A 50,487-nucleotide genomic window follows, 5' to 3' on the forward strand; every position below is an offset into this window, starting at 1 on the left:
TCGAACCTTCGAAGGCGGAGCCGTCAGATTTACAGTCTGATCCCTTTGGCCACTCGGGAATCCCTCCACGGGATTTTTGCGTATTGTCAGGCTTTTCAGCCTTCGAAATCCGTACGATGTACAGTTTTCGGAAAAGATGGTGGAGGGGGAAGGATTCGAACCTTCGAAGGCGGAGCCGTCAGATTTACAGTCTGATCCCTTTGGCCACTCGGGAACCCCTCCACAAGTGCGGAGCGGATAATAGCAAACAAACGGTCACTGTAAACCCTTTTTCTGTATATTCACAGTTGGCTGCTGGATTTTTCGTCATTTGCCACAATTTGTTGGGGAATCGGCCTTTTTTGTGATGGAAATTTGCCTGAGTTTACATTTCTTTACCCCGTTCCTGATATGCGTCAGATATGATTAGCCCATACCAAAAGACAGGGTGCGTAAGCATGAAAAAAGTTGTTTTGGCCGTATTGGTTGCGGCATCGCTGGCGGGGGGCGGATATGTGTACTTTCAGCAGCCTTCACATGCAGCGCAGGCGAATCAGCCAAAATCCAGCCGGCCCGTGCCTGTGGCAACAGGCGAAGTGGCTTCTCATGAAGTGGTGAGTTCTGTTTCTCTGGTCGGCAAACTGGCTGCCCAGCGCTCAGTCGTGATTGCGACAGAGGTGGCAGCCAAAGTTGATCGGATCGTTGTCGATACTGATCGCAAGGTGAAACAGGGGCAACTGCTGGTTCAGCTGGACAGTGCCAAACCGCAGGCTGTCTACGATGAAGCCAAAGCCTACTATGATGACGAAAAGCGTAAATTCACGGAATACGAGCGGCTGGTGAAGCGCGGGGCGCTGACGCAAACCGAGCTAAATGCACAGCTAGCCAGTGTCAGTATCGCCAAAGCCCGTCTGGATGCAGCCAAAGCCGAGCTGGATGATCATCAAATCCGGGCGCCGTTTTCGGGGACAGTTGGTCTGATTGATTTCAGTCCCGGTCATACTGTGACGGTCGGCAGTGAACTCTTTACCCTGGACGACCTGTCGCAAATGCGGCTCGATGTGCAGGTGCCGGAACAATATCTTTCCAAACTGGCCCCGGGAATGGCTGTGCAGGCGAAAAGTCAGGCCTGGCCGGGCGATATCTTTACCGGCACCATTCAGGCGATTGATTCCCGTGTTCAGGCCGAATCACTGAATATCCGGGTGCGTGTACTGTTTGATAATGACAGTGGTAAGCTCAAACCGGGTATGCTGATGGCCGCAGCACTGGATTTCACGCCACAACATGCAGCGATCATTCCGGTTCAGGCACTGGAATATTCAGGTACCAAGCGTTTTGTTTACCGTGTGGACGCACAAGGAATTGCCCATCGTACCGAAGTGGTGCTGGGTGCCCGGGTGAAGAATGAAGTGGTCATTGAGTCCGGGATTCAGATCGGGGATCGTATTGTGGTGCAGGGACTGGTGAATATGCGGGATGGTCTGGCCGTGATGGATGTCAGTCCGGACAGAAACGCAGACAGCCAGGCTGTGAGTGTCACCCGGACCGGAGACAATGCCTGATGTGGTTATCTGATGTTTCGGTGAAGCGTCCTGTTGTGGCGATTGTACTCAGCGTACTGCTGGTGGTGTTTGGTCTGGTGTCTTTCAGCAAACTGCCGGTACGTGAAATGCCGGATGTTGAAAATCCGGTGATCAGTATCGGGACGACTTACGAGGGGGCCTCGGCCACCATCATGGAAAGCCGGGTCACTACGGTGCTCGAAGATGAGCTCTCCGGAATCAGCGGGATTGAAAGTATTACTTCGACGACCCGGAACGGCAGTTCACGGATCAGCGTTGAGTTTGAAATGGGCTGGAACCTGACCGAAGGGGTAAGTGATGTCCGGGATGCCGTTTCCCGTGCCCGCCGTCGTCTCCCGAACGGGGCCGATGAGCCGATTGTGTCGAAAGACAATGGTTCAGGTGAAGCCGCGATTTACATCAATCTGACGTCCAGTGAAATGGATCGCGCTCAGCTGACTGATTATGCCGATCGGGTACTGACCGATCGCTTCAGCCTGATTAACGGGGTGAGTTCAGTGCAACTGACCGGTGCGCTTTACAAAGTTATGTATGTGCGTTTGTTGCCGGAGCAGATGGCCGGACGTGGCGTGACCACCAAGGACATCATTGATGCGCTGAACGATGAAAACGTTGAGCTGCCGGGTGGTGAGGTTCGAAATGATGCAACGACGATGTCGGTCCGTACCGCTCGGTTGTACCGAACGGCGGAAGACTTTGCGTATCTGGTCGTTCGTCAGACGTCTGATGGCTCTCCCATTTACCTGAAAGATGTGGCGGATGTGGCGATCGGCGCGCAAAACGAGGACGCGACATTTAAAAACAATGGTGTGTCCAGCCTGAGTCTGGGCATTGTCCCGATGTCTGATGCCAATCCGCTGCAAGTTGCTGAAGCCGTTCATAAAGAAGTGGAGCGTTTGCAGCGTTTTCTGCCGGACGGCACGCAACTGGAAGTGGATTACGATTCCACTGTCTTTATCGAACGTTCTATCAACGAGGTTTACAACACTTTACTGATCACCGGGGCACTGGTGGTTCTGGTGCTGTATATCTTTATTGGTCAGGCTCGGGCGACGCTGATACCGGCGGTGACTGTCCCGGTATCTCTGATCTCGGCTTTCATGGCTGCGTATTATCTTGGATTCTCGATCAACTTACTGACTTTGATGGCACTGATTCTGGCCATCGGGCTAGTGGTGGATGATGCCATTGTCGTGGTGGAAAACATTTACCATCATATTGAACGGGGTGAACCGCCTTTACTGGCAGCTTTTAAAGGAACTCGGGAAGTCGGCTTTGCGGTGATCGCGACAACCCTGGTGCTGGTGATGGTATTCCTGCCCATTGGTTTTATGGACGGTATGGTCGGGCCGTTATTTACTGAATTTTCAGTCTTGCTGGCGATGTCGGTAATTTTCTCTTCGCTGATTGCACTGACCTTGAGTCCGGTGCTCGGGAGTAAATTACTTAAGGCCAATGTGAAGCCGGGGCCGTTCAATCGTTTTGTGGACCGTCAGTTTGCGTCACTGGAAGCGGTTTACCGCAAAGCCGTGACTTTTGCAGTTCGTTGGCGCTGGGGAGCACCATTGTTCATCGTGGCGCTGATGGGAGCCAGTGTCTGGTTGTTTCAGCTGATCCCGAACCAGCTGGCTCCCTCGGAAGACCGAGGTGTGATCTTTGCTTTTGTCCGGGGGGCTGAAGCAACCAGCTACAACCGGATGGTGGGGAATATTGAGCAGGTGGAGCAGCGGTTGCTGCCTTTGGTCGGGCAGGGGTTGATCCGCTCGGTCAGTATCCAGACCCCGGCATTCGGTGGTCGTGCGGGGGAGCAGACCGGTTTTGTCATCATGCAGCTGGAAGACTGGGAAAGCCGGGATGTCAGTGCAACGCAGGCGCTGGGTGTGGTGCGCAAGGCGCTGCACGGAATCCCTGATATCCGGGTCTGGCCGTTTATGCCGGGTTTTCGGGGGGGATCATCTGAACCCGTGCAGTTCATTCTGAATGGTGCCGACTACAATGAATTGTTTGCCTGGGCAAACAAACTGAAAGATGTCGCACAGGGCAGCGGGATGATGGACGGCGTCGATATCGACTATGCAGAAACCACTCCGGAACTGGTAGTGACAGTCGATCGGCCACGCGCGGCTGAGCTGGGAATTCCACAATCGGATATTGCGGAAACGCTGGAAGTCATGCTGGGTGGCCGCAGTGAGACGACTTTTGTCGAGCGCGGTGAAGAATATGATGTTTATCTGCGTGGGGACGAAAACAGCTTCAATAACGCCATGGATCTGAGCCGGATTTATGTCCGGGCGAAGAACGGGGAACTGATATCGCTCAACAGTGTGGCAAAAGTGGAAGAGGTCGCTGCGGCCCGAAAACTGAGCCATAACCAGAAGCAAAAATCGATCAGCATCACTGCGAACCTGTTGCCGGGACATACGCTCGGCGAAGCACTGGACTATCTGGATGCACAGGCGCTGGAGATGCTGCCCAGTGACATCGTGATCGATTATGGCGGCGAGTCAAAAGACTTCCGGGAAAACCAGAGCAGTATGGCGATGATTTTCGGCCTGGCTTTGCTGGTTGCTTATCTGGTGCTGGCAGCGCAGTTTGAAAGTTTCATCAACCCGATGGTGGTCATGCTGACTGTACCGATGGGGATTTTCGGTGGCCTGATAGGGTTGTTGCTGATGGAGCAGAGCCTGAATATCTACAGTCAGATTGGAATGATCATGCTCATCGGCATGGTGACCAAGAACGGTATTCTGATTGTTGAGTTCGCGAATCAGTTGCGGGATAAAGGGATCGCCTTTGAGCAGGCAATTGTGGATGCATCGGCACGTCGATTGCGCCCGATTCTGATGACAGCGTTTACCACTCTTTTCGGAGCACTGCCGCTGCTGCTTTCGACCGGCGCAGGCTATGAAAGCCGGATTTCCGTCGGTACAGTCGTGTTCTTCGGCATGGCGTTTGCGACGCTGGTGACCCTGTTTGTGATCCCGGCCATGTACCGATTGGTGTGTGCCCGAACCCAGTCTCCGGGGCATGTGGCGGCACAGTTACAAAAGGCGCTGGAACGAGATTATGTCGGACGTCGCTCTCATGGCGAACTGCCGCTGGATCAGACGAAATCATGAATAGGAAAGGGGCTTCAGGCCCCTTTTTCATCACTGTCAGATGCAATTAAAAGCGGTAACCTAAGGTGAACTGCGCGCCATTGTAATCGTAGTTTTTGCTCAGATCGCCCAGTGAGTGATCGGTGACGTTTGTGATGTATTCGGCTCTCATAATCAGGCGGCGATTGATATCCCAGTGAAGGCCGATACCAGCATCAACCATCACACCCGTGCTGCTTTCATAGGTCATGTCCGGAATGTTCTGATAATCCGTTGTTCTTTTCACAAAAGAGACACTCATGCGACCGACCAGCTTCAAACTGGTATCTCCCAAATAATCCGTGGCCGGGACCAGGCTGACAGCAATCTGGGACAGAGACACATCGGCTTCCTGGCTGGTGAACAGGTTATTATAGGTGGTTGAACCGCTGCTATAGACTGCTTCCACCGCGATATGCGGATGGATTTCCCGCCCCAGGCCAACCGTATAGCTCGGGTTTGTTTCTTCAACTGCACCAGTGAGAGGTTGTTTCTTTTTCAGAGATACGGCACCAGCGCCGACATAGAAATAGTTATGCCCGTCTGTCGGTATTGAAGCCTGAGCGTTTGTGCTGCATATAACTGTGGCAGCAGCAAATACGAGTGTTTTTTTCATTTCTGTATCTCGTGAAAAGATTTTTATATCGATGGGTGCCCGACATTCATAGCAAAAACCTGTGATATGAATCAATATGAATTGAGCAGCCTGTCATCACAATGGAATGAAAGCTTGATAAGTGACATCAGGAGGCGGTTTTTTGTATCAAATGATGAAGTCCGCGAAGCACTTTGAGCTCAGATTTCTGTTTCTTGATGGAATTTTGAGGGGAACAGACGCAAGTCAGTGTGCTGTTCTGAAAAAGGCAAACCGAGGGGCATTATTACCCCTCAGATTCAAACCCATCGGTTCTCAGAACCGGTAACCCAGCGCCAGCTGTATCCCTTCATAAGTCATGCTGTTGTCGAAATCGAAATTTTCCAGAGAACTGTCTGCAAAATTTGTGATGTATTCACCGCGAATCATGAAGCGTTTGTTCATATTCCACTGAATCCCTACACCAGCGTCGAACATGAATCCTGAATCACTGTCTTTTATCGTATAGCCCTGAGTGATTTTCGTCTCGGTGATTACCATGGAAGCATTCAGGCGCGTATACAGCTTGATACCTGAATGACCAATTTCGCCGGTAGAAGGTACAATGCTGAAACCCAGTTGGCTTAATGACATTTCATACTTAGTGTTATCCAGTCGGTTCCACTCATTGGTGTAATCAGTCGCGCTGTAATTGATAAAAGTTTCTAAGGCAATGTAATCGTTGAATTCGTGACCGAATCCCAAAGTCAGATTGGGCGTTAGGTTTTCGGTGAGATGCTCGGGTTTCTCCTTCAGTTTCGGACCTAAGAGGCCGATCCCACCATAAATATAAGATGGCGCCGCCAGCGCTGGCGTACAGGCCAGCAGGCAGATTGCTGAAAGTGTTGTCATTGATTTCATGGATAGAACCTCAAAGGTGAAAATAATTGAACACTGTACAAAACGACAATTTAATAACAATGATTGGATATAAAATCAATGGTTTGTGTGTTTTGTTTCGTATTCTTGGGCGTGTGTGAAGACACTTCGTCTGTTAATTGAGCAATTTTGATGAGTTCAGAAAGTGCAATAGGTATGTCCACTCCGATTCAATTGAATAGAGAACGAAGCAGGTCTGGGTGAATGATGCTAAAGATAAAGTCTCTTGAAACCATGGCTTCTGAGCGATTTTCCAGTACAATTCCTGCTCCCATCCGCGTTGTGAAACGCACAGTGAAGAAGAGCATCATGTCAGAAAATAAACCACAGTCGCGTTCAGGCGCGTCATCTTCAGATTCAGGTCAGGTTCGTCTGAATAAGTTCATCAGTGATACGGGTTACTGTTCACGCCGAGAAGCCGATAAGCTGATAGAGCAAGGCCGGGTACTGATTAACGGGCAACTGCCTGAGATGGGGATGAAAGTGGGGCCTGATGATGAGGTGCAGGTGGACGATAAGCCGCTGCGCCGCAAAGAGCCGCCGATTTATATCGCGCTGAATAAACCAGCCGGGATTACCTGTACGACAGAGCGCCATGTGGAAGGCAATATTGTTGATTTTATTGGCCATCGTAAACGTATTTTCCCAATCGGACGTCTGGATAAAGCCTCGGATGGACTGATTTTCATGACGAACGATGGTGACATCGTGAATAAAATCCTGCGCGCCGGTAACTCGCATGAGAAAGAATATGTCGTGCGGGTGAATAAGCCTGTGACACAGGCGTTTCTGGATAAAATGGCCTCCGGTGTCGAGATTCTTGATACGGTGACTTTGCCTTGTCAGGTCAGCAAAGAAACCACTTATTCATTCCGGATTGTGTTGACCCAGGGACTGAACCGCCAGATTCGACGGATGTGTGAAGCGCTTGACTATGAAGTATATAAACTGCGTCGGGTGCGGATCATGAACATCACCATTGATGGCCTGCCAAATGGGAAGTGGCGCTATCTCACAGATGTTGAAATGGTTGAAATTTACCGTCTGCTGGCACAGTCGAGCAAGACAGAAGAAGCTTCCCGGATCAGCGGCCAGGGGGAGTCGATTGCGAAAGCAACCGATGCAAAATTGTATGATGCGCGTCAGCAGAGAAAAGACGAACCGGCTGTGAAATACAAAACTTATCACGGTAAAGGTGAAGTCGATCGTCGCCGTTCCGGCAGTCAACCGGGTAAAAGCCATGGGACTCGTTCGGATTCGCAGCAGCGCTCGCATGGTGCAAAACCAGGTGGTCAGTCCGCAAGAGGACCGCGCAGAAGCCGTCAGGACGATGCCAGCCAAAAACCTGCCTCTCCCGGTATTAAAAAGTGGAAGTCGAAAAAGGAACAGGACTAAGTCAGACTCGGTCAGAAGAAGTCTGTAGTGGTCTCAATCCGATTCTGCTTGCATTCCCCTGTACAACTTTGCACTATTCAGTGATTACATGATTCAAAACGGCTTTCATGCCGGAAAAGCAAAGATACAGGGGAAGTCATGGCAGGCAACACAATAGGACAAGTTTTTCGCGTTACGACCTTTGGTGAAAGTCATGGGGTGGCGTTGGGCTGCATCGTTGACGGATGTCCTCCGGGGCTGGCATTGACCGAAGCCGACATGCAGCATGATCTCGATCGCCGTCGTCCCGGCACCTCTAAGTACACGACTCAACGCCGTGAACCGGATGAAGTAAAGATCCTCGCCGGGGTATTTGAAGGCAAAACCACAGGGACCTCTATTGGTCTGATGATCGAAAATACTGATCAGCGCTCCAAAGATTACTCGAATATCAAAGATCTCTTCCGTCCTGGTCATGCAGACTACACCTACGAGCAAAAATACGGGATCCGTGATTACCGTGGCGGAGGCCGCTCTTCAGCCCGTGAAACTGCAATGCGTGTTGCCGCAGGCGCGATTGCCAAAAAGTACCTGAAACAAGTCCATGGCATTGAAGTTCGTGCTTATTTGTCTCAGATGGGTGACGTGAAGATTGAGAGCATCGACTGGACACAGGTGGAACAAAATGCTTTCTTCTGCCCGGATGCTTCGAAAGTAGAAGCGCTGGATGAACTGATTCGTCAGTTGAAGAAAGATGGTGATTCGATTGGCGCCAAACTGACTGTAGTCGCAGAGAATGTGCCAGTTGGCTTGGGCGAGCCGGTTTTCGATCGCCTTGATGCTGATATTGCCCATGCGCTGATGGGAATCAATGCTGTCAAAGGTGTTGAAATTGGTGATGGTTTTGACGTTGTTCAGCAACGTGGCAGTGAACACCGTGATGCAATGTCGCCAGAAGGTTTTCATTCGAATCATGCCGGCGGTATCCTGGGGGGCATTTCTTCCGGTCAGGACATCGTCGCCCATCTGGCTTTGAAACCAACCTCGAGTATCACGGTCCCGGGAGAAACTATCAATAAGCAGGGTGAAAGCGCTGAAGTTGTCACGCGAGGCCGTCACGACCCATGCGTGGGGATTCGAGCGGTACCAATTGCCGAAGCCATGGTTGCTATTGTGCTGATGGATCACTTAATGCGTCACCGGGCGCAAAATGCTGATGTCATCACAACAACGCCTCAGCTGAAAGAGATCAGGTAGCATTTGCTGCAGAGCACATGAAATGGAAGGAGGGCTTTGGGGAGCCCTCTTTTGATATGCACTTTCGTTTTAACGTCGCACACTTGATGCAAAATAGCTATAATCCCCAGCATTGCTGCTACGGGAGGGTGTTAAAACCTGACTGAGAATCACCTTTTATAAGCTAACTGAAGTAACGCGTTTGTCCATGTCTCACAATTATCACGACCTGATACACCTTTTTAATCATACTTTTTTGCGCCCTTACAACACTGAACTTCTTCTCGGTGGTGATGAGCCGGTTTATTTACCGGCAGATGAGCAGCATCCGCATCATCGGATTATCTTTGCGCGTGGTTATTTTGCCTCGGCACTTCATGAAATCGCCCATTGGTGCATTGCCGGCCAAGAACGCCGTTTACTAGAAGACTATGGCTATTGGTATTTACCTGACGGTCGGGATAAGGGCCAGCAAGCGGCTTTTGAACAGGTGGAAATTAAGCCTCAGGCCGTTGAATGGATTCTGGCGGCCAGTTGTGGTTTTCGTTTTCAGGTGAGTTGTGACAACCTGAGTGGTGATCATGAGCCCGATCGGGTAGGATTTACCCGCAAAGTTCGTGCGCAGGTATTGAGGTATCTGAGTGACAGAATGCCTGAGCGGGTCGGGCTACTTTCCGATGTGCTGCGCCAGCATTACGGGGTAGTACCATTACGGGCGGAAGATTTTCCTGAACCGGAAGTGGCTGTCTGAAAAACGTGGTGGCCAGAAAATTGGTCAGAATTTGATAGACAAATAAGAGTGACGAGATGATCCAGCAATACGAAGAAAAGTTGCTTACCCTGATTGATCAGATGGTAGAAACAGCATCTGATGACGAATTATTCGCCGGAGGATACCTGCGTGGCCATATCTCGTTATCTGCTGCGGTTTGTGAACGAGATGGTATGGCGACCACAGAAGCGATGAATCAGGCTGTCGGTGAGAGCCTGAAAGAGGCACAATCTGAACTGAATCCAGCAGACCAACAGCTTGTGAAATCATTGTGGCAACAGCTTCAGGAAAGTGCAGCTTAGTAGTTAGTTTTTTTGCTCAAACCAGAGCCAAAAAGGCCAGTACAATGTACTGGCCTTTTTGTTTCATGTCGTTTTCAAGCGTCAGTCATGGTTTCTGAAAGCAGTACGAATCAAGACAATTGCAATGCCTAACATGCCACCCAGCAGTGCTGCAATGATGACAATTAAAGCGCGTTTGGGCTTATCTTTTGTCACTGGCTTTTCAACGTTTTCTAGGAAACGATAGGTTTTAAAGTGAATATTTTTATTTAATTCCGTTCCCTGTATTAACGCCAAACGGGCTTCAACTTCCTGAATACGAGGTTCGACAACACTGAGATTCTTCACAGAATCCAGTGCATTGATTTTTGCAGCCAGTGCTTTGGCGCCCAAGTTGATGGCAAAGATTTCGTTATTACCAAGATTTTGCACAGGGTGCTCAACATCAGCCGCACGGGCAATTTTGAGTGCATATTCTGTCCGTTCTTTTTCGACTTTCAGGAGGCTGGTAGCTTGGCTTTCTAGTAATTTAAGCTGTTGGCTTAGTTCACTTTCCTTTGCCGAGATCAGTGCCTGAATATTATTCATAGTGTCTTTATAAACTTTCGCCGACACAAAATTGATATATTGATTCAGCATCTCAAAGCTATTGTTGCTGGCAGTCGCTTGAAGACTGATCAGGAAAATATCTTCTTCCTGTTTACTCGCTTGCTTGGCACTGATTTTTTCGAACCAGCTCTCGAGTGCACGATCGGTATCCTTATCACCTGTGATTTTATTGTCAATCAGGTATTGTTTAAAATCTGAATTCCCCAGCAGGTAGGCTTTTTTATTCGCAAGAGAGTTAAAGCTGTTGATAAAGTTTTTAAACAGAACTTCAGCATCAATGACATCGCTGAGTTGGTTTTTAACCTGAAGAGTGCCATCTTCAGTCTGTTGGAGACCTGATTCAAAGGTTGGCTGGAATGCACTGATTTCCCTCTGAAGTTGTGCGAAATCTGTGATCTGTGGTTGAATGACTTTCGCTTTTGCTGTCCACCACTCTTGTGCCGAGAGTGCGTAGGCAATCCCTGCGATAGAAAACAGTATCGTAAACAGGATAATCAACAGTTTTTCTTGCCAGAGTGTTCTGACCAATAGGATGAGATCGATTTCATCGGTATTGTCATGATTTTGCATAGATATTTTTGAAGAATGAACAAGTTTAGGGCCTGAAGGTGCGGCTGTGGTCTGTGTATCTGTCACTATGATACTTCCATTGATAACTACAATTTGTGATGCGATAAAGTAAAAAAGGACCGGTACTTTCTTTGTGATTTTATCAAAAAGTGTCGCACTGGGTATAATTCTCAGGTAAATGTTTACTCACATCGGAATTATAGGGGGGGCATCGAAGTGGAGGCAAGCAGACAAGCGCCTGTGTCCTAAATTTGTGGCGCAAGTTTGATTTAGCTGCCATTTTGTATCGGAAGTTGGGCAACAAGAAGGTCATTGATACGCACCATAGCATGCTCAGAAAAGCACGTTAATCCAGAGTATAAGGAAAACTGATGTACTTACGTCGGTAATTTGAAGATCCTGCAAAGAGTGTCAGCAGGATTGAAACGGCCAGTAATCCCAAGCTAAACACCAGGTTTTCCTGAACGACCAGTTGATAGCAGCAAGTGGCAAAAAAAGTGATTGCAAATAACAGGTTCATTTTATGTAGCAATGGATGCTTAACAGAAAAAACAGCATACTTTTTGAACATCTTACGACCTCACGAAAGCCAAGTGATTCATTCATCTAAACAGTGAAGGCGACAAAGAGATGAGAAGATTAATTTTCCACCATTGCAGTTGAAGGTTATCTGTTTTTTTGAGGAGCAGATCAATCGATAAGTCACTTGGGCTGTTTGTAGGGCTGATTGATTTGTAAGAAAACGTTCATTTTTCGCTCTCACAAAGCGAATCCACCGCATCAGCGGTGGATTTTGATAGGTAAATAGCATTATTGCTACTGAGCTATCTTGCGGCTGTACCAAGGCTCTCTGGCATCTGTAATGGTAAAAAGCTGATATTTCCGGTTCAGCATTTGGCCGCCATCCCGTGTCAGTGGTAACCAAGAAATCGTGGCACGGCTGCGGCTAGGTTTGACTGTCATCAAATCGTAAGGGATTGAAATATAAAAACCTTTATTGTAGCTGCCTTCACCGTATTCATCCGCTGACAAGTTGGTTAAGGTAACAAAGGCGCCGGCAATCACACCGCTGTCAAACTGCTTGGATAAATCAAAAGTCATCCCAATATCTTCGGTCAGGTAGCGGCCTGCACTGATTTTCATTAGTGTGTTTGGCAGGAAAGACCATCGTGGTTGATAGTAGAACGTTGCGTGACCAGTCAAAGCGCCTGTTTGGACTCTGTAATCTCGGCCTGTGATAGGGTCAGTATGGACCTCATCGCGAAACAATCCGAGCTGGGTATCCGGATCACGCTGGATCACATAGTTCAAATCCAAACCAATAGCCCAGTCAGTTTGCATCGGTCGATATAAAATTTCGCTGCCTGCGCCGGCAAACATCATTTCCAAATAGCCGCCATAGGCCTGGGCATACCAATTTTCCGCCAGCTGATCCATCCATGTGAGCTGCAAGTTATTGACTCGTATCGCATTACCATCAATGTACTGGCGAACCAAGGTACGTACACGTTTTAGGTCGGTGCCATCAGGCGGAACGTCATACTTAAATTTATCGTAGTTATCCAGCAGGTTCAGATATAGACTGCCTCCCAGCTCCCACTGATCATTCATCTGATAACTCGCGCCGGTATTGAGCCCAATGTTATACAGGTAAAAGCCTTCAGAGCCGCCAAAAGATTGTTGCAGATTCGGTGAGATACTGATATCCCATGGATTTTGGTTTTGAGCGATGAGTTGCCCTTGAGGTGCATCTGGTGCCTGAGTCGTGATCGCATCATCAATGGCTGCGTCGACATAGTTGTAGCGCGCAACATCATCAAATGCTTTCGTACGAACGATGGTTTCAGTGACTGGTAGATCATGGCCTGTTTCGATGAGCCGATATTCATCAAAAGCCGGAGCGCCAGTTGTTGGAGATGTCGGCAAATGATTACTTAGAATGATGGCCGCACGTTCATAGCCTTCTTTCCGGTTGCGGTATTTTTCTTGTGATGCCAGGACAGTCACCGTCTTTTCATCGGCGTAGATTGTCGGATTTTTGAATCCAGCATTAGCGTGTAAAGCCTCAGCGATGTTTTGCCAATCCTCAAGGTTTAAATCGTGTTTCTTAAGGTCTGGCGCATAGGTCGGCTTGGGCGTATCTCGCCAGGACGTTGCCAGGGTATTAAAATTAGTGTTTAAGTTAAAACCAAACGTCCAGGTGTTGCCTCGTTCATAACTCAGGCGGACATCTCCCCAGTTATCTAAACGATAAAGAATGCCCAAATTCCAAGGGCTGTCCTGAATTAAATTTATACCGGCAAAAGTGACGGGAAAATCACTGGAATAGTCGTTCCCGTCATATTCTAGTTTCAGGCGAATCGGCCGCCAGGGAGACTGGTACTCGATACCGCCGAAGACGGCAGTGCAACCAGAAAACCACCGTTCGAAATCCACAGTGCCGCCTTTGCCTTTAAATTCAGTATTTCGGTCACAGTCATTGCCCAGGTTTTTATCACCAGATATATTCGCACTGTTGCCAAGGTAGCCCCAGCCTAGTCCCAGTGTAAAATCAAATGGTCCCCAGTGCTTACTGGCAGCTAGGTATTCGCCATCGAATAAGCCTGTGCCACCAAAATCCCGAATGCCAATAGCAGTTTCCGGCAGCCAGTAGCTCTCTTCCAACAAGCGAAGTTTAAAATCGATCCCCTTATCTGTGTATTTCGTATCGCCGCTGAAACTTGGGTCTTCACTATAAAGTACATCCTGCACCAAGGTGTAGCGAATGGTTGTTTCCAACCACGGGAAGAGCTGGAGCGACACATTGTAATGCAAGTAATCGTTATTGTAGGTTGCACCAAATGTAAACTCCCCTTCGGGGGCGACACGTCCAGAAGGCATTTGTATCAACCCAACCCCACCGAAATCATTTTGAGAGGTTTGAAACGCTGGATAACTAAACTCATCTGCAATGGCTGACGGGATGGCACAACTCAGTGATAACCCGAATAGCAGGCTGAGGCGCAGAGCGTAAGGAGAAAAAGCAGAGGTAACCATCAATAAGGCCTTTGTTTGAGCAAGTCGACGATGTCGTCATTGAGTGATTCGTAGCCATCAGGCAGTGAGGTGAATGGCAGGTAGATGGTTGCACCGGGAGCAATATCTTTGTGGTTACGATTCCAGTAAGCAATATTATGTTGCTCGGCTTTGCCATCAGGCTGAATGACCCAGAGATAGTCAGGGTTGCTGATGGTGAGTGACGTGACTTGCTGTAAATAGTCAGTTGCGTTTTTTCGTTCCTGCCAGGAGAGTTTAATTTTACTATCTTCTACGTTGGGCTGTAAAAACGCACCAAAGACTTTGACCGTTTCTGGCCGGGTGATAACTTGCAGTCTGAATTGACCATTCAATCCAGGGTTCTTGTCAGGAGAAATTCTGACCGAATCTCGGTCTAATGACTGAATGATTCGTTGTCCGGGTAAAGGCGCAGACAAAGCATTGGCCAGTATTTGCAATGAATGGCTAGTTTCAGGTTTCTTGTTACGCACCTGTTGTGCCAGTTGCTGAAGTTGCAGAATGACAGCTGATTGCTGTTCTTTCATCACCTGCCTTGTGATGCTATCTGACCGCCAGAGCATCGAGCCAAACCAGTAAAGAGACTGTCCAGAAACTTTAGCTGGTAATTGATTTAAATTTGCCAAAGTATCTTGAAGAACTTGGTCTAATCGAACTGTTGTTGGGTAACGTAATTGCAGGGCTTGGTTCGATTGGTTGATTCTGACCTCGACTACAGTCGATGCTATGACTCTTGTATCCGGTTGGGAAAAAGCAGGTGTTGTCAGCATGCACCAAGCAAGAATACTTATGAGTAATACAATGATTTTATGGCGTTTGTGTCGGTAAGTTTGAAGCATGTGCATTCTTATCACCCGTCAGTTTCCAAAGGGTTTCAGGATTTGTGTTTCCAGAACGGGTAACCCCGGCGCAATGAGCTGGCGGCTCATTAAAACTTGGCCATTATCCGGATGAATCCAAAACTCATTTTCAAAAGAGAGTTTCAGGCTTGGTGCTTCAACCATTTCCACAAAAAAGCGGGTGGAATGGATTATTCCATTGATGGAAATTGTCTTTGGGCCCTGATCTTTGAAAGTTGAAATGAGTTGATAACCAAAATGATACCCAGGTTGCCAATCGATTCGGCGTTGCCAGTATTTTGGTGTGGAAGGTTTTTGTAAACCCAGAGCAACCGGGTCCGGTTTGTCTGCTTCGATATGAAGTAAATTGCCCTGAGGTAAGTTCAATGTTTTGACCAGGCGACCTTGTTCGGTGACTAACATGCCTTTGTCTGCGGCCAGCCATTTTAACTGTAGCGCTGAAGCTGATGGAGTTGTTTGGAAACTAGGGGAGCTTTCCGCCAATGCAAGAACCATGAAGGCCTGAGGGCCGTTGCCAATGCGGGCGTATATAGTTGCATAGGGTAACTGCTCAATCCATGATTGAGGTTTATGTGTGTCTGTTTCCCCTCTGACAGCCAATCTGAAGGTATCTGATACGCTCTGAAATTTCTGGCTGCAGCCAGAGATGACGAGGGAGGATAGGAGGATTGTGAGAATAAATCGATTCGGAACAAATGGGCGAAAGGGCAACATCCTATGTCCATCTTTAAAAAGTAATCTGAAAACATAAAAATAACCGCACTCAGTGCGGTTATTCAAACGCTAAGAAAGCAATCATACTTTCGTGATTAGCCCTGATTGACCGAAGTTGTAGTTGCTGTGTCGTTGCCATTTGCATCAACTATTGCAACAGCTGTAACTGCAACTGCAGCACCCACAGCTACGGTTGTGGCTGTAATACCACCAACAGCGGCCGCTGAAGCACCAGCAGTGCCTGCAGCAGTGCCTGCTGCTGCTGTTGAAGCTGTCGTCGCAGATGTTGTTGAGGTTGATGCAGCAACACTGCCAGTTCCGGTTGCTGCCAATGCTGAACTAGCCATCAAGAGGGCAGCCAGAGAAACGAATACCTTTTTCATCCTATTCCCTTATCTTATTGTGTTGAGTGATTGAATTGTATTAATGCGGCTCATTGTTAAGGCAAAGCGCTCTTCAATGATATTGGGATATATCACGGATGGCAATGTGTTGAATGTGAAGATTTATGTTTTTTCAATAGGGCAATCGCTGAGGTTGCCTAAAAAGACTATTAATAGAATTGTCTTGATTAGCCATATTGAGTGAGTAGTATTAGTTTATGCTAACTTATTGATAGCTATCAATATGTATTTTTACAAAGAGCTAACAAAGAACAATTGCTCTAAATAGATACTAGTTGCATTTAATGGTTTCTCAGTGAGGTTTGATTGTGTAGAATGCGGCAGCCAAAGTGACAGTCAGCTGCATAGGCTGTTGTTGTGGTTATTTGTTTTGAAGGATTTTGTTAAATTTTCGTCAAGCGCTGCTCTTATCACAATTTTTCAAAAAATATGATAGGTTGTAGTCGGTTGTCACTTTGAAACTGTAACCTGCGCATAAATCATGGATGTGATGAAGGCATTTAGGAGCTGTAACCTAAGGGCGGTAGCGTGCCTGAAATGCGAATTTTCAGCTCTAATGCCTAAGTTCAAAGACACATTTGCTGTTCTTGATATCAGATAATCCTATCACTCGCTCTAGCGCATTGTTTTGAAATTGGTAAGCTAAATTGAAGAGCAATTCAATACATTGCTGATACAACAATAATCATAGTGCGCAACTCTCTGCATTTTTGGCAATCTAAATTCACAATTAAGTCTTTGTTTTTAGATCAAAATTCAATTTTTTACTTATCAATGTTGATTGGATATGGATTTCTCAAAGAAGCTCATTTTATCTGCTGTGTTGCCACTGTTACTGGCAGGCTGTACAGTGGTACCCGGTTCTCATCTGTCAGTGCCTGACAATAAACAAGACAATGAAGCATTTCGAATGGCTGAACAGGTTCAAGTATACCCATTGACGCCTTCAGTTATCCGCCAGTCGAAAAGGCCCGAAATTTCTGCTAGAACAAATCCTGTGCTTGATGCGGAGCTTAATGGTTATGAATATTATATTGGTCCTGGGGATATCCTGAATATAACGATATGGGATCATCCCGAGCTAACCATTCCCGCTGGTTCTTACCGCAGCTCTAGTGAATCAGGGAATTGGGTTCATGCTGATGGCACTATTTTTTACCCTTATATCGGTACAGTTCAGGTTGGCGGCAAAACCGTGACTCAGGTACGTGACGAAATTTCCCGCCGTCTGGCGGCTTTCATTGAAAGTCCGCAGGTAGATGTCAATGTAGCTGCTTTCCGTTCTCAGAAAGCCTATATCACTGGTGAAGTGAATACACCGGGGCAACAGCCTATCACAAATGTCCCATTAACCTTGCTGGATGCTATCAATAGAGCAGGTGGCCTGGCAAAAGATGCTGATTGGCGCAATGTAACGCTCACACGGGAGGGGGGAGAACAGCCGATTTCACTGTATGCACTGATGCAACGCGGCGATCTGACCCAAAACCGTTTGCTGCGTCCTGGTGATATTATCCATGTGCCCCGAAACGATGCGCAAAAAGTTTTTGTGATGGGTGAAGTCAATAGTCCTCAGCTGTTAAAGATAGATCGTGCAGGGATGACTCTGACGGAAGCCTTAAGTAGTGTCGGTGGCATTAATGAACTTGAAGCTGATGCAACAGGAGTATTCGTGATCCGTAACGTTCACAGATCTCCGACTTATACGGTGAAGCATAGTGTTTTGGCTTCAAACTCAGGGGAAAGTTCAGATCAATCAAACTTGGTCACGGCAGATATTTATCAGTTGAATATTCAGGATGCTGCTGCACTGGTGCTGGGCACAGAATTTGAACTGGAACCCTATGATGTTGTGTATGTCACCGCCGCACCGATTTCACGATGGAACCGTGTCATTCGTCAGTTACTGCCGACCATCACTGGTTTTAACCAGTTGACAGAAGGTGCTGTACGGGTAAGGGATTGGTAAAGCATGTTTAATAAAATTCTTGTTGTCTGTGTGGGTAACATTTGCCGCTCACCATCCGGTGAGGCGCTTCTGAAGCGATTGCTTCCAGGAAAAAAAATCCGCTCAGCGGGACTCAATACTGATAAAAGTGGATTGAAAGGAAAACCTGCTGATCGCATGGCGACTGAAATTGCGGCTGAAAATGGTGTGTCTCTCGAAGGGCATCAAGCTCAACAATTGACCGCAGAGTTATGCCGGGAGTTTGATCTTATACTGGTGATGGAAAAAGTACATATAGATGCTGTGGTATCCGTTGCCCCTGAAGCCCGAGGCAAAACTATGTTGTTTGGACAATGGATTGGACAACATGATATTCCGGACCCTTTCCGAATGAGCAGGGAAGCTTATGAATATGCATATCATTTGATTGACAAAGCTGCCCTTGCTTGGGTGGAAAAGTTGTAATCACAAAAGTTGAGTACTCGACCTGCAGCCTGTCACTAAGAAGGAAGATGCGAGTGACAGACTCAGATACGAATAATTGCTAAGAAAAGTAGCCAGAGTAGAAATATACGATGACTGTTTCGCAACAAGTGTCGGTAAAACAATCCGACTCCGACGAGATTGATATGGGGAAGTTGTTTGGTATTTTACTGGACAGCCGCTGGACCATTATTGCCATCACATTTGCCTTTGCTGTTGTAGGCGTGGCCTATGCGATGCTGGCGACACCCATTTATAAAGCAGATGCACTGTTGCAGGTAGAAGAAAGGAATAATGGTTTATCTGCGTTAGGTGATATGGGAGAAATTTTCTCCAGTGAGTCTTCGTCTAATACAGAAATTGAAATTCTACGTTCGAGAATGATTCTAGGCAAAACTGTTGATAAGTTAAACTTGACTACTTTGGCGGGGCCCGCAGTTTTACCAATCATTGGCAACGGCCTTAATCGAATCAGCAATAATCAAGATAGCATCGAAATTAGCCGCTTTGAGATTTCGCAGGATGCAGAAAAATTAAATTTCTCTTTAGTTGTTGATGATCTTAAAAATAATACTTATATCCTGTTTGATCAGGATGGAGAAAAGGTGCTTTCGGGCAAAGTGGGTGAGTTGGCCATTGCGGGTGACTACAAAGTTTTCGTTTCTGAAATGTACGCGAATGCATCAGGAACTAAATTTTTGGTACAGAAACGTTCTCGTCTCGACAGCATCCAATGGCTTCAACATAATCTCAGTGTTGCAGAGCGCGGAAAGCAAACAGGGATTCTTCAGTTGTCATTTACTGGGCCGAATAGAGCACAAAATACAGCGATCCTGAATGATATTAGTCAAAATTATTTCCTCCAAAATGTTGCTCGTAACTCTGCTGAAGCCGAAAAGAGTTTGGAGTTTCTTCGCGGCCACTTGCCCGACGTAAAATTACAGTTAAATCAAGCAGAAGACGAACTAAATCAGTTCCGTCAGGCCAATGAATCCATCGACTTAGGGTTAGAGGCTAAATCCACTTTGGATGTGATGGTGAAACTGGAATCACAATTGAATGAATTGACCTTCAAAGAAAGCGAAATTTCACAACGATTTACCAAAGAGCATCCAGCTTATATTGCCCTGCTGGATAAGCGCAAAACATTGCTCAAAGAGCGTGAACGATTCAATCAGCAAGTTCAAAAGTTGCCAAAAACACAACGCGAAGTGCTACGGCTTACACGAGATGTTGAAGTAAATCAACAAATATACGTGCAATTGCTCAATAAAGTACAGGAATTGAATATCCTGAAAGCTAGCACGGTCGGTAATGTGCGCATTTTAGATGCAGCGCAGTCATACACAAAACCGATTAAACCAAAGAAAACTTTGATCGTAATACTGACAATACTCTTTGGCGGTATATTAGCTGTAGCTGTGGTTTTAGTCAGTGCAGCTTTCCATCGAGGTGTTGAAAATCCAGATGAGATTGAAGCTATTGGATTACCAGTTTATGCAAGTATTCCAATGTCAGATTGGCAAATGGATATGGAAAAGAAACACAAAACGAAGCATCATTTGACTGTAGAAGAAAGCTTACTGGCTGTGGCGAACCCTGCAGATCTATCAATTGAAGCTCTCAGGAGCCTGCGCACAAGTCTGCATTTTGCCATGATGGAAGCAAAAAATAATGTTTTAATGATTTCGGGCCCGAGTCCGAATATCGGTAAATCTTTTGTGTCCTCAAATATGGCCGCAGTTATTGCAAAAGCAGGGCAACGTGTTTTGTTGATTGATGCTGATATGCGAAAAGGCCGATTGGAAAAAAATATGGCAGTAACCCATACTCCTGGTCTTTCAAATTATTTGGTTGATACTGCAAGCATTGATGAAATAATTAAACAGCCTGGAGTCGAAAATTTAGCTTTCATTGGCCGTGGCGAAGTGCCACCTAACCCGTCTGAGTTGTTGATGCATCCTCGCTTCAAGAAATTATTAGAATGGGCGTCTGAAAAGTATGATATCGTCGTCGTGGATACGCCTCCAATTCTAGCTGTGACAGATCCTGCAATCGTTGGCGCCCATGTTGGGACAACTTTACTGGTTGGACGTTTCGGTCAGAATGCAGTGAAAGAAATTGAAGTGACTAAACAGCGTTTTGAGCAAAATGGTATTGAGGTAAAAGGTTTTATCCTGAATGCAGTATTGAGAACAGCCAGTTCACATTATAGTGGTGGTTATTACAATTATAATTACTCTGATGATAATAGAGTCTAATGAAAAAATATATTAAGTATTTTTCTTCTCTGTGGCTGAGTTCATTACTATCATCAGTATTAGCATTTCTGCTGCAAGCGGTATTAGCAAGAGTTTTAACACCCTCCGGGCTAGGTGAGTTTAATTCATTATTAACATATTTATTGATATTTGGTTCGATTGCAGGATTTGGTGTTGATAATGGCTTATTAAAGATATTCGGTAGAGGAAAAAGGGTTGGTAATCAATTTGGTGCAAATATAGTCCTCTATTCTCTTTTAACTACATCACTAAGCTTTCTTTTCGTTCTTACCACAAGTGTATTTATTTTTACTGATGTCAATCTTAGTAATTTACTTATATTGAGCCCGGTTTTAATTTCACTAGTCTCTTTTAATTTACGCTCTGCTGTATTACAAATTGAAGGGCGTTATCATGATTTGGCTATATGGCAAATCATTAATAATTTCAGTAAGTTATTTTTCATTTCTTTACTATATTTTGATCTCGTTGGTGTTAAATATATCTACCATTTATATTCATCATCATCAATTGTAATATTGGCTTTTTCAATATCTTCCTTCTTAAAAGTTTATAAGGGGAGAATTCTTCAGGTCGAAGTTGGTTTTAATAAAATCACTATAGATGGATTGAAAGAAATATGTAAAATTTCAATTCCATTTGGTAGCGCAGCTATTGCACATACGATTTACTTTCAAAGTGATATATTTTTACTTTCATACCTAGACTCGGCTGAATCAGCAGGATTTTATAGCATAGCATTTAGTATATTGACTGCGGTGTACTTATTTCCTGCAGTTATTTATCAAAAGGTGCTTCTTCCAAGAATACATGAATGGTCAAATCATAATAAAACTATGATGCTTGTTGTTTTTCAACAAGGAAATGGAATCATGCTGATCCTTGGTGTACTTGCTGCATTAATGGTATATTTTTTTGGTGGGACATTAATATTAATATTATTTGGTGATAAATATATCACATCAATAGAATATATATCACTACTTACTATTTGCATACCGATAAGGTTTTTAATATCTGGGCTTGGTGCTGTACTGTCAACAGGAGATTTAATAAAGCGAAAGTTAAATTGCATGATAATAGTTGCAATGTTTAATGCTTTTTTAAATCTATTGTTTATCCCCCACTATGGAGTTTATGCTGCAATTATCACTACGATACTTTCAGAGATTTTGTTAGCAGCATTATTTTTAAGCACTATATATTTTAAACTTTTTGGAAAAGATACTTTTAAATATTGGTTCAGGTTTGGAGGAGGAATTAATAATGCTTGATGGGTATAAATCGGTGGGTAGGTGTGCTCTTGCATTTTATGGTTTTTTTTACGATTGGATCAGATACATCAAGAATAATGGTTGGAAGAAAAATCTTAATGATAAGAATTTTAGAAATTATTTTATATCTAAAGTTTACCATACGCTTGAGAAAAGTATGAGTTACAAGGAGAGGCGAAAAGGTGCCGCGTATAGCAACGCTATGCTTTTGTTAGATACGCTTTATTACGTTAATGAAAAAGATCCGGGCTTTCATGATTTAATTGCAGCAGAAGTGTTAAGAAATTTTTGCGAATTAGATGGGAATATCGATGATCCCAAGTTCATTGATATTAAAAAAAAGATTCCAAAATTAAAAGCATCAAAATCAATATCTGGTGCAAAAGATGTTTCACTAGAAGAATTTTATCTGGGGAAGCTTAATGATCCAGAAGGTTTTTTTAAATCTAGATTTAGTTTAAGAGAATATGATGATCTACCAGTGCCTCAAGATGTGGTTTTTCGTGCATTAGAATTAGCCCAGAAAACACCCTCATCATGTAATATGCAGGGTTGGCATACATATTTATTATCCAAAGATTCACTAGTAAAAAAAGCTTTAGAAATACAATCTGGAAATAAAGGATTTGGGCATAAAGTCAAAGGTGTATTAATTATCACTTGTGATCAGACGCCATTTATATCTTCTTCGGAGAGATATCAACATTGGATCGACGGTGGGTTATACGCGATGTCAGTGGTCTATGCATTACACTCACTTGGCGTTGCGAGTTGTTGTTTGAATTGGAGTGAAGATCCAAAAAGAGATTTACTGTTAAGAAAAGAAATTGGTATTAGTGATGAGCAATCTGTTATTATGATGATTTCATATGGATATCCTAGCAAAAATAATAAAGTTTGTGTTTCTCCAAGACGTCCATTAAATGAGAATGTTACGGTATTATAATAGTGAAAAATAAGAAAATTGGATTAATAACCATACATCGAGCAAATAATTACGGTGCTTTTTTACAAGCCTTTGCAACACAAGAATCATTGAAGAAGTATGGTGATGTTGAAGTAATTGATTATAGGAACGAGAAATTAGAAAGCAGTTTTCATTTGATTCGATTTAATATAACGTCTATTAAGTCAGGTCTAGGTGCAGTTAAAGATTTATTAAGAATAATTCCAAGATGGAGAGTGATAAGAAAGTTCAAATTGGACATAGTTAATAAGTTCAACTTAACGCCAAGGTTAAATTCAAGTGAAGTAGACAATTATGCAAATGAAAAATTTGATGTTTTAGTATCTGGTAGTGATCAAATTTGGAATCCTGTATGTGTCAGTAGCAATGAAAATTTGGATACAAATTATTTACTAAATTTTGGCAGAAATGACTCAAAGAGGATTTCTTATGCATCATCAATGGGGGCATTTGAAATTGACACTAAGAATATAAATACATTAAAAAAATCTTTAACTTCTTATGATCATATCTCTGTCAGAGAGATAGAAAGAAAGACTGAAATCCAAGAATTAGTCGGTAAAGACGTCACACATGTATTAGATCCTACTTTACTTTTAAGCCGGGATGAGTGGCTGTTCCGATTTCCAGAAGAAACAAAGCGTGTAAAACAAATATCAAATAATAAGTACATATTGTTTTACTCTGTACCTAAAGTAAAGAAAACAAGAATTGTAGTGGAGTATTTTTCAAAATTAACAGGACTTGACGTGGTTTCTATCGATCAAGATATATATCCTTATTATCGAGCAAAAACAAAAATTAGAGATGCAAGTGTGGGTGAGTTTTTGCATTTATTCAAAAATGCAGAGTTTATAATTACAGATTCTTTCCATGGTGTATGTTTTTCTCTAATTTTTCGGAAAAATTTCTTTGCAGTGTCTCCTGGAAAGCTATCAAATAGAATAGTAAGTTTGTTAGATGTAGTTGGCCTATCCGATAGGCTGATTTATGGGAAAGAAAATATAAACTCACACAGTGATTTCTCTATAGATTATGTGGCAAATAATGTATCAGATAAAATTGAATCTGAAAGAGTAAAGTCGAAAGAATTTTTAGATTTATCGTTGAGATAATTATGTCTGATACTTTTTTCTTTATTTGGGTTATATTTCAACTCTTATTGATTTTGTATGTGAATCATAAGAGAAAAAGTATAATAAATGCTTATACCCTTGCGACATTGGTTTATTTTGGCAGTTATGCTTACCCTTATTTATATGTGTTGGGCTATACTGATACATTATTCAATGAGTCAATATTTTACTCTGATTATGCATCATCGGCAATTTGGTCTTATTTTTTGTTCAAATGCACATTTGATGTTGTATATATCTTGCAGTTAAATTTATGGAGGAAAAATAGATCTCAAACGTTGAATAATCATTTGATTTTGAAAAACGAAAAGATTGTTAAATTTTATAGACGGTTTAATAGCACTCATATTTGTGTACTGTATGTAATATCACTTTTCCTTTTCATAGTCGGAGCTGGTGGTCTTGAAGAGTTTATTTTCCCTAAAACTAGATTTGAATTTGATAATGAAAAAATAGTAAATTTAGCATATATAATATCATTGCTAACATTATTTTATTCTTTATTAAGACACTATAATTATCAACAAAACCACATACTAATTTTTTGTGGTCTATGCTATGTATTAGTATATCCTATGTCATTGTCGGGAAGAGCGGTAGTATTACCATTTGTGATGATAGTAATAGCTTCATATTTTTCAGAAAGAGGTCTTAGTAAGTTAAAGTTGCTACTTTTAACTTTTTTTATATCTGCTTTTTATATTAATGCGCTTTATGTTAGAAATAACGGAATAGGTATAGATAACTTCATTTTAGGTTTTGGGAAGACATATAGTGATATACCGTTAATATTTGATTTCTTTTTTGCAACAGTTTCTGGTTTTGCAACTACAACGTTAACCCATGCGGGATTAGCTGATGGAACAATTAATATAAAACCTGATCCTTTGCTATTTTTACTATATATATCACCAATACCATCATTTATTTTGCCTACTGAGCTTTTTGTCCCATATCAATCGTTGACACCTCATTTTGGATTTAGCATTGGGATAAATTCTGACATTGTAAGTGAATCTATTTTATGGTTCGGATCGTATGGAATGTTACTTGTGGGTGGTATTATAGGATGGATCGCGAATTTTGTTGATGTCAGAGCTCTTTCTAAGGATATCATTGCAAAGTTGCTATTCTTTTCATTCACTTATTTGACATTAATGTCAAACATTGCATCAATGAGAGCATCCTCAAGATTCATTATTATATTTATGACACTTATTTTTCTTAAATGGATGCTAGTTAAGCTGACAAAGTCAACGAAAGGTTTGTGATGAAAATAGCCATAAGTGCGGTGAATGTTAATACAGGAGGAGCTTTAGTCTTGCTTAATGAGCTTTTATCTGAATTAACTAAAAAACACATTATAGTGGACTTGTATATTCATGAGAAATTAGATTTAAATAAAATATATTTGAGCAACAATGTAATGGTAAAAAAAAGAAGAAACCTTTTTTTTTCGTTACTGATTTATCAAAAATATGAAAGAGTTCTGTTTTTTGGTAATCTCCCACCTCTAAATAAAGTTAAAAACTCAATCTTGTATATACATAATGCATATCTAGTAAAAAAAAGAACTTGTTATAAACATCTTAATTTCAAACAGCAAGTAAAGATATCATTATTAAAATTATATATTCGGTTTTTTATTCATAATGTTTCTCATGTGGCTTGTCAGACAGAGTCTATGAAAAAAGAGATTATATCCTATTATAATAAAGAATCTCTTATATTACCATTTTATAAGGAATTGGAATTCAAGAAAGTTGAGAAACTATATGATTTCTGCTTCATTGGTCTACCTAGTATACATAAAAAACATGATTTTTTATTTGATTGCCTTTCTCGTTTATCTACATTGAAGATACCTTGCAAAGTAATAGTAACCGTTCCAAATGAAGAACGCTATGAGAACATTTTGAATGAAATAAATGTAATAAACAAAAGAAGAATTGTTTCTATTGAAAATCTGGGATTATTACCATTTGAAAAAATCGTTGATGTATATCGAGCTTCTTCTGCTTTAATATTTCCATCAATTCTAGAAAGCTTTGGATTACCATTAATTGAAGCAGCAATGCTTAAATTACCTATTTTTGCTCCAAATCTTAACTTTGTTAATGATGTAATTGGGGACTGTAATTATATAGATATAGCTAATGTCGAAGATACAGTAATGAAAATGAAAGATTACTTATTTGACTCTAGTGCTTACAAACCAGCTTATATCAAGGCGAATAATGTTTTTGTTGATATGTTTATAAACGGAATAAAATATGATTAGCTTTCTTATAATAACTTATAATGAATCATTACATATTGAAAGGTGCATTCAATCAATTTTAAACGTTTCTGATGATATCGTTGTAGTTGATTCTTTTTCTCAGGATCAAACTGAAGTTCTAGTAAAAAATAATAGAGCGAGATTCTACCAAAATAAATGGGTGAATCATTCTCATCAAATCAATTGGGCGCTTCAAAATATTGAATTCAAGAATGAATTTATATTCAGAATTGATGCGGATGAATATTTATCTCCAGAGTTGATTCTTGAATTAAAAGAGTTATTTTCTAGGGGTGTTCCTAATGATATTAATGGGTTTAATATCAAAAGGCGTACATATTTTATGGGACGCTGGATGAGACATGGCGGTTATTATCCAACAGTATTGATGAGACTATGGAGGAAGGGTAAAGCTATATGTGAAAATCGTGAGATGGATGAACATATGGTTCTACTTTCTGGTAAGACTGATTTTTTAAGAAATGATTTTATTGATGATAACTTATCATCGCTATCTTTTTGGATAGATAAACATAATAAATACTCAGAAAAAGAAGTGAACGAGTATTATAAGATGTTATCGAAAGAAGATGAAACGTCTAATTTAGGTGCAGCAAAAAAAACCAGAAAACTGAAAGAGAAGTATTACAGAGCTCCTATGTTTTTAAGAGCTTTCCTTATGTTTATTTATAGGTATATTTTTAAAGTAGGGTTTCTTGATGGAAGGCAGGGATTAATTTTTTATTTCTTGCAAACTTTTTGGTATAGATTTCTGGTAGACTCTAAAATATTTGAGAGAGAAAAATAAGAATGTTTAAAGATAAAGTTTTATTAATTACTGGTGGTACAGGGTCTTTTGGAAATGCTGTTCTAAATAGATTTCTACATACTGATATTAAAGAAATACGTGTTTTTTCTCGTGATGAAAAAAAACAAGATGACATGAGGAAGAAATATAATAATCCTAAGCTGAAGTTTTATATTGGTGATGTGAGAGATTACAATAGTATTTTGACTGCAACCCGAGGTGTTGATTTTATTTATCATGCCGCCGCATTGAAACAAGTACCTTCCTGTGAATTTCACCCGATGGAGGCAGTTAAAACTAATGTGCTCGGAACTGAAAATGTATTAGAAGCAGCAATAGCTAACAAAGTTAAACGTGTAGTTTGTTTAAGTACTGATAAAGCAGTATACCCTATTAATGCAATGGGGATATCAAAAGCTATGATGGAAAAAGTCATGGTGGCAAAGTCTCGAAATGTTGATGAGTCTAAAACGGTTATTTGTGGCACTCGTTATGGAAATGTGATGGCATCAAGGGGTTCCGTAATTCCGTTGTTTGTTGACTTAATTAAAGCAAAGAAACCTTTGACCATTACTGACCCAAATATGACCCGGTTTATGATGACATTGGAAGATGCGGTTGATCTGGTTTTATATGCATTCGAGCATGGTAATAGTGGTGATATTTTTGTTCAGAAAGCACCTGCAGCTACTATTGAAACTCTTGCGAAAGCACTACGGGAAATGCTCGATGTTAATGAACACCCGATAAATATCATTGGTACACGTCATGGAGAAAAACTCTATGAAGCTCTTTTAAGTCGTGAGGAAATGGTTGCCGCAACCGATATGGGCGATTATTATCGTGTTCCACCTGACTTACGTGATCTTAATTATGGAAAATTTGTGGAAGATGGTGATACAAGAATTTCAGAGTTTGAAGACTATAATTCACATAATACTGAACGACTAGATGTTGCTGGAATGAAAGCACTCTTATTAAAGCTTCCTTTTATCCGAGCTATGTGTGCAGGTGAACAGTACGAATTGGATGCTTAATATGAAAATTGTAGTTACAGGTGCCTACGGATTTATTGGCAAAAACCTCTGTCTAAGATTAAATGAAAGTGGATATACTAACCTTGTTCTGCTTGGCTCTTCTTCAACTTCAGATGATTTAGTCTCCGCATTAGCAGATGCCGATTTTGTTTTTCATTTAGCTGGAGTGAATCGAACTGAATATGAATCTGAATTCTTAAAGTGTAATACAGATTTAACTGAGTTTATTGTCAAAGAGTTAATTAAAAATGGGAGTAAAACACCATTAATGGTTAGCTCATCAATGCAAGCAACAAATGATACGCCTTATGGTTTAAGTAAAAAAATTGCCGAAGAAAAAGTTGAGCTTTACGGGAAAAGTACTGGGGCTGATTATTTCATATACCGTTTTCCTAATGTGTTTGGAAAATGGTGTAAACCCAATTACAACTCATTTATTGCAACTTTTTGTCATAATATTGCTAACGATATTGATATCAACATTCATGATCCCAGTGCATCTGTCAATCTGATTTATATTGATGATGTTTGTAATGAGCTAATTTCTCTACTTAGTAGGGATAAGCAGCCTGGTTTCAAAACAGTACACCCAGAATATCAGACAACTGTTGGTAGTGTCGCCGAGACGATTCGATTGTTTAAGTCAAGCCGAAATTCTCTAATTACAGAGCATGTAGGGCAGGGGCTGGTCAGAGCGTTGTATTCGACTTATATAAGTTATTTTTCACCAAAACAATTTACTTATACTGTGCCAAGTTATGCTGATGAACGTGGTATTTTCTGTGAAATGCTAAAGACAAAAGAGTCAGGTCAATTCTCTTTTTTTACAGCACACCCTGGTATTACACGTGGTGGGCATTACCATCATTCTAAAAACGAAAAGTTTTTAGTTTTAAAGGGAATGGCTAAATTTAGATTTGAACATGTTATCACTGGTGAAACTTACGAAATAACCACATCATCAGAGAAGACTGAAATCGTCGAAACTGTTCCTGGCTGGAGTCATGATATTACTAATGTTGGTGGGGATGAGTTAGTAGTCATGCTTTGGGCGAATGAAGTTTTTGATAGAGATGTACCGGATACTATTGCGAGACCATTGAAGTGAAAAAATTAAAAGTCGTATCTGTCGTAGGTACAAGGCCAGAAATTATTCGGCTGTCAAGAGTTTTAGCTAAATTAGATGAGCATTGTGAACATATTTTAGTTCACACTGGTCAGAACTATGATTTTGAATTGAATCAGGTTTTTTTTGATGATTTGGGTGTTAAGAAGCCTGATTATTTTTTAAGTGCTGCGGGAAAAAATGCGGCAGAGACCATTGGTCAGGTTATTATTAAGGTCGATGAAGTTTTAGAAGCAATCAGCCCTGATGCAATGCTTGTTTTAGGGGATACAAACTCTTGTATTTCTGCGTTGCCTGCTAAACGTAGAAAAATACCAATTTTTCATATGGAAGCGGGTAATCGCTGTTTTGATCAGCGCGTTCCAGAAGAAACAAACAGACGTATTGTTGATCACACTGCAGATATCAATTTAACGTACAGTACTATTGCCAGAGATTATTTACTAGCAGAAGGTATTCCTGCTGATAGGGTGATTAAGACTGGTAGTCCGATGTTCGAAGTTTTGAATTTTTATAAATCTAGGATTGAGGCATCAGATGTTTTAGAGCGATTAAACTTAAAACCAGGCGAGTTTTTCCTTGTTAGTACACATCGCGAAGAGAATGTGGATTCACCTAAACAGCTTAAAAAACTGGCTGAGACTTTGAATACAGTTGCAAGTTGCTATGGGTTGCCTGTAATCGTTTCAACGCATCCTAGAACTCGCAATCGTATTGAAGCTCAAGGAATTGATTTCCATCAGAATATCCACTTACTTAAGCCTTTAGGTTTTCATGACTATAACCATTTACAAATGAAAGCTAAGGCTGTTTTGTCTGATAGCGGTACAATTAACGAAGAATCATCAATATTAAACTTCCCAGCATTGAACTTACGTGAAGCTCATGAACGTCCAGAAGGTATGGAAGAAGCATCCGTAATGATGGTTGGTCTCGGTGTTGAGAGGGTAATGCAGGCATTGAAAATTTTGGAAACCCAACCATCAGGTTCAGAACGATTATTACGTCAAGTATCAGATTATTCAATGCCTAATGTTTCGGATAAAGTTGTAAGAATTATCCATTCTTACACAGATTACGTTAGGCGTGTTGTCTGGAAAGAGTATTAATGAAATTAGCTTTATTGATTGATGATTACTTACCTGATAGTACACGTGTTGGGGCAAAGATGTTTCATGAGCTGGCTCAGCAGCTTATGAGAGAAGGTCATTACGTAACAGTAATAACACCAGGCTTTAATCAAAAAGAAAAGTTACTGATGGAGTGTTATGAAGGTGTTACCGTTTGGCGCTATAAGAGCTCACCGATTAAGGATGTTGGAAAAATTAAGCGTGCAATTAATGAATCACGTTTATCATATAGTGCTTGGTCCTCGATTAAAGGAAAAGTTTATTCAGATAGTTTTGATGGAGTGATTTACTACTCACCTTCAATATTTTTGGGTGCACTTGTTAAAAGAATAAAAAATATTTGTCTGTGTCCATCTTATTTGATATTGAGAGATCTCTTTCCGCGTTGGGTTATTGATGCAGGAATGATACGCGAAGGATCGCTTATAGAAAAATATTTTAGATTATTTGAGAGGCACTCTTATAATCAGGCCAATTTTATTGGCTTAATGTCTGAGAGGAACATTGAGGTTTTTCGACAGGATTATAATCATTACAATTGTCATGTTCTGAGAAATTGGGCAAGTTTGATTCCAGTTATTAATTATCCGGATGGTTATGTATCAATTCGTGAACGCTTGAGATTAAAAGATAAAGTTATCTTTTTTTATGGCGGTAATATTGGTCATGCACAAGATATGGCCAATTTGGTTCGGTTGGCACGGAGAATGATGATATATCCAAAGGCTCATTTCTTATTTGTTGGTCAGGGTGATGAAGTCGAACTTATTTTAAAGCTATCTCAAGAGTGGAAGTTAAATAATTTTACTTATATTCCTTCTGTTAGTCAGGAAGAATTTAAACTAATACTCTCCGAAGTTGATGTTGGGTTATTCTCTTTATCATCAGCCCACACAGCACATAATTTTCCGGGGAAATTGTTGGGTTATATGGTAGAAGCATTACCCATTCTAGGAAGTGTTAATTCAGGTAATGATCTTAAAGAACTCGTAAATGAGTTTAAAGCTGGGCATGTTCATGTAAATGGGGAAAATGAATTATTGTTTGAATCTGCTCAAAAATTATATCAATGTAATCAATACAGAAATAAGCTTGGATCAAATGCAAGAAATTTACTTGAGAAAGAGTTTGCAGTTTCATCAATAGCTAAAGACATAATCAATTCCCTGAATAAAAAATCATGAAGAAGAGATTTATGAATAAAATAAATGACAATGAAATTGATGCTTTGTTCAGTTCAGCTGAATCCTCTTCAAGAAAACGAGCTCATTTACTATTACATAAATCGCATGAGGATAAAGTTCAACGACTACTAATAGCAATGGTTAAAGGTAGTTTTGTTGAACCACATTATCATGAATTATCGCATCAATGGGAACTGTTTACAGTGATAAAAGGTAAGGTTGTTCTTGTTTTTTATAATAGTTCAGGTATTGTTGTTGATAGGATTTTTATTAGTTCAGATGATGTGATTCCAATGATTGAGCTTAAGCCTGGACTTATTCATAGTGTCGAATGTTTGTCAGAGAGGGCATTAATGCTGGAAGTGAAAGAGGGACCTTTTGATGAAGTGCATGCAAAAGTATTCCCTTCTTTTGATAATAATTAAATCATGCTGGTTCTAAAATTAATTTATTAGATCATATCAGTTAAGTTAATTATAGTGTTTCTATAATTTCGCATGGATAGTTTTTTATCTATATCCGTAAGAGAATATGCCATGACCTCTGCATTCCTATTTGCCTTCTTAATGTCCTTTTGCAGCTTGTTTATCTGCAGGAAAATTGCAAAACGTATCGGACTAGTAGATGCACCCAATGAACGAAAACACCATCAAGGTGTTGTTCCGTTGGTCGGTGGTGTATCTATATTTATGACACTTGCAATTGCTTTCTGCTTGTTTGATTTATTTCCACAAAACCCTTGGTTGTATCTGGGGTGTGCTTCTGTGTTGGTCGTGATAGGTGTTGTTGATGATCGATACGACATCAGCTTTAAACTTCGACTTTTGGTACAGGCTGGTGTCTCTCTGGTGATGATTTTCATAGGTGAGAAAAGTCTGCATGATTTAGGTTATATGCTTGGCAATTTCCCTCTCGATTTGCCAGTCGTACTAAGTTCGACATTAACTATCTTGGCAGTTATTGGTGCGATCAACGCATTTAACATGGTGGATGGCATCGATGGCTTGCTTGGTGGTCTGGCATCAGTCAGCTTTGCGGCACTTGGCTATGTGTTTTATGTATCCGGAGATACTGAACTGTTTACCATTTGTACCCTGATTGTGACGGCAATGGTTCCCTATATCATGTTGAATCTGGGTTTTCCGCTAGGGCGTCGTTTTAAGGTCTTCATGGGGGATGCTGGCAGTATCTTTATTGGATTCACGGTAATTTGGTTATTACTGGAAGCGACGCAAGCTGGTGCACAAAGTGCGATGCGACCTGTGACTGCACTTTGGTTAATTGCGCTGCCGTTGATGGATATGGCGACGATTATGATCCGCCGGATTCGTAAAGGACAGTCACCGTTCAAACCAGACCGGGAACACCTGCATCATATCTGCCAGCGGATTGGGTTATCACCATTCATGACTTTGATTGTGATTTGCAGTTTGGCAGCGACGATGGCGATGATTGGGATATGGTCAGATTTGGCGCAAATTAACGAAACGGTCATGCTGATTGGTTTCTTGTTAATGTTTGGTGTGTACTTTGCAGTCATAAGCCATATCTGGCGTATTACGACTTGGATTCATCGTCTGACAGGACGAGCACAGCCAAAAGCTCCGGAACAAGTTCCTTCTGAGCAATAAAGTCAGGACATTCGAGAGAGTCGTCGGATGTGATCTTATGAATGCTCATCGCATTAACCCAGGCCTCGGTCTGGGTTTTTTCTTTCTTACTGCAGGCTATCTGATCTGTCTTCTCTGCGAAGCTGCTTCGCTTCTTTATCAAATTTATCCAGCTGAGCAAGCTGGTAAATCACATCCCAAAGCAATAAAAATCCAATTTCCAGAACAAACGCGAAAATCTGTTGCCAGTAGTCTTTAAAGCGAAGGATGTGATCGTTAGTCGTCATGATTCCTGCCATTGAAAGATTGTTTGTATGCTAATCCATACTATGGCGTCATGAATTGTAGATAGATTGAATTAAACTGAGACTTACTTATTATTATGCGGTTTAAGATCAGTTTGTGTGAAAAAAGGTGTTTTTAACGCCCTTCAATCAGCTCTCACAGGAATTAGTGAATGTGGTTGCACGGTAGATTAAGCATTCACAGCTGTGTTTCTTTTTTCTGCTTTCGATAACAGAATGAAGTAGACGACAAAGCCGACAATAAAAAGCCAGAACATCACATACTCTGGTACATTAGCGATTTCACCATAGATACCCACGCCGCTCAGTAAAGTTGCAATAGTACAGATAGCAATCAGTGTTTGAGTGGAATTCAATCCCAGGCGCTGGAAGATATGATGCAGATGCTCCCGGTCAGGTTTGAAAGGAGAGTCTCCGCGCTTAATACGACGGATCATGATGGCTGCCATGTCCATCAGGGGGACGGCAATCAACCATAGCGCGGTCACAGGCCGCAGAGGCGGGCGGCTGCCATTCTGACTGGCAAGCAACAAAAACCAGATTACGGTAAAGCCAATGAGCATACTACCAGCATCTCCCATAAAGACTTTGCGTCTTCGTCCAAATGCGCCCAGATTCAGCAGGATATAAGGGATGATGGTGATGATAATAATGGCACAGAGATAGGCCAGTGAAAGCTGCCCGTCGTGGAACAGCATGATGCCGAGTCCGCCGAAAGTCACGATAGATAATCCGCCTAGCAGTCCATCGATACCGTCCACCATATTGAAGGCATTGATTGCACCTATGACTGCCAGTACGGTGACCAGATACCCGAACATGCCCAAATCAATTTTACCGAATCCTACCATATTTCCCAGGGTGTGTAGTTCCAGTCCGGCAAAGTACATCATACAGACCGAAAGGGTTGCCTGGATTAATAACCGGATCTTGAAACTGACATCAAATTTGTCATCTAAAGCGCCAACGACAGTCAGGATGACAATACAGAGGGTATACAGTCCGGCATCATCGAGGATGCTGGGAGAATAATACAGGAACTGAGCCAGCGTGATACAGATAGCCAAGCCGCCGACAAGGGGCACGGCTCCGTCATGAAGCTTTCTTGCGTTGGGCTGATCAACCAAACCCACACGTTTTGCGACCTTCCGGAGTAAAAAAAGTGCAGCGAACGAGGAAAAAAATACAAAGAAAAAATCTGCAAACATGCTCAATTCCGAAAGCTGTCAAAACGTCGAAAGACTACCAAGATTTCGCAAGTCTAGGAAGAGGAGAAAAGATGTCCGGTTAGTAAATTATTACTTCTGTTCAATTCTTTTAGAAATTTAAGGCTCTCTCGCAGTATTTGAAGTCATGCTTTTCATCATTCCTACAGGCGCTGGCTTGTCTATACTTGTTTTCGTAAGACGTTCCCGGAACAAAAAACTCAATTCATAAAGTCCGGTTGAGGCTGAACAAGTTGCAGAAAGGGAGGTGATATGCAGATTTTGCCAGTCGTTATGGCGGGGGGCACAGGCAGTCGGTTGTGGCCGTTATCCCGGGAGCAATACCCGAAACAATTCTTGTCACTTATTGCGTCATCAGAAAAGCAATTGTCCTCTGCTGCTCCTGATCAACTTTTCACGCTTTTGCAACAGACCATTCAGCGCCTTGACGGGCTGGACCATCAGCCACCATTAGTCATTTGCCAGGGAAGTCACCGCTTTATTGCTGCTGAACAATTACGGCATTGTGGTATCGGTAAGCATCGCTTTCTTCTTGAGCCTGAAGGCAGAAATACCGCACCGGCGATAGCTTTGGCTGCGTTGCTGACGAGTGAGTGCCCGTCTGCGGTTTCACTCGAAGAAACAGATCCCCTCCTTTTGGTTCTTGCAGCTGATCATTGTATTCAAAACCATGAAGCTTTTGTGGCGGCTGTTGAGCAAGCCATACCACTTGCTGAATCCGGGAAACTAGTTGCTTTTGGTATTCCGCCGCAATCTCCTGAAACCGGCTATGGCTACATTAAGCGCGGTGAGCCATCAGGAGCTGGTTACGAAGTCGCTCAGTTTGTTGAAAAACCGGATCTGAATGCGGCGAAAGAGTATTTAGTCAGCGCCCACTATTACTGGAACAGTGGCATGTTCTTATTCAGAGCGTCGGCCTATCTTCAGGAACTGGGGAAATATCGCCCGGATATTTTGTCTGCTTGCCAGCATGCGGTCCAGTCCCCTGAGGTGGATAAAGATTTTATCCGTGTCGATCGTCAGGCATTTGCAGCCTGCCCGTCTGATTCCATTGATTATGCGGTGATGGAAAAAACGGACTCAGCGGTTATGGTGCCGATGGACGCCGGATGGAGTGATGTAGGCGCCTGGTCTGCCTTATGGGAGTTAGGCAAGAAAGATGAGTTATACAATGTCGTTCAAGGTAATGTCCTGACGACAGGGACCCGGCATAGTTATATTCGGGCTGACAGCCGGTTGGTCGCCACCATCGGACTGGAGCATGTGGTGGTCATTGAAACCAAGGATGCAGTTTTAGTTGCAGCAAAGGACAAAGTGCAGGAAGTCAAAGCCATCGTTGCGCAGCTCAGGGAGACGCATCGTCCGGAACTTGAGTTTCACCGGGAAGTGTATCGTCCCTGGGGTAAATATGAACAGGTCGACCATGGCCTTCGCCACCAGGTGAAACATATTACGGTCAATCCGGGTGAAAAGCTGTCTCTGCAGATGCATCATCACCGCTCTGAACACTGGGTGGTTGTTTCCGGAACAGCGAAAGTCACTCAGGGTGATAAGACCTGGCTCCTGACTGAAAACGAATCGACTTATATTCCGATTGGCGTAATTCATGCTCTGGAAAATCCTGGAAAAATCCCGCTTGAAATGATTGAAGTACAATCAGGCAGTTATCTCGGTGAGGATGATATTGTCCGGTTTGAAGACCGATATGGCAGGAAATGACTGCATCCTGATTAGTGATTGCCAAGGAGACGCAATGGAATCTCTTACATGTTTCAAAGCCTACGATATCCGCGGTGAAGTGGGTTTTGAGATGAATGAAGATATCGCCTACCGGATCGGCAGGGCTTATGGACAGTATTTCCGGCCCAAACGTGTTGCCGTTGGTGGTGATGCCCGACTGACTACGGCTGCACTGAAAAGAGCCTTGGGAAAGGGGCTGATGGATGCTGGCGCCGATGTACTTGATCTGGGTCTGACAGGAACGGAAGAAGTGTATTTTGCAGCCCAGACGTTGGACGTGGATGGCGGGATAGAAGTCACGGCTAGCCATAATCCTGGCAATTATAACGGGATGAAGCTGGTTCGTAAGGAGGCAGTGCCAATCAGTTATGACAGTGGGTTGGCGGAAATCCGACAACTGGCCGAGAGCAATCAGTTTGCTCTTTCTGACCGGCAGGGAATGCTGAGTCAGACATCCATTTTGGATGCTTACATTGAACATCTCATATCCTATATCTCTCCCAATAAAATCAGGCCATTGAAGCTGGTGGTTAATGCCGGAAATGGTGCTGCAGGTCATGTAATCGATGCACTGGAAGCCCGCTTTTGCCAGTTACAGCTCCCGATTCAGTTTGTGAAAATCTACCACCACCCAGATGGCAACTTCCCGAATGGGATCCCGAATCCGATGTTGCCTGAATGTCGTATGGCAACATCAGAAGCTGTGATCACACATCAGGCAGATATGGGTATTGCCTGGGATGGTGATTTTGACCGTTGTTTTCTGTTCGATGAATACGGAGAGTTTATTGAAGGCTATTACATCGTGGGTTTACTGGCGGAGGCTTTTTTGCAGCAGTCTGAAGGGGAGGCAATCAAAATTATTCATGATCCCAGGCTGATCTGGAACACGATGGAGATTGTCGATCATTTTGGTGGGCAGGCGATTCAGTCAAAAACGGGTCATGTTTTCATCAAAGAACGTATGAGGCAGGAGGATGCTGTCTACGGCGGTGAGATGAGTGCGCACCATTATTTTCGTGATTTTGCTTATTGTGACAGCGGAATGATTCCCTGGTTGCTGGTGACTCAGTTGCTCTCAGTGAAAGAACAGCCTCTGTCCGAAATTGTGGCTGCCAGAATTCAGGCTTATCCGGTATCGGGAGAGATTAACCTGACAGTAGCCGATACAGAAACTGCGATTCAAAAAGTATGTGCTGTTTTTGCACCTGATGCTTTAGATGTGGATACCACGGATGGTATTAGCCTGAGTTTTGCGAAATGGCGTTTGAATTTGCGTGCCTCTAATACGGAGCCTTTACTTCGCCTGAATGTCGAATCCAGAGGGGATATCACGTTGATGGAAGAGAAAACGGCTGAAATATTATCAATACTTCAGTCGTAGGAAATGATGATATTGAATGCGATAACTGAAGAAAATTAGATGAATGAACGGGTGTGAAATCAGGGAATACAATATTGAGTGAGTTTTGGTTGATAAACGTGACTTTTCCATGACATTTACTTTCATATTTATGCGAGTCTGTTTGCTTGAGGTGTTTTATTTTAGGTTGGATTTCCCCATAACATTTCACTCGACATTTCATTTTTATGTGATTTGAATCAATGGCTTGTGGTTTTCTGGGTGTTGAAATAAAAAGCCTTCATGTATGCAATTAACAATTACACTGAACTCATGGTTACTTATTCGCCTATTCACTATTGATGGGAGTGTTGTTAGTGATGGTGCTAATGACTAAATTGTCGGAATTTTGGCATTAATTCGTGTTTACTGATGAAGTTTTTCGTGAATTCAGTCGCGCAATTTTGCTATTAACGTTCCACCTATTAGTAACTTTGTCATGCTGGAGTGAGTAATTTAACAACGAATAAAACACCAGGGGAATCAGGTGAAGATTTTACACCATGGTGCCAGGGACGGAGTGACCGGTTCCTGTCACGAACTACAGTTAGGAAAATACAGTCTGTTAATTGATTGCGGCGCATTTCAGGGGGAGGAGGCCAGAGTCGGCAACGATATTACTTTTCCTGTTGAGCCAATCAAGGCACTTATTCTTACACATTGCCATATTGATCATGTGGGCAGAATTCCCTGGTTACTTGCAGCCGGTTTTCGTGGGCCGATTTATGCGACGGAGGCTACCGCATCGCTGTTGCCCCTCATGCTTGAAGATGGCCTGAAACTGCAACTAGGGCTGAGTGATGAAAAATGCGAAGCCTTTATTCGTCTGGTTCGTTCACAACTTAAACCTGTTCCTTTTGACTGTCGGGCTCAAATTATGCTGCCGGACGGGCAGGATGTGAGCCTGTTCTTTCGGCAGGCAGGGCACATTTTAGGTTCTGCATATGTTGAGTTAACTCTGCCTGAACATCAGAAAGTCGTGTTTTCCGGTGACCTGGGACCCAGCAATACACCGCTCTTAGTGGATCCTGTACCGCCGTCGCATGCCGATGTCTTAGTGCTGGAGAGTACGTATGGCGATAAACGACATCCCGGAGTGGAGAACCGTGAACAGGCGTTGAAAAAAATTGTCGAGCAATCGTTGCAGGATGGTGGTGCGATTCTCATTCCGGCCTTCAGTCTTGGACGGACGCAGGAGCTGCTGTTTGATTTGGAAAATATAGTGACGGGGGAAAGCCAGAATGCCCGATTGAACAGTCCTTGGTTGTCGTTACCCATTGTTCTGGATTCGCCATTGGCTATGAGAATTACTCTGGCCTATCAGGGATTTAAGCGATTGTGGGCGAAAGAGGCCAAAGCCAGATTAGACAGTGGCCGTCACCCGCTTGATTTTGACCAATGTACACAGATAGATGAACACAGCGACCACATTGGACTGGTTAATCGCCTGAAAGCAAGTGGTGAACCAGCTGTCATTGTGGCCGCCAGTGGTATGTGTACGGGAGGACGGATCATGAGTTATCTGGAAGCATTATTGCCTGATCCCAGAACAGACTTGCTGCTGATTGGCTATCAGGCCCGGGGAACACTGGGTCGTGAACTTCAGAATGGGGCAAAGACCGTGATGATTCACAACAGCAGAATTGAAGTGAAAGCCAGAGTGCATACGATGACCGGGTATTCTGCGCATGCGGATCAGAATGATCTGGTTCGTTTCGTCAGAGGGATTGAACAGGGGCCTAATGAAATTCGTCTGGTACATGGCGACAGACCGGCGCAAGAAGCGCTGGCAAAGCGTCTCAGGAAGATTAAACCGGATGCGAAGGTGATTGTTTGCGCAAACCTGACCCCGGATTAAGTCATTGCTTGCATCAGGGGAGTCTTTCGATATTCTAGTCTCTGAAAAAATACCGTGATAGCTTGAACGCATGATTTCATGGCTGAACATGCCCGGGGTGGACTCCATTAGCAAAGCCATTACTAAAGATTGAGACAAAGTTATCATTGGTGTTATATCGACCAAGTTTGAGGAAGGATAATGAAAATAACAGTAGCGGGAACAGGCTATGTGGGTTTGTCAAATGCTGTATTGCTGGCCCAGCATCATCAGGTTATTGCGCTGGATATTGTCGAAGAGAAAGTTGTACTTCTCAATCAAAGAAAGTCTCCAATCGTTGATAAAGAAATCAGCGAGTACCTCGAACATCGTGAATTGAATCTGACGGCAACAACAGATAAAACGCTTGCATACAGCAATGCTGATTTTGTCATTATTGCTACCCCGACGGATTACGATCCGGTGACGAATTACTTCAATACTTCATCGGTGGAGTCTGTCATCCGAGATGTGATGGCAATCAATCCTGATGCGGTCATGGTAATTAAGTCCACGATTCCTGTGGGATATACCCAGCGCATTCAGGAGGAAATGGGGACTGAGAACATCTTGTTCTCGCCTGAGTTTTTACGTGAAGGGCGAGCACTTTACGACAACCTGTATCCTTCCCGAATCATTGTTGGCGAGCAATCAGAGCGTGCAAAAGTCTTTGCTGATCTGCTGATTGAAGGGGCTGAAAAGGAAGAGATTCCGGTGCTGTTTACCGATTCGACAGAAGCGGAAGCGGTGAAGCTTTTCTCGAATACTTACCTGGCGATGCGGGTAGCTTATTTCAATGAACTGGACAGTTATGCTGCTGCGCACGGACTGGACAGCCGCCAGATCATTGAGGGGGTCGGATTGGATCCGCGTATTGGTAATCACTATAACAACCCGTCTTTTGGTTATGGCGGATATTGCTTGCCAAAAGACACCAAGCAGTTGCTGGCAAACTACCAGAACGTGCCGAATAATATTATCCGCGCTATCGTCGATGCAAACTCGACACGCAAAGACTTTATTGCTGAAGCCATTTTGAGCAAGAAGCCGAAGGTGGTTGGTGTTTACCGTCTGATCATGAAGAGTGGTTCAGATAATTTCCGTGCTTCTTCGATTCAGGGGATCATGAAACGCATCAAAGCCAAAGGGGTTGAGGTGGTCGTTTATGAGCCGGTACTGAAAGAAGACGAGTTCTTTAACTCCAGAGTGATTCATGATTTGGAGGAGTTTAAGGCAATGTCGGATGTGATTGTTTCGAACCGAATGTCCGATGAACTACATGAAGTAGCGGACAAAGTCTACACACGTGATTTATTTGGCTCTGATTAATCAATCAGATGCCGCAACTTAGGGCAGGATGCGTGCTTTTCTTGCCCTAAAACCTCTATGAAGATCACAGATTTCTCCCATCCCTGACTATACTGAAAATACCTACTTTTTTTGTTGGTCAGGGGCAGCAATGAGAACTCTTGTGATTGCGCTTACAGTTGCCGGGTTGATGAATGCGGGGGCACTTGCAGCGCAAACCGCAGCAGAAGCATCGGCAACATCCTCATCATCGGTAACTTCTTCTTCCTCGACGGTCGCTTCATCAACGGCGGCTTCCAAAGGCTCCGCAGCGGGTATTACAACAGCCTCGGCAGCATCTGCCGGAGGTTTAACGGCAACGGTTGTTGCTGTCGGTGTGGCAGCTGTCGTGATTGGCGTGGCGCTTTCTGATACTGGTGGCGGCGGTGATAGCACTTCACCACCGGTGACGACTCAGGAATAGCTGCGACACAGGACCCGTGCGCCGGGAAGTATTTTCTGTGTGATGACTTCATGAGACATCAATCCGCAGAGGGGATGTCTCATGCTGTTCTTTCATCGGTGTTCTGTCATCAGGAAGCGCTGTCGACCGCTTTTCCTTTCAACAGCTTTCGTACCCACATCCGGCCTGGATGCAGTGCATCCAGTACGCTGATTGGCAATGGCAGCGGATCGCCGCAAAGCTGTGATGCGAGGACTTCCCCGAGCAGCGGTGCAGAACTGAGTCCTCGTGAGCCCAATCCGATCATTGCATAAAGCCCAGGATAAACAGGGACCTCTTCCGCACTCTCTTGCTGTTCCCGCAAGGTCGCATACTGGCTGAGTACATCATCAAACCGGCAGATGTCACCGACAAAAGGTAAATGGTCCCGGCTGGCGCATCGGACGCCAACCCGGGCATCCTGTGCAGAAAAATCAATGGCTTCTGGCCAGGCTGCATCGGGCAGGCAGTCCATCAGACGGGTTCGATTATCTGTATGTTCTTCTTCAGAAAATGTCAGGTCGATACTGTTTCTGCGGTAACTGGCTCCGATGCAGTGGGTGCGGGTCGACGGATTGACCGGTGTCAGGTAACCGTCGTAACACAGTACCGTTTTCAGAGCAGCCAGCTCACCTTCACTCGGAACATGGCTGACCTGACCGCGGACAGCGTAGGCTGGGATCTGTTTTGTCTGCTCAAAATCTTCAAACCGATGGCCGTTGGCGACGATGACGGTCTTATGGACGAACTGGCGACCATCTTTGCTTGAAAGCGTCCATTGTTTGTTGCCATTTCTCTCAAGGCTGCAGATGTCTGTTTCCGGATGGAGTGTCAGCAGGCCGGAAGCCTGTGCCTGTTGAATCAGAGCTCGGGTGAGTTCTTGCGGACACAGCCAGCCGCCCAACGGGTAATGCACACTGCGGTGGCCGCTGTGTATCCCTGTTACGGCTTCAGTTTGCGCGATATCCAGCGCATGGACGACTTCCGGCGGGAAGCCGCCGTTCAGCATTTTGTCGAGTTTTTCAGCGGATTTTTCACTCCAAGCCAGTTGGGTCACACCGCACCAGTCGTGGCTGAATTCGCTGAACCGGGCAGCTTGTTCCACAAACTGGCGGGCATAGAGATAGGCCGGGGCAAAGAAACGGCTGAGCGCATCATTTGAGCCGTTGAGCAGCGGATAAACCGCTCCTTGCCGGTTGCCGGATGCTCCTTCTGCAGGCATCGAATCTGCACAGTACAGGCTGACGCTGACACCTCTGCGGGTCAGGGCCAGTGCGGTGGTGGCTGATCCAATCCCGCCACCAATGATGGCGATATCCGATAAGTCAGCCGCCTGATGACGGGCGTACCAGGGGGCAAAGTTGGCGCCCTGACGACGTTCTGCGTAGGTGCCGGCCAGCATGTCACGTTTGTGGCCAAAGCCTTTGACTTTCTTCATGTCGAACCCGGCCTCAATTAACCCGCGACGAACAAAACCGGCAGCAGTAAAGGTCGCCGTGGTGCATCCCTGGCGTGCCAGAGATGCCATGCCGTCGAATAAGTTCTGATTCCACATCTCCGGATTTTTGCTGGGTGCAAAACCATCCAGGAACCAGGCGTCGACCAAGCCTTCCTGATGGGTCCATACTTGAGGGAGAGAGGTTTTGATGTCGCCGAACCAGAGGTCCAGAGTAATCATGCCGTCTTCCAGTACAAGACGGTGGCAGTCGGCAACCGCTGGCGGGTAATGGGCATGTAGCTGATCGGCAAGTTCAGCCAGTTCCGGCCAGGATGCATGGGCCTTGATCAGATCGTCCCGGGTGACCGGAAATTTTTCGAAACTGATGAAATGCAGTTCTTTGACACAAGCATCCGGGTTGCTCTGACGAAAGTTTTTGAACCATTGCCATACGGCCAGAAAATTCAGGCCGGTGCCAAAACCGGTTTCGGCAACGACAAACCGGCGACGGTCAAAGGTTTCCCAGCGTGCCGGGAGTCCGTTTTGCTGCAAAAACACATAGCGTGTTTCTTCCAGTCCGTTCGCATTGGAAAAGTACACGTCATCGAAATCGTTCGAAACCGGTGTACCTGCATCATTCCAGTCAAGCACGGCATTTTCTATCTGTTTTGGCGACAAATGGGACAAAAGGAAAACCTCTCCAATTTAGATATTCTGATGATTTTTTGTCTTTGACCTTGGTTAACCGCGTGTAACTTTGGTAAAAGATCATCAATTGACCACGATAAGCAGCGGATTGTAACCGATCACGGGGAAAGCTGACCACTTTAGCTTGTCAAACCCGTTATTATCATCCGCGTTAAATGACAGTAGGAATTCATCATGAAACGAGCCGTAATTACAGGCATGGGTATCGTCTCCAGTATCGGTAACAATGTGAAAGAGGTACTGGAATCTCTGAAAGCAGGCAAATCAGGCATTAACTTCTCTCAGCAGTTTGCAGACGCGAAACTGCGCAGCAATGTCTGGGGTGATCTGAAAATGAACCCGGCTGATCATATCGATCGTAAAAAAATGCGTTTCATGGGCGATGCCGCAGCCTTCGCGTATTTGTCTATGGAGCAGGCAATTGAAGATGCAGGGCTGACTGAAGATCAGGTTTCGAATGAACGAACCGGTCTGGTTGCCGGTTCTGGCGGTGCATCCTCTTATAACCAGGTTGCAGCCGTGGATACACTGCGTGAGAAAGGTGTAAAGCGTGTTGGTCCTTATATGGTCCCGCGTACTATGTCTTCTACAGTGTCAGCCTGTCTGGCTACTCCATTCAAAATTCGTGGCGTGAACTACACCATGAGTTCTGCCTGTGCGACTTCTGCACACTGTATCGGCCATGCACTGGAGCTGATTCAGCTTGGCAAACAAGATGTTGTTTTCGCCGGTGGCGGTGAAGAACTGGACTGGTCCCTGACCATGATGTTTGACGCGATGGGCGCTCTGTCGACCAAATACAATGATGATCCGACTAAAGCTTCACGGACTTATGATGCAGACCGTGACGGTTTCGTGATCTCTGGTGGCGGCGGTATGGTTGTCGTTGAAGAGCTGGAGCACGCTCTGGCTCGTGGTGCCAAAATCTACGGTGAAATCGTGGGTTATGGTGCGACTTCAGATGGTTACGACATGGTAGCTCCGTCTGGTGAAGGTGCGGTTCGCTGTATGAAGATGGCAATGCAGGATCTGGATGCACCCATCGACTACATCAACACGCACGGGACTTCTACGCCAGTGGGTGACGTGAAAGAGCTGGGTGCGATTCAGGAGCTGTTCGGTCAGAACAGCCCGGCGATATCTGCAACCAAAGCGATGACAGGCCACGCCCTGGGTGCTGCGGGTGTACACGAAGCCATTTACTCAACGCTGATGCTGGACAACGGCTTTATCGCACCAAGCATCAATATTGAGAATCTGGATCCGGCTGCGGAAGGTCTGGACATTGTTCGCGAGACCCGTGAAGCAGAACTGAAGACTGTGATGTCGAACTCTTTCGGCTTCGGCGGCACCAATGCCACGCTGGTGATTAAAAAATACGAAGGCTAAGAGCCTCATCAGGCTGCGCTGAGCGGAGCCTGAGTGGTCAGATTTCCAGGCCGGCATGAAACAGGCACGGTCTGATTCATGCCAGTATTCAGACGCGACATATTGCCGTGCGGATTTTGGTTTACAGAGCGGAAGTCGGCACGCGCAAGTGTTTTTACCATCCTGGATTTTAACCCGGTCAATCTGACCGGGTTTTTTTATACCGGTTGCCGGAGATCACTTCAGTGCTTTCTTGACATCAGCCGAAATTTTCCCAAGCTAGTTCGCAATGCTATTCCTGGCACATGTGGAGCCCGAATGAAAATCCTTGTAGATGAAAATATGCCCTATGCGGTTGAGCTGTTTGGCCGCCTGGGGGAAGTGATCGCAAAGCCCGGCCGTACACTGACCGCGGATGATCTGGTTGATATTGACGGACTGATGATCCGTTCAGTCACCAAAGTAAATGTCAACTTACTGGCAAAAGCAGACAAGCTGCGTTTTATTGGTACAGCGACTGCCGGTCAGGACCATATTGATCAGGCGGCGGTTGAAGCCAGAGGGATTGCTTATACGGCTGCACCCGGTTGTAACAAAGTGGGAGTGGCCGAATATGTACTGAGCAGCCTGATGGTCCTGGGGCAGCAGCAAGGCTTTTCTGTATTCGATAAAACGGTGGGTATCGTCGGCGCGGGTAATGTCGGGACCTATCTGGCCGGGTGTCTGGATGCGTTGGGTATCCGGTATTTCCTGAATGACCCGTTGAAAGAAGCCGAAGGCGATCCCCGTCAGTTTGATACGCTGGACACATTGCTTCAGGAATGTGATGTCCTGACATTCCACACGCCACTGACGAGCGATGGTGATTACCCGACCCGACACCTCGTCAATGCATCTTTTCTGGAGCGCATGAAACCGGACGTGATTCTGATTAACGCAGCCCGGGGACCTGTGGTTGATAATCAGGCCCTGAAGCTGGCGCTGCAGCGAGCGCAGTCGGGGGAAGGGAAAGCACTGACTGCCGTGCTGGACGTTTTTGAGCAGGAACCTTTGGTGGATCGCGAATTATTGCCATTACTGGCCTTTGCAACGCCGCACGTCGCCGGGTACGGCCTGGAAGGTAAAGCGCGCGGAACGACCATGATCTTCAACAGCTTCTGCGAATTTCTGGAGCTGGATGATCGGGTCGAAGCTGCGGAGTTGCTGCCGGTTGCGCCGGTTTCTTTTGTCCGCCTGAGTCAGGCATGGGATGAAAGCACTTTATTTAGTCTGATCCAACTGATCTATGATGTCAGAAAGGATGACGGGGTGTTCCGCCGCAAGATGAATGCCGTGGATGATGCGGGCATGGCGGCTGAATTCGACCGGATGCGTAAAAATTACTGGGATCGCCGCGAATACAGTGCTGTGACGGTAGCAGGTCAGGGGCGTTTTGAGTTAGAGTCGCTGGCTAAATTAGGTTTTACAGTTGAGGAAACACCATGAGTCAGGAATTTGATATTGCCATTCTCGGCGCGACCGGCGCGGTTGGAGAAGCCATGGTCGAGGTGCTTGAGGCACGTAACTTTCCTGTCCGTAATCTGTATCTGCTGGCTTCAGAGCGGAGTGCAGGCAAGAGACTGCAATTTAAGGGCAAGAGTGTCCGGGTCACCAATGTCGATGATTTCGACTGGACGCTGGTTCAGTTAGCGCTGTTTTCGGCCGGTTCAGAAGCATCTGAATATTGGGCACCGATTGCAGCGGATGCAGGCGTTGTGGTGATCGACAACACGTCATGCTTCCGGTATGACCCGGAAATCCCGCTGGTGGTGCCTGAAGTGAACCCGGAAGCACTGGCTGACTTCCGTAACCGCAATATTGTGGCTAATCCGAACTGTTCCACCATCCAGATGCTGGTGGCGCTGAAACCGATTCAGGATGCATACGGTATTGACCGGATTAATGTTGCGACTTATCAGTCGGTATCCGGTTCCGGTAAGAGCGGTATTGATGAACTGGCGGGGCAGACGGCCAAGCTGCTGAATGGGTTGCCGGTTGAAAACAAAGCTTATCCGAAGCAGATCGCTTTCAACTGTTTGCCGCAGATCGATGTGTTTATGGATAACGGCTACACCAAAGAAGAAATGAAAATGGTGTGGGAAACCCAGAAGATTCTCGGTGATGCCAATATTCGCGTGAATCCGACCTGTGTGCGTGTCCCTGTATTCTACGGACATGCTGAAGCAGTCCATGTTGAAACCTGCCAGCCAGTGATCATTGAAGAAGCGATTAGCCTGCTGGAAAACGCGGAAGGCGTCGAAGTATTCCACGGAACTGAGTTCCCGACTCAGGTTGAGGATGCCAATGGCAAAGACCATGTGATGGTCGGCCGAATCCGTGAAGACATCAGTCATCCTTGTGGTCTGAACATGTGGGTGGTTGCAGACAACGTCCGGAAAGGGGCCGCTACGAACAGTGTCCAGATTGCTGAAAAACTGATTCAGGAATACCTGTAACTCACAGGTCCTGATCGGGTTTTCCGGTCACGGGGCGCTGTGGCAGAAATTGGCTGCTGCAGCGCCCCGAAGTCAAAGAAAAAGCGGAAGGGAAAGCGTTCACTTGATACCTGTCGCCAATTTCTTGATCTTCACAGTAAAAGCAGGGCGTGATGATTGACATCATGTCGTTGCACGCAACAATCACAGTATTTATTCATCAAGCCTGTGGTTATACATCCTATGTTCAAGTTTTCTGGCAACAGGCCGAAGCATTCCAGACAGACTGGTCCTGCCTTTAGCTCAGTTTTTGCAGCCCGGTCAACAGACCATCGTTTTTTATCTCTGCCAGAGAGGACAGCAGGCAGTGTCTGACTCATCTAATAAAATCAAACGTGTGATCCTACCGGTTGTTATCGCCTCAGCGGCATTGCAAATACCGGTAGCAGTACAAGCCAATACGATCCGGATTATGGGGCCTGTGGATGAAGTAGCCGAACCGGCTCAGACACAGACTCAATCAAAGGTTAAGACCCAGACTCAGAGCCAGCCCCAGACGCTTCCGGCATCTCAGCCACGTCAGGTGAGTGCTGCCCCGGCCAGCAGACAGCGTGTCGCTGCGCCGGCGATTCCGGTAAGCACGCCGGTCCGGACATCCGCACCTGCGGCTACCCGTTCGGTCGGTATTTACGGACCAACCGGGGAAAATGAAACGCTGTGGTCAATTGCATCCCGGTATAAACCGAACGACAGTGTTTCGATTTATCAGGTTCTGGGCGCCATTTTCCGGGCGAACCCGAACGCTTTTACCGACAACAATATTCACGGCCTGATCCCGGGCAGTCGTCTGACCATGCCAACCATGGCGCAAATCCGGGCAGAGAATACCGATCAATTCCGTCAGCGTGTCGAGGATGATCTGAAACGCCGTGAGCTGTCGCGTGCCACCCGTTCTTCGCGGACGGCAACCACTGCTTCAGGGGCGGGTCCATCCGCAAAACAAGCGTCATCAACTGCGGCGCCTGCTGCAAAATCTACACCGGCAGCAAAACCTGCGCCTGTACCGAAAACAGCTGCCGCTGAACTGAAAAGTTCGGCCGGGCAAAGTGCCGCAGGAAAAACGCCGGCTGCAAAATCAACGGCACAGACTGCGCCGGTGAGTACGCCTGTCAGTTCATCGAAAACAGTGGGTGAATCTTCTGCGTCTGTTGCCTCAGCTGGTGCGGGGAGCACCGTTGCGGCAGTTGCACTGCAGGATCAACTCAATGTCTCTGATGAAGAGCTGGCCCAACTGCGTGAAAGTAACCATCTGTTAAAGCTGCGTCTTGCAGAGATGCAGCATGAAATTGGTGCGCTGAAAGAGCAACTGGCGGGGGATGATGAGCTGCGCAGTGAAATTCAGTCTTTCATCTCTCAGCAGAAAACAACCCAGACGGAACCGGTACCAGCGGTTGCAGTGCCGACTGAAAACTGGCTCGATAAGCTGGCTTCGAGTCCACTGGCACTGGCTGGCGCTGCGCTGATTCCCGGAACTCTGATTGCCGGCCTGCTGGCATTCTTCCTTGGCCGTCGCCGGAAGGAAGAAGAAACGGCTGCTGCACCGGAAGCGCCGGTGAAAGAGACGTTGCCATCCGCGGTTTCTTACGATGATGACGATGAGCCTCAACTGGGACTGGATGTTGAAGACAGCAGTCTGGATGCGCTGTTTGACGACAAAGATCACACGGATGAGCCTGTATTTTCCGATGACCTGTTCGATGAAAACGACGTAGATCTTGACGAGCTGGATCTGACCGATGGTCTGGATGACGCTTTTGACACTGAATTGCCGAAAAGTGATATCTCGGTCAAGAACAATGATCAGGCCATTGGCCTGCAGGACATGGAGCGGGCGCTCGATCAAATCGACCAGCCTACTGCGCGGGAAGCTGATGATGGCCTGAGTGGACTTTGGGATAAGCCACTGAGCACCCAGGAGGAAGAGGAAACCGACTTTGACCTCGCTGTTGGCCTGATGGAAGAAGAGAAAATCCAGCCTGAGCCACCGGCGCCTCAGTACCAGTCTACGGCTTCTCTTGATGAGCTGCTTGATGGTGTCAATGGTCAACAGACCGACAACATTGAGCTTGGCATGCTGGATCAGGACATCCTGAATGAGCTGATGGAAGATTTTGAACGCGAGAGCAGCGTTCAGGAAGAACCTCTGCTGGCAGAAATCGCCGCATCACCTGCCCCTGTTTCTGAGTCGGCTGAAGGAGACACAGACTGGACGCTGGATGACCTTTCAGATGACTTTAATCTTGATGCGAACAGCACCGAATTGCTTGATGAACTGATCGAGGAAGATGATGCGGACGCAGAAGCAGAAGCCAAGATTGAGCTGGAGGAAAACAGCACAGTTTTGCTTGATGAGCTGATTGAAGAAGAACCTGAGCAGAATGCCATTGAGCTGGAAGAAAACAGTACCGTATTACTGGATGAGTTGCTGGATGAAGGCGAACCGGAGCAGCCGATTGATCCGGAACTGGACAATGACGAAGACAGTTCGGATGTTTTTGATGAGCTGCTGTCCCTGGATAAAGAGTCTTCAGAAGTTAAAGAGCCATGGGCGAGTGAGATAGCGGATTTTGACGAAGCGACGTCATTTGACACCCTGGACCTGACTGAAAAAAAAACCGTCGATGAACACCTGAATGAGTTGGATCTGGCTGAAGCTGAAGCTCAAACTGCAGAGCCAGAGCCAGAGCCAGAGCCAGAGCCAGAGCCAGAGCCAGAGCCAGAGCCAGAGCCAGAGCCAGAGCCAGAG

The 50,487-nt window shown here is 44.7% G+C and carries 40 protein-coding genes and 1 tRNA gene; 30 read left to right on the forward strand and 11 right to left on the reverse strand.

The features are described 5' to 3' along the window. Positions 1-137: 137 nt before the first annotated feature. Positions 138-222 (reverse strand) — tRNA-Tyr (locus tag ACYP03_RS22675). A 215-nt stretch (positions 223-437) separates the two neighbouring features. Between ACYP03_RS22675 and ACYP03_RS22680 the strand changes: the two genes are divergently transcribed. Both ACYP03_RS22680 and ACYP03_RS22685 read left to right on the forward strand, forming a co-directional pair. Then, positions 438-1,544 carry an efflux RND transporter periplasmic adaptor subunit gene (locus ACYP03_RS22680; protein ID WP_459782221.1) on the forward strand — a complete coding sequence of 369 codons (1,107 nt, stop codon included), beginning with the start codon at positions 438-440 and terminating at the stop codon, positions 1,542-1,544. Further along, positions 1,544-4,684, forward strand: a complete 3,141-nt coding sequence (locus ACYP03_RS22685; protein WP_459782222.1) for a multidrug efflux RND transporter permease subunit — start codon at positions 1,544-1,546, stop codon at positions 4,682-4,684. The genes ACYP03_RS22680 and ACYP03_RS22685 overlap by 1 nt, the downstream gene beginning before the upstream one ends. Positions 4,685-4,730: 46 nt before the next feature. Here the strand turns inward: ACYP03_RS22685 and ACYP03_RS22690 are convergent, their stop codons facing one another. Next, the gene (locus tag ACYP03_RS22690) at positions 4,731-5,318 is read right to left on the reverse strand and encodes an outer membrane beta-barrel protein (RefSeq protein ID WP_459782223.1); all 588 of its coding nucleotides are present in this window, start codon (positions 5,316-5,318) and stop codon (positions 4,731-4,733) included. Positions 5,319-5,612: 294 nt separating this feature from the next. Beyond that, the gene (locus ACYP03_RS22695; RefSeq protein ID WP_459782224.1) at positions 5,613-6,197 is read right to left on the reverse strand and encodes a porin family protein; all 585 of its coding nucleotides are present in this window, start codon (positions 6,195-6,197) and stop codon (positions 5,613-5,615) included. 327 nt (positions 6,198-6,524) lie between these two features. Here ACYP03_RS22695 and rluF point away from each other — a divergent pair, with 327 nt between their 5' ends. From rluF to ACYP03_RS22715, 4 genes are all read left to right on the forward strand, one after another. Further along, positions 6,525-7,610 carry a 23S rRNA pseudouridine(2604) synthase RluF gene (gene rluF, locus ACYP03_RS22700; RefSeq protein WP_459782225.1) on the forward strand — a complete coding sequence of 362 codons (1,086 nt, stop codon included), beginning with the start codon at positions 6,525-6,527 and terminating at the stop codon, positions 7,608-7,610. Positions 7,611-7,748: 138 nt separating this feature from the next. Continuing rightward, entirely contained in the window at positions 7,749-8,846 is a 1,098-nt protein-coding gene (gene aroC, locus ACYP03_RS22705) for a chorismate synthase (protein WP_330961879.1), read from the forward strand. A 187-nt stretch (positions 8,847-9,033) separates the two neighbouring features. After that, complete coding sequence (locus tag ACYP03_RS22710; RefSeq protein WP_459782226.1) at positions 9,034-9,576, forward strand: elongation factor P hydroxylase; 543 nt, start codon at positions 9,034-9,036, stop codon at positions 9,574-9,576. Between the two features lie 56 nt (positions 9,577-9,632). After that, positions 9,633-9,899, forward strand: coding sequence for a YfcL family protein (locus ACYP03_RS22715; protein WP_330961881.1), 267 nt, complete (start codon positions 9,633-9,635; stop codon positions 9,897-9,899). 81 nt (positions 9,900-9,980) lie between these two features. On the opposite strand, the gene ACYP03_RS22720 is transcribed toward ACYP03_RS22715, so the two are convergent. From ACYP03_RS22720 to ACYP03_RS22740, 5 genes are all read right to left on the reverse strand, one after another. Next, a complete protein-coding gene (locus ACYP03_RS22720) occupies positions 9,981-11,123 on the reverse strand; it encodes an LPS O-antigen chain length determinant protein WzzB (RefSeq protein WP_330961882.1) in 1,143 nt (380 codons plus the stop codon). Positions 11,124-11,873: 750 nt separating this feature from the next. After that, positions 11,874-14,093 (reverse strand): YjbH domain-containing protein, encoded by a 2,220-nt coding sequence (locus ACYP03_RS22725; RefSeq protein ID WP_459782227.1) that lies wholly within the window; start codon positions 14,091-14,093, stop codon positions 11,874-11,876. Next, positions 14,093-14,950, reverse strand: a complete 858-nt coding sequence (locus tag ACYP03_RS22730) for a capsule biosynthesis GfcC family protein (RefSeq protein ID WP_459782228.1) — start codon at positions 14,948-14,950, stop codon at positions 14,093-14,095. Before ACYP03_RS22730 ends, ACYP03_RS22725 begins: the two co-directional genes overlap by 1 nt. 18 nt (positions 14,951-14,968) lie before the next feature. Next, on the reverse strand, positions 14,969-15,685 hold the full coding sequence (locus tag ACYP03_RS22735; RefSeq protein ID WP_330961885.1) for a YjbF family lipoprotein: 717 nt from the start codon (positions 15,683-15,685) through the stop codon (positions 14,969-14,971). 95 nt (positions 15,686-15,780) lie between these two features. Next, positions 15,781-16,068, reverse strand: a complete 288-nt coding sequence (locus ACYP03_RS22740) for a hypothetical protein (RefSeq protein ID WP_330961886.1) — start codon at positions 16,066-16,068, stop codon at positions 15,781-15,783. A gap of 808 nt (positions 16,069-16,876) precedes the next feature. Between ACYP03_RS22740 and ACYP03_RS22745 the strand changes: the two genes are divergently transcribed. The 15 genes from ACYP03_RS22745 (at position 16,877) to wecA (ACYP03_RS22815) (ending at position 33,376) form a co-directional block, all read left to right on the forward strand. Next, positions 16,877-18,058, forward strand: a complete 1,182-nt coding sequence (locus ACYP03_RS22745) for a polysaccharide export protein (protein ID WP_459782229.1) — start codon at positions 16,877-16,879, stop codon at positions 18,056-18,058. 3 nt (positions 18,059-18,061) lie between these two features. Further along, a complete protein-coding gene (locus tag ACYP03_RS22750; protein WP_330961888.1) occupies positions 18,062-18,502 on the forward strand; it encodes an arsenate reductase/protein-tyrosine-phosphatase family protein in 441 nt (146 codons plus the stop codon). 110 nt (positions 18,503-18,612) lie between these two features. Next, a complete protein-coding gene (locus ACYP03_RS22755; protein ID WP_330961889.1) occupies positions 18,613-20,781 on the forward strand; it encodes a polysaccharide biosynthesis tyrosine autokinase in 2,169 nt (722 codons plus the stop codon). After that, the gene (locus ACYP03_RS22760; RefSeq protein WP_330961890.1) at positions 20,781-22,076 is read left to right on the forward strand and encodes an oligosaccharide flippase family protein; all 1,296 of its coding nucleotides are present in this window, start codon (positions 20,781-20,783) and stop codon (positions 22,074-22,076) included. The genes ACYP03_RS22755 and ACYP03_RS22760 overlap by 1 nt, the downstream gene beginning before the upstream one ends. Continuing rightward, positions 22,069-23,022, forward strand: a complete 954-nt coding sequence (locus ACYP03_RS22765; RefSeq protein ID WP_330961891.1) for a nitroreductase family protein — start codon at positions 22,069-22,071, stop codon at positions 23,020-23,022. The genes ACYP03_RS22760 and ACYP03_RS22765 overlap by 8 nt, the downstream gene beginning before the upstream one ends. A 2-nt stretch (positions 23,023-23,024) precedes the next feature. Next, complete coding sequence (locus ACYP03_RS22770) at positions 23,025-24,158, forward strand: polysaccharide pyruvyl transferase family protein (RefSeq protein WP_459782230.1); 1,134 nt, start codon at positions 23,025-23,027, stop codon at positions 24,156-24,158. A 2-nt stretch (positions 24,159-24,160) separates the two neighbouring features. Then, the gene (locus ACYP03_RS22775; RefSeq protein ID WP_459782231.1) at positions 24,161-25,450 is read left to right on the forward strand and encodes a hypothetical protein; all 1,290 of its coding nucleotides are present in this window, start codon (positions 24,161-24,163) and stop codon (positions 25,448-25,450) included. Further along, positions 25,450-26,460: a glycosyltransferase gene (locus tag ACYP03_RS22780; protein WP_459782232.1), complete on the forward strand. Its 1,011-nt coding sequence runs from the start codon at positions 25,450-25,452 to the stop codon at positions 26,458-26,460. The genes ACYP03_RS22775 and ACYP03_RS22780 overlap by 1 nt, the downstream gene beginning before the upstream one ends. Next, complete coding sequence (locus tag ACYP03_RS22785) at positions 26,453-27,268, forward strand: glycosyltransferase family 2 protein (protein WP_459782233.1); 816 nt, start codon at positions 26,453-26,455, stop codon at positions 27,266-27,268. Before ACYP03_RS22780 ends, ACYP03_RS22785 begins: the two co-directional genes overlap by 8 nt. Positions 27,269-27,270: 2 nt before the next feature. Beyond that, positions 27,271-28,305 (forward strand): UDP-N-acetylglucosamine 4,6-dehydratase/5-epimerase, encoded by a 1,035-nt coding sequence (fnlA, locus tag ACYP03_RS22790; RefSeq protein WP_459782234.1) that lies wholly within the window; start codon positions 27,271-27,273, stop codon positions 28,303-28,305. A gap of 1 nt (position 28,306) precedes the next feature. Then, positions 28,307-29,413, forward strand: a complete 1,107-nt coding sequence (gene wbjC, locus ACYP03_RS22795; RefSeq protein WP_330961897.1) for a UDP-2-acetamido-2,6-beta-L-arabino-hexul-4-ose reductase — start codon at positions 28,307-28,309, stop codon at positions 29,411-29,413. Then, positions 29,410-30,540, forward strand: coding sequence for a non-hydrolyzing UDP-N-acetylglucosamine 2-epimerase (gene wecB / locus ACYP03_RS22800; protein WP_459782235.1), 1,131 nt, complete (start codon positions 29,410-29,412; stop codon positions 30,538-30,540). Before wbjC ends, wecB begins: the two co-directional genes overlap by 4 nt. Next, the gene (locus ACYP03_RS22805; protein WP_459782236.1) at positions 30,540-31,745 is read left to right on the forward strand and encodes a glycosyltransferase family 4 protein; all 1,206 of its coding nucleotides are present in this window, start codon (positions 30,540-30,542) and stop codon (positions 31,743-31,745) included. The genes wecB and ACYP03_RS22805 overlap by 1 nt, the downstream gene beginning before the upstream one ends. An 11-nt stretch (positions 31,746-31,756) precedes the next feature. Further along, positions 31,757-32,170 carry a WbuC family cupin fold metalloprotein gene (locus ACYP03_RS22810; RefSeq protein WP_330961900.1) on the forward strand — a complete coding sequence of 138 codons (414 nt, stop codon included), beginning with the start codon at positions 31,757-31,759 and terminating at the stop codon, positions 32,168-32,170. 111 nt (positions 32,171-32,281) lie between these two features. Then, a complete protein-coding gene (wecA, locus tag ACYP03_RS22815) occupies positions 32,282-33,376 on the forward strand; it encodes a UDP-N-acetylglucosamine--undecaprenyl-phosphate N-acetylglucosaminephosphotransferase (RefSeq protein WP_330961901.1) in 1,095 nt (364 codons plus the stop codon). Positions 33,377-33,462: 86 nt separating this feature from the next. Here wecA (ACYP03_RS22815) and ACYP03_RS22820 read toward each other — a convergent pair whose 3' ends face one another. After that, the gene (locus ACYP03_RS22820) at positions 33,463-33,642 is read right to left on the reverse strand and encodes a hypothetical protein (protein ID WP_459782237.1); all 180 of its coding nucleotides are present in this window, start codon (positions 33,640-33,642) and stop codon (positions 33,463-33,465) included. 188 nt (positions 33,643-33,830) lie between these two features. Then, positions 33,831-34,868 (reverse strand): UDP-N-acetylglucosamine--undecaprenyl-phosphate N-acetylglucosaminephosphotransferase, encoded by a 1,038-nt coding sequence (gene wecA / locus ACYP03_RS22825; protein WP_459782238.1) that lies wholly within the window; start codon positions 34,866-34,868, stop codon positions 33,831-33,833. A gap of 270 nt (positions 34,869-35,138) precedes the next feature. On the opposite strand from wecA (ACYP03_RS22825), the gene ACYP03_RS22830 reads away from it, so the two are divergent. From ACYP03_RS22830 to ACYP03_RS22850, 5 genes are all read left to right on the forward strand, one after another. After that, entirely contained in the window at positions 35,139-36,605 is a 1,467-nt protein-coding gene (locus ACYP03_RS22830) for a mannose-1-phosphate guanylyltransferase/mannose-6-phosphate isomerase (RefSeq protein ID WP_459782239.1), read from the forward strand. A 34-nt stretch (positions 36,606-36,639) separates the two neighbouring features. After that, a complete protein-coding gene (locus ACYP03_RS22835; RefSeq protein ID WP_459782240.1) occupies positions 36,640-38,010 on the forward strand; it encodes a phosphohexomutase domain-containing protein in 1,371 nt (456 codons plus the stop codon). Between the two features lie 505 nt (positions 38,011-38,515). Further along, positions 38,516-39,886, forward strand: a complete 1,371-nt coding sequence (locus ACYP03_RS22840; RefSeq protein ID WP_459782241.1) for an MBL fold metallo-hydrolase RNA specificity domain-containing protein — start codon at positions 38,516-38,518, stop codon at positions 39,884-39,886. A 180-nt stretch (positions 39,887-40,066) separates the two neighbouring features. After that, the gene (locus tag ACYP03_RS22845; RefSeq protein WP_330961906.1) at positions 40,067-41,233 is read left to right on the forward strand and encodes a nucleotide sugar dehydrogenase; all 1,167 of its coding nucleotides are present in this window, start codon (positions 40,067-40,069) and stop codon (positions 41,231-41,233) included. Between the two features lie 130 nt (positions 41,234-41,363). After that, positions 41,364-41,675, forward strand: a complete 312-nt coding sequence (locus ACYP03_RS22850) for a hypothetical protein (protein ID WP_248141120.1) — start codon at positions 41,364-41,366, stop codon at positions 41,673-41,675. Between the two features lie 109 nt (positions 41,676-41,784). Here ACYP03_RS22850 and mnmC read toward each other — a convergent pair whose 3' ends face one another. After that, the gene (mnmC, locus tag ACYP03_RS22855; protein WP_459782245.1) at positions 41,785-43,809 is read right to left on the reverse strand and encodes a bifunctional tRNA (5-methylaminomethyl-2-thiouridine)(34)-methyltransferase MnmD/FAD-dependent 5-carboxymethylaminomethyl-2-thiouridine(34) oxidoreductase MnmC; all 2,025 of its coding nucleotides are present in this window, start codon (positions 43,807-43,809) and stop codon (positions 41,785-41,787) included. 204 nt (positions 43,810-44,013) lie between these two features. On the opposite strand from mnmC, the gene fabB reads away from it, so the two are divergent. The 4 genes from fabB to ACYP03_RS22875 all read left to right on the forward strand — a co-directional run. Continuing rightward, positions 44,014-45,228, forward strand: coding sequence for a beta-ketoacyl-ACP synthase I (gene fabB / locus ACYP03_RS22860; protein ID WP_248141119.1), 1,215 nt, complete (start codon positions 44,014-44,016; stop codon positions 45,226-45,228). 297 nt (positions 45,229-45,525) lie between these two features. Next, positions 45,526-46,692 carry a 4-phosphoerythronate dehydrogenase gene (locus tag ACYP03_RS22865; RefSeq protein ID WP_459782242.1) on the forward strand — a complete coding sequence of 389 codons (1,167 nt, stop codon included), beginning with the start codon at positions 45,526-45,528 and terminating at the stop codon, positions 46,690-46,692. Next, on the forward strand, positions 46,689-47,702 hold the full coding sequence (locus tag ACYP03_RS22870; RefSeq protein WP_459782243.1) for an aspartate-semialdehyde dehydrogenase: 1,014 nt from the start codon (positions 46,689-46,691) through the stop codon (positions 47,700-47,702). The genes ACYP03_RS22865 and ACYP03_RS22870 overlap by 4 nt, the downstream gene beginning before the upstream one ends. 346 nt (positions 47,703-48,048) lie before the next feature. Continuing rightward, the coding region (locus ACYP03_RS22875) for a FimV/HubP family polar landmark protein (protein ID WP_459782244.1) at positions 48,049-50,487 on the forward strand (2,439 nt) is incomplete at its 3' end.

This window comes from Photobacterium sp. R1 (assembly GCF_054600795.1).

What these genes read in the sequence shown, in the direction of transcription:
- ACYP03_RS22680 (WP_459782221.1), top strand. Translation starts at nt 438, where the DNA reads ATGAAAAAAGTTGTTTTGGCCGTATTGGTTGCGGCATCGCTGGCGGGG.
- ACYP03_RS22685 (WP_459782222.1), top strand. Translation starts at nt 1,544, where the DNA reads ATGTGGTTATCTGATGTTTCGGTGAAGCGTCCTGTTGTGGCGATTGTA.
- ACYP03_RS22690 (WP_459782223.1), bottom strand. Translation starts at nt 5,318, where the DNA reads ATGAAAAAAACACTCGTATTTGCTGCTGCCACAGTTATATGCAGCACA.
- ACYP03_RS22695 (WP_459782224.1), bottom strand. Translation starts at nt 6,197, where the DNA reads ATGAAATCAATGACAACACTTTCAGCAATCTGCCTGCTGGCCTGTACG.
- rluF (WP_459782225.1), top strand. Translation starts at nt 6,525, where the DNA reads ATGTCAGAAAATAAACCACAGTCGCGTTCAGGCGCGTCATCTTCAGAT.
- aroC (WP_330961879.1), top strand. Translation starts at nt 7,749, where the DNA reads ATGGCAGGCAACACAATAGGACAAGTTTTTCGCGTTACGACCTTTGGT.
- ACYP03_RS22710 (WP_459782226.1), top strand. Translation starts at nt 9,034, where the DNA reads ATGTCTCACAATTATCACGACCTGATACACCTTTTTAATCATACTTTT.
- ACYP03_RS22715 (WP_330961881.1), top strand. Translation starts at nt 9,633, where the DNA reads ATGATCCAGCAATACGAAGAAAAGTTGCTTACCCTGATTGATCAGATG.
- ACYP03_RS22725 (WP_459782227.1), bottom strand. Translation starts at nt 14,093, where the DNA reads ATGGTTACCTCTGCTTTTTCTCCTTACGCTCTGCGCCTCAGCCTGCTA.
- ACYP03_RS22730 (WP_459782228.1), bottom strand. Translation starts at nt 14,950, where the DNA reads ATGCTTCAAACTTACCGACACAAACGCCATAAAATCATTGTATTACTC.
- ACYP03_RS22735 (WP_330961885.1), bottom strand. Translation starts at nt 15,685, where the DNA reads ATGTTGCCCTTTCGCCCATTTGTTCCGAATCGATTTATTCTCACAATC.
- ACYP03_RS22740 (WP_330961886.1), bottom strand. Translation starts at nt 16,068, where the DNA reads ATGAAAAAGGTATTCGTTTCTCTGGCTGCCCTCTTGATGGCTAGTTCA.
- ACYP03_RS22745 (WP_459782229.1), top strand. Translation starts at nt 16,877, where the DNA reads ATGGATTTCTCAAAGAAGCTCATTTTATCTGCTGTGTTGCCACTGTTA.
- ACYP03_RS22750 (WP_330961888.1), top strand. Translation starts at nt 18,062, where the DNA reads ATGTTTAATAAAATTCTTGTTGTCTGTGTGGGTAACATTTGCCGCTCA.
- ACYP03_RS22755 (WP_330961889.1), top strand. Translation starts at nt 18,613, where the DNA reads ATGACTGTTTCGCAACAAGTGTCGGTAAAACAATCCGACTCCGACGAG.
- ACYP03_RS22760 (WP_330961890.1), top strand. Translation starts at nt 20,781, where the DNA reads ATGAAAAAATATATTAAGTATTTTTCTTCTCTGTGGCTGAGTTCATTA.
- ACYP03_RS22765 (WP_330961891.1), top strand. Translation starts at nt 22,069, where the DNA reads ATGCTTGATGGGTATAAATCGGTGGGTAGGTGTGCTCTTGCATTTTAT.
- ACYP03_RS22775 (WP_459782231.1), top strand. Translation starts at nt 24,161, where the DNA reads ATGTCTGATACTTTTTTCTTTATTTGGGTTATATTTCAACTCTTATTG.
- ACYP03_RS22780 (WP_459782232.1), top strand. Translation starts at nt 25,450, where the DNA reads ATGAAAATAGCCATAAGTGCGGTGAATGTTAATACAGGAGGAGCTTTA.
- ACYP03_RS22785 (WP_459782233.1), top strand. Translation starts at nt 26,453, where the DNA reads ATGATTAGCTTTCTTATAATAACTTATAATGAATCATTACATATTGAA.
- fnlA (WP_459782234.1), top strand. Translation starts at nt 27,271, where the DNA reads ATGTTTAAAGATAAAGTTTTATTAATTACTGGTGGTACAGGGTCTTTT.
- wbjC (WP_330961897.1), top strand. Translation starts at nt 28,307, where the DNA reads ATGAAAATTGTAGTTACAGGTGCCTACGGATTTATTGGCAAAAACCTC.
- ACYP03_RS22805 (WP_459782236.1), top strand. Translation starts at nt 30,540, where the DNA reads ATGAAATTAGCTTTATTGATTGATGATTACTTACCTGATAGTACACGT.
- ACYP03_RS22810 (WP_330961900.1), top strand. Translation starts at nt 31,757, where the DNA reads ATGAATAAAATAAATGACAATGAAATTGATGCTTTGTTCAGTTCAGCT.
- wecA (WP_330961901.1), top strand. Translation starts at nt 32,282, where the DNA reads ATGACCTCTGCATTCCTATTTGCCTTCTTAATGTCCTTTTGCAGCTTG.
- ACYP03_RS22820 (WP_459782237.1), bottom strand. Translation starts at nt 33,642, where the DNA reads ATGACGACTAACGATCACATCCTTCGCTTTAAAGACTACTGGCAACAG.
- wecA (WP_459782238.1), bottom strand. Translation starts at nt 34,868, where the DNA reads ATGTTTGCAGATTTTTTCTTTGTATTTTTTTCCTCGTTCGCTGCACTT.
- ACYP03_RS22830 (WP_459782239.1), top strand. Translation starts at nt 35,139, where the DNA reads ATGCAGATTTTGCCAGTCGTTATGGCGGGGGGCACAGGCAGTCGGTTG.
- ACYP03_RS22835 (WP_459782240.1), top strand. Translation starts at nt 36,640, where the DNA reads ATGGAATCTCTTACATGTTTCAAAGCCTACGATATCCGCGGTGAAGTG.
- ACYP03_RS22845 (WP_330961906.1), top strand. Translation starts at nt 40,067, where the DNA reads ATGAAAATAACAGTAGCGGGAACAGGCTATGTGGGTTTGTCAAATGCT.
- ACYP03_RS22850 (WP_248141120.1), top strand. Translation starts at nt 41,364, where the DNA reads ATGAGAACTCTTGTGATTGCGCTTACAGTTGCCGGGTTGATGAATGCG.
- fabB (WP_248141119.1), top strand. Translation starts at nt 44,014, where the DNA reads ATGAAACGAGCCGTAATTACAGGCATGGGTATCGTCTCCAGTATCGGT.
- ACYP03_RS22865 (WP_459782242.1), top strand. Translation starts at nt 45,526, where the DNA reads ATGAAAATCCTTGTAGATGAAAATATGCCCTATGCGGTTGAGCTGTTT.
- ACYP03_RS22870 (WP_459782243.1), top strand. Translation starts at nt 46,689, where the DNA reads ATGAGTCAGGAATTTGATATTGCCATTCTCGGCGCGACCGGCGCGGTT.